Origin of the sequence: Bacillus sp. SN1, assembly GCF_002796895.1 — a bacterium.
In the GTDB taxonomy this organism is placed as follows: Bacteria; Bacillota; Bacilli; order Bacillales; family Bacillaceae; genus Bacillus; species Bacillus inaquosorum.
Genome location: NZ_PHIE01000003.1, coordinates 1 through 56,096 on the forward strand (window position 1 = coordinate 1; position 56,096 = coordinate 56,096).

The following is a 56,096-nucleotide window of genomic DNA, read 5'->3' on the forward strand; positions in this document are numbered from 1 at the left end:
AGATGATCAGGTTGATAGGTCTGAGGTGGAAGTGTGGCGACACATGGAGCTGACAGATACTAATCGATCGAGGACTTAACCAAATTTCTAATCATGATGTCACACCTGTTATCTAGTTTTGAGAGAACACTCTCAATTTGTTTGGTGGCGATAGCGAAGAGGTCACACCCGTTCCCATACCGAACACGGAAGTTAAGCTCTTCAGCGCCGATGGTAGTCGGGGGGTTCCCCCTGTGAGAGTAGGACGCCGCCAAGCAATTGCACGCTAGTGCAATTATGGAGGATTAGCTCAGCTGGGAGAGCATCTGCCTTACAAGCAGAGGGTCGGCGGTTCGAGCCCGTCATCCTCCACCATTTTAATTATACATACTCGGTTTTACATATATGCCGGTGTAGCTCAATTGGTAGAGCAACTGACTTGTAATCAGTAGGTTGGGGGTTCAAGTCCTCTTGCCGGCACCACTTTTATATGATATAATATTCAAGTCTCTTGTAAGAAGAGCCATTAGCTCAGTTGGTAGAGCATCTGACTTTTAATCAGAGGGTCGAAGGTTCGAGTCCTTCATGGCTCACCATTTACATGTTGCGGATGTGGCGGAATTGGCAGACGCGCTAGAATCAGGCTCTAGTGTCTTTACAGACGTGGGGGTTCAAGTCCCTTCATCCGCACCATTTCTGCGGAAGTAGTTCAGTGGTAGAACACCACCTTGCCAAGGTGGGGGTCGCGGGTTCGAATCCCGTCTTCCGCTCCAACTATACCATCCACGCCGGGGTGGTGGAATTGGCAGACACACAGGACTTAAAATCCTGCGGTAGGTGACTACCGTGCCGGTTCAAGTCCGGCCCTCGGCATTAAGTTTTGCGCCCGTAGCTCAATTGGATAGAGCGTTTGACTACGGATCAAAAGGTTAGGGGTTCGACTCCTCTCGGGCGCGCCATGATCTACATGAAATCGGGAAGTAGCTCAGCTTGGTAGAGCACATGGTTTGGGACCATGGGGTCGCAGGTTCGAATCCTGTCTTCCCGACCATTCTTGGGGCCTTAGCTCAGCTGGGAGAGCGCCTGCTTTGCACGCAGGAGGTCAGCGGTTCGATCCCGCTAGGCTCCACTTGATTTCAATAAATATTTGGCGGTGTAGCTCAGCTGGCTAGAGCGTACGGTTCATACCCGTGAGGTCGGGGGTTCGATCCCCTCCGCCGCTACCAATGGACCTTTAGCTCAGTTGGTTAGAGCAGACGGCTCATAACCGTCCGGTCGTAGGTTCGAGTCCTACAAGGTCCACCATTATACGGAGGAATACCCAAGTCTGGCTGAAGGGATCGGTCTTGAAAACCGACAGGGGTGTCAAAGCCCGCGGGGGTTCGAATCCCTCTTCCTCCGCCATATATATTCTTAATCATCGCGGGGTGGAGCAGTTCGGTAGCTCGTCGGGCTCATAACCCGAAGGTCGCAGGTTCAAATCCTGCCCCCGCAACCAAAATACACGAATGAAATAAGAAGTGCCCAAAGGGTCAACCAAGAAAATTCACGTGTAAATTTTAAAATGGTCCGGTAGTTCAGTTGGTTAGAATGCCTGCCTGTCACGCAGGAGGTCGCGGGTTCGAGTCCCGTCCGGACCGCCATTTAAATACTTAGGCTCGGTAGCTCAGTTGGTAGAGCAACGGACTGAAAATCCGTGTGTCGGCGGTTCGATTCCGTCCCGAGCCACCATATATCAATATATATATTTTGGCGGTTGTGGCGAAGTGGTTAACGCACCAGATTGTGGCTCTGGCATTCGTGGGTTCGATTCCCATCAATCGCCCCAAATAAAAATTGCGGGTGTAGTTTAGTGGTAAAACCTCAGCCTTCCAAGCTGATGTCGTGGGTTCGATTCCCATCACCCGCTCCATTTCTATATTGTCATGGGCCTGTAGCTCAGCTGGTTAGAGCGCACGCCTGATAAGCGTGAGGTCGATGGTTCGAGTCCATTCAGGCCCACCATGATTTTTATATTCCACAGTAGCTCAGTGGTAGAGCTATCGGCTGTTAACCGATCGGTCGCAGGTTCGAATCCTGCCTGTGGAGCCAAATGGAGAAGTACTCAAGTGGCTGAAGAGGCGCCCCTGCTAAGGGTGTAGGTCGTGTAAGCGGCGCGAGGGTTCAAATCCCTCCTTCTCCGCCATATGATTACAAATATAAGTTCTCAAGCAACGGCCCGTTGGTCAAGCGGTTAAGACACCGCCCTTTCACGGCGGTAACACGGGTTCGAATCCCGTACGGGTCATCCAAAAACCTTGCATATCCTGCAAGGTTTTTTTATTTTTATAAATCAAGATATGCCTTAGATTTCATACTTTATTCTACAAACAGACAACAAAAATCTCCATATATTTCGTTTTTCTTCGGAAAATGAAGTTAAATGTCAATAAGTATAAGCGCTTTCATGAAAGGGCTTTTTTTTATTTCTTCGAATAAATACTATAAGTGAAAACTATGATGTCAGAAAGGATGATTACATGGCCGCTGCCAGCCCGACAGCACATGATGTTTATCTTTTTCACGAAGGCAGTCTGTTTAAAAGCTATCAGCTGTTTGGCTCGCATTATCGCGAGCTGAATGGCCAAAGCGGATATGAATTTTGTGTGTGGGCGCCTCATGCGTCAGAAGTACGAGTGGCAGGGGATTTTAACAGCTGGTCAGGAGAGCAGCATGTGATGCACAGAGTGAACGATAACGGCATTTGGACGTTATTTATTCCAGGTTTGGGAGAAAAGGAACGATATAAGTATGAAATTGTGACTCATAGCGGTGAGATCAGGCTGAAGGCAGATCCATATGCTATTTATTCAGAAGTCAGGCCACATACAGCGTCACTTACTTACGATTTAGGTGAGTACAGCTGGAAAGATCAATTATGGCAAAAGAAACAAAAGGCTAAGAGGGTGTATGAGAAACCTGTTTTTATTTATGAGCTTCATCTCGGTTCGTGGAAGAAACATTCTGATGGCAGGCATTATTCCTACAAAGAATTATGTCAGTCGCTTATTCCTTATATCAAAGAACATGGATTTACCCATATCGAACTGCTTCCGGTATATGAGCATCCTTATGACCGTTCCTGGGGGTACCAAGGAACGGGTTATTACAGCCCGACAAGCAGGTTTGGCACACCCCATGATTTGATGAAGTTTGTGGATGAATGCCATCAAGAAAATATCGGAGTCATACTGGATTGGGTGCCCGGACATTTTTGTAAAGATGCACATGGCCTTTATATGTTTGATGGAGAGCCTCTTTATGAATTTCAAGAAGAACATGATCGGGAGAACTGGCTATGGGGCACGGCAAACTTTGACCTAGGAAAACCGGAAGTTCATAGTTTTTTAATTTCTAATGCGTTGTACTGGGCAGAATTCTATCATATAGATGGATTTAGGGTTGATGCAGTGGCTAACATCCTGTATTGGCCAAATCAGGATGAACGCCATACGAATCCATATGCTGTTGAATTTTTAAAAAAACTCAATCAAACCATGAGAGAGGCATATCCGCATGTCATGATGATTGCGGAAGATTCTACGGAATGGCCTCAAGTGACAGGTGCCGTTGAGGAAGGGGGGCTCGGTTTTCATTTTAAATGGAATATGGGCTGGATGAATGACGTACTGACATACATGGAGACGCCGCCAGAAGAAAGGCGGAATTGTCATCAGCTTATCTCTTTTTCATTACTGTATGCGTTTAGTGAACATTTTGTATTGCCGTTTTCTCATGATGAAGTCGTATACGGAAAAAAATCACTTCTTAATAAAATGCCTGGCGACTATTGGCAGAAATTTGCCCAGTATCGGCTTTTGCTCGGATATATGACGGCTCATCCCGGAAAAAAATTGATCTTTATGGGTTCAGAATTTGCCCAATTTGATGAATGGAAAGACACAGAGCAGCTAGATTGGTTTTTGGACTCCTTCCCCATGCATCAGAAAGCCAGCGTTTTTACGCAAGATCTTCTCCGCTTTTATCAAAAAAGCAAAATCCTTTATGAAAATGACCATCGTGCCCAGTCGTTTGAATGGATTGATGTCCATAATAACGAACAATCAATCTTTTCTTTTATTCGTTATGGGAAAAGGCACGGTGAGGCGCTTGTCATCATTTGTAATTTTACACCCGCGGTCTATCATCAATATGATGTTGGTGTTCCTTTTCTAACCCAATACATCGAAGTGCTGAACAGCGACAGTGAAACATATGGAGGCTCAGGACAAATCAACAAAAAGCCGTTAGCCGCCAAAAAGGGAGCTCTTCATCATAAACCGTGTTATATCACGATGACCATCCCCCCTTACGGCATTTCAATTTTACGGGCGGTTAAAAAAAGAGGAGAGATAAAAAGATGAAAAAACAATGTGTAGCCATGCTCCTTGCCGGCGGGAAGGGCAGCCGTCTTAGCGGATTAACAAAACATATGGCAAAACCGGCTGTATCTTTCGGGGGAAAATACAGGATTATAGATTTTACGCTCAGCAACTGTTCCAATTCAGGCATAGACACGGTCGGGATTTTAACACAATATCAGCCGCTTGAGCTGAATTCCTATATTGGAATCGGCAGTGCATGGGATCTTGACAGATATAATGGCGGCGTGACGGTTTTACCCCCTTATGCCGAGTCATCAGAAGTCAAATGGTATAAAGGGACGGCAAGTGCCATTTATGAAAATCTCAATTATTTGAATCAGTATGATCCTGAGTATGTGCTGATTTTATCGGGAGATCACATCTACAAAATGGACTACGGCAAAATGCTCGATTTTCACATTGAAAAGAAAGCAGATGTCACCATCTCTGTCATCGAAGTGGGCTGGGAGGAAGCAAGCCGCTTTGGCATCATGAAGACCAATGCAGATGGGATGATCACACATTTTGATGAAAAGCCCAAATTTCCTAAGAGCAATCTTGCCTCAATGGGAATTTATATATTCAATTGGCCGCTTTTGAAACAGTACCTTGAGATGGACGACCGGAACCCTTATTCAAGCCACGACTTCGGCAAAGACATTATTCCTCTGCTTTTAGAGGAAAAAAAGAAGCTTTCCGCATATCCGTTTAAAGGATATTGGAAGGATGTCGGAACAGTGCAGAGCTTGTGGGAAGCCAATATGGATTTATTAAAAGAGGACTCGGAGCTAAAACTGTTTGAACGCAAGTGGAAAATTTACTCCGTCAATCCCAATCAGCCTCCGCAATTTATTTCATCTGACGCACAGGTTCATGATTCGCTTGTGAACGAAGGGTGTGTCGTGTATGGAAATGTGTCTCATTCCGTTCTTTTTCAAGGTGTTACTGTCGGCAAGCATTCGACTGTTAAATCGTCGGTCATTATGCCGGATGTGACGATTGGCGAGCATGTAGTGATTGAAAATGCCATCGTGCCTAAGGGTCTGGCGCTTCCGGATGGCGCAGTGATTCGATCCGAAAAAGACATTCAGGAGGTGCTGCTCGTTTCAGAGGAATTTGTAGAAAAAGAATTGATCTAATACTGAAGAGGGGGCAAAGCCAGTGTTCAATAATCAAATGTTAGGTGTTATAGATGAAACCACATATAAGCATTCTCTTCAGGATTTAACGGCACAGCGGTCGCTTGGGGCGATCCCTTTTGCCGGCAGGTACCGTCTGATCGATTTTATGCTTTCCAACATGGTGAATGCGGATATTAGGAGCGTCGCGATTTTTCCGAAGTATCGCTATCGTTCGCTTATGGATCATCTTGGAGCGGGTAAGGAATGGGATTTGCATCGAAAAAAGGATGGCCTCTTTTTTTTCCCGTCTCCCCATCTTCACCAAGAATACGATGAATTCGGTTCCTTTCGCCAGTTTTCCGACCATCTTGATTACTTCCACAGAAGCACACAGCAATATGCCGTGATCTCCAACAGCCATACCGTATGCAACATTCAATTTCAATATGTGCTGAAACGCCATCAGGAGGTTGGCTGCGATGTCACCGAGGTATTTCAGGACGGCCAGTCGCTGCAAATCTATATCATGTCTACAGCGCTCTTAAAGGATCTGATCTACGGACATAGTGAAAAAGGCTATAAAACCATTCAGGAGGCTGTTGAAAAAGAATCTTCCTCCTTGACCATTTGCCCTTATGAATATTCAGGTTATGCCGCTGTCATTGATTCGGTGGAAAAGTATTATACCCACAGTATGGAGCTCATTCAGCCTCGTTTTTGGCAGCAGGTGTTTTTGCCCCAGCAGCCGATCTATACAAAAGTGAAGGATGAGCCGCCGACGAAATACGGAAAACACAGCACTGTCAAAAATTCCTTGGTGGCAAACGGCTGTGTGCTTGAAGGAGAGGTTGAAAACTGCATTTTGTTCAGGGCGGTTCATGTCGGAAAGGGAACGAAGCTGAAAAACTGCATTGTTATGCAAAAAACGCAGATTGGCGAGGATTGCCTGCTTGAGCAGGTCATTTCTGATAAGGACGTTAAAATCGGCAATGCGACTGAGGCTGCGGGAACAGCTGAGCAGCCGCTTGTATTAAGAAAAGGTTTGGTGCAAGGAGAGCTGATGAATTCTTGAAGGTATTATTTGCTGTATCAGAATGTACCCCGTTTGTTAAATCAGGAGGTCTTGCCGATGTAGCCGGCGCTCTGCCAAAGGCACTTGCGCGATTAGGCAATGAAGTAGCTGTGATGCTGCCGAAGTACAGCCAAATACCTGATCGTTGGAAAAAGCGCATGAGAAAAATGGCTGAGTGTACGGTAGCAGTTGGCTGGCGTCAGCAATATTGCGGAATTGAACATATGGCCGAAGATGATGTGAATTATTACTTCATCGACAATGAATATTATTTTAACAGGGGTTCGTTGTACGGGCATTATGATGACGGTGAACGATTTGCCTTTTTTTCAAGAGCTGTACTGGAGGCCGCCAAAGCTGTGAATGTTCAAGCGGATATTGTTCATACTCACGACTGGCATACAGCGATGGTCAATTATTTGCTGAAAGAGGAATACAAAAAACATCCTTTTTATGAGCAGATGAAAAGTGTACTCACAATCCACAACCTGCAGTTTCAAGGCATATTTCCGCCTGATGTCACACATGACTTGCTGGGGCTTGAGATGGATCATTTTCATTATGAAAGGTTAGAATGCAACGGATTTGTTAATTTTATGAAGGCGGGCATCATTGCGGCTGATCATGTGACAACTGTAAGCCCTACTTACAGAAATGAAATATTGACGCCTTATTACGGTGAACAGCTGGAACAGGTTTTGCGATATAGGGAAAATGATGTAACCGGCATTTTAAATGGCATTGATGATTCCTTCTACCAGCCAAAAAGCGATCCTTATATAGAGGCGCATTACGATTCGGAGCATCTTGCAAACAAGGAAGAAAATAAAAAGAAACTTCAGCGGCGGATGGGGCTTCCGGAACGACACGATATTCCGCTGATCAGTATGGTGACAAGGCTGACTAAACAAAAGGGACTTGATCTTGTCCGCAGGATTATGCATGAACTTCTTGAGGAGCAGGACATACAGCTGATTGTGCTGGGTACAGGGGAACGCGAATTTGAAGATTATTTCCGGTATGCAGAATTTGCTTTTCATGAGAGGTGCCGAGCGTATATTGGGTTTGACGAGCCGCTTGCCCATCAAATTTATGCGGGCTCTGATTTGTTTTTGATGCCGTCGAAATTTGAGCCGTGCGGCTTGGGGCAGCTGATTGCTCTCCAATATGGCGCCATTCCGATTGTCAGAGAGACGGGCGGGCTTTATGACACAGTCCGTTCCTATCAGGAGGAAGAGGGAACGGGCAATGGCTTTACGTTCTCTGCCTTCAATGCGCATGATCTGAAATTTACGATTGAGAGGGCGCTGTCGTTTTATCGTCAAAAGGACGTATGGAAGAGCATCATGAAGACCGCAATGAATGCAGATTACAGCTGGGAGCAGTCAGCCAAAGAGTATCAGCGCATTTTCGAGCATGTGACAAGGAGTGGACGGGATGTTCTCGAGTAAAGAACGCTTTGCAGCCTTATTTTTAAAGCGTCTGGAAATGACGTGCGGAAAAAGCTTTAAAGACTCTGCCAAGCTGGATCAATATAAAACATTGGGCAATATGGTCAGAGAGTATATCAGCGCTGATTGGATCCAGACGAATGAAAAGAGCCGGTCCAATTCCGGGAAGCAGACATATTATTTGTCAATCGAATTTCTTCTCGGTCAGCTCCTTGAACAAAATTTAATGAATCTTGGCGTTCGTGATGTTGTAGAAGCAGGCTTGAAGGATATCGGCATCAATTTAGAGGAGATCGTTCAGATGGAGAGCGATGCAGGTCTCGGCAATGGCGGGCTTGGGCGCTTGGCCGCTTGCTTTTTAGATTCTCTGGCTTCGTTGAACTTGCCGGGGCACGGGATGGGCATTCGTTATAAACATGGCTTGTTTGAACAAAAAATTGTAGACGGGCATCAAGTGGAGCTGCCTGAGCAATGGCTGAAAAACGGGAATGTATGGGAAGTAAGAAATGCGGATCAGGCAGTTGATGTGCCATTTTGGGGCGAGGTGCATATGACAGAAAAAAACGGGCGTCTGCATTTTCGCCACGAACAAGCTACAATTGTTTCCGCTGTTCCTTATGATATCCCGATCATCGGTTATGAAACGGGCACCGTTAATACGTTACGGCTTTGGAACGCCGAGCCTTCTGCGCATTATCATGGCGGCAATATTTTGTCTTATAAGCGGGAAACAGAAGCTGTTTCTGAATTTTTATATCCTGATGACACCCATGACGAGGGGAAAATTTTGCGGCTGAAGCAGCAGTATTTTTTAGTATGCGCAAGCTTAAAAAGCATTGTGAACAATTACCGAAAAACAAATAAATCTTTATCCGGCCTGCATAAAAAAGTAAGCATCCATATTAATGACACCCATCCTGCGCTTGCGGTGCCTGAGCTGATGCGGATTTTACTCGATGAAGAGAACATGAGCTGGGAAGAGGCCTGGCATATTACCGTACATACGATTTCTTATACAAATCATACGACATTGTCAGAAGCGCTTGAGAAATGGCCGATTCATTTGTTTAAGCCGCTGCTCCCGCGAATGTATATGATTATTGAAGAGATCAATGAAAGGTTTTGCCGAGCGGTTTGGGAAAAGTATCCCGGAGACTGGAAAAGAATAGAGGCCATGGCGATTACGGCGCATGGTGTTGTCAAAATGGCTCATCTGGCTATAGTGGGCAGCTACAGTGTAAACGGCGTTGCCAAAATTCATTCCGATATTTTAAAGGAAAGGGAGATGCGCGATTTTCATTTGCTGTTCCCGAGTCGTTTTAACAATAAGACGAATGGAATTGCCCACAGGCGCTGGCTGCTAAAAGCGAATCCCGGCTTGTCTGCCATCATTACAGAGGCGATCGGCAATGAATGGGTGAAACAGCCGGAATCCCTTATCGGATTAGAATCGTACGCCTCTGATCCCGCTTTTATCGAGCAGTTTCAAAACAACAAAAGCAGGAAAAAACAAGAGCTTGCCGATTTGATTTTTTGCACGGCCGGGGTGGTTGTGAATCCTGACAGCATATTCGACGTACAGGTAAAACGGCTTCATGCATACAAACGGCAGCTGCTGAATGTTCTTCATATTATGTATTTGTATAACCGGCTTAAGGAGGACTCGGGATTTTCAATCTATCCGCAAACCTTTATTTTCGGTGCAAAGGCTTCACCATGCTATCATTATGCAAAGAAAATCATTAAGCTGATCCATTCTGTCTCAGAAAAGGTCAACTATGATCCGGCAGTCAAGCAGCTGATTAAGATTGTTTTTTTGGAAAATTACAGAGTTTCTATGGCTGAGCGTATTTTTCCGGCTTCAGATGTGAGTGAACAAATTTCAACTGCAAGCAAAGAAGCGTCCGGTACAGGAAATATGAAGTTTATGATGAACGGCGCTTTGACGATCGGCACGCATGACGGCGCAAATATTGAGATTCTTGAGCGGGTGGGGCCTGATTGCATTTATACATTCGGTTTAAAGGCGGATGACGTTCTATCGTATCAGGAAAACGGCGGCTATAGATCGAGGGAATATTATCAGCATGACCGCAGAATCAGACAGGTGGTCGATCAGCTGATCAACGGTTTTTTTGAAGGGGAAGCAGATGAATTTGAATCGATCTATGACTCGCTGCTTCCGCATAATGATGAGTATTTTGTGCTGAAGGATTTCAGCTCATATGCAGATGCGCAGGAGCGTATTCAAGCTGATTATCGCGATCGGCGGAAATGGTCTGAGCGTTCGGTTTTAAACATTGCCCATTCTGGTTATTTCTCCAGCGACCGCACGATCCGGGAATATGCGAAAGACATTTGGGGCATCCGGCCGATGATGTGAAAAAGCCGCTGTTTAAGCGGCTTTTTTTGTTCACAGATTCATTGAATAGATTGTAAAGGATAAGAATGTCGCGAATGCACTCCATAAAAAATAAGGTAAAAGAAGATAGCTTGCGGCTCTGCTGTATTTTTTCGCTGCGATCATTAATATGAGTGTTGTGATCGCGACAAGCAGGCAGTCAATTGATGCAGCCAGCAAATTCTTTTGCGTAAATTGAAAATAGCTGAATGCCTGATTAAGCACATAATTAAGCAAAAGCATAAGCCAAAAGCTTTTCGCATCTTTAAATGAAAACGCGGCATACACAATGGCAGCTGAAAGGGAGATCAGGGCAAACAGGATGGCCCAAATGATGCCGATCGCAAATCCGGGTGGCGTCCAGTCCGGTTTTTTCAGTGAATTGTACCATTCTTGGTCAATTGGAAACAGGTAGTCTGCGGCTGAAAACAGCGCATATGTAATCACAAAAACCGCTATGGCGCCGACAATCTTCTTCATGTTTGTAACCTCCGTATGTATTTATTTTACATTTGCACTTACCCTTTATCTTATAAAGATCAAACCCTGATATGCAGAAAACGTAAAAGAACCCCCAATAATCGGGGGTTCAATCAGCGTGGAGATCGCCGAATGTTGTCATGATTCCCTCTTCATCGAGTTCTTCCTCATAACGCTCATGGGCTCTGCTTTGATAAACTGTAATTTCTTTTCCTGTGATATCAGTAGCGATGAAATTTTCATATGACTCCGTATTGCCGATATTTTCTTCGGCATTCATCGTCATATCATCATAGCTGAGCGGCGGGTTTTCCATATCCTGCGGTGTTGATGAGTTTCCGTATTTTTCAACGTCCTGGTAGGAATCTTCACTGTCATAAGGCGCTCTGATTTCTTCATCATCGTCAAATTCAAATTGCCCGAAAGGTGTTTCTTCTTCGATCGGACGGTCTTTGGAAACGACATCCTGTGACGAATACTCTGCGAGCGTCGTGGCCGTCGGAAGCGCTTCAAGACGTTCGTAAGGGATTTCCTTTCCGCTGACTTCACAAATACCGTACGTACCATTTTCTATCGCCTTCAATGAATGCTCAATGTCCCGGAGATGCTCTCGCTCATGCAAGTCGAGAGCGATGTCTTTTTCACGCTCGTAAAGCTCTGTCGCCTGATCGCCGGGATGGTTGTCGTAAGCGGAAAGCTCACCCCACGAATCATAAGGAAAGGCTGAGTTAAGCTGAAAATGGTCATTGTCTTTGAAACGGTTTAAGATATCTTTTTTCGTTTGTTCCAGTTCATTTTTTAAATACTGCAGCTGGTCTTTTGTAAGCAATGTGATCGCCTCGTTTCTCTGTGATGCATACCCTTAGTATGAACAGATCGCCTGAGAACTTTCATAAATGGCGCGTGGAGGAATATAGGAGATTTTCCTTATATGGTAAGCGGATACAACCTTTGCTATCAGTGGAGAAAGAAAATTAAGGTTTGTTTCTTTTTCATTTCTGAAATTAGGTTTATAATAGGTAAGGCAGGCCATTTGGACTGCATGATCTGTGTGTTTGACACAAAGGAGACACAGGTGTATGGTATTAAAAGCATTTTAAGGATTATGGAGGAATGTCTCATGGTGACAACGGTGCAGCGTACGTTCCGAAAGGAAGTTCTACATGCATTACATAAAGCCAAAGAAGTCAACCATGCTGTCTTAATAAGCTATTCGAGACAAATCGAGTCTCTTGACCCTCTATCATTTTTCAATTACGGAGCAAAAAAATATACAGGCAATCGATTTTTTTGGTCAGATCCTGAAAGTGAATTGACAATAGTCGGTCTTGGCAAAGAAGCGGTTTTCCAGACAAATCAAAAAAACAGCGAGCGGTACCGCGAGGTTTTTGAACAATGGGAGCGCTTTAAAAAGACGGCTTTTCATATTTATGAAGAAGAAAAGCTGCAGCGTTCTGCAGTGGGACCTGTGTTATTCGGAGGATTTTCTTTTGACCCTTGCGAAGAAAGAGGTACACAATGGGACCATTTCTCGGAAGGAGATTTCTTTGTGCCTGCGCTTATGCTGACGATGACTGCTGAAGGCCCGTTCTTAACAGTCAACAGATGGGTAAGCGGAGAAGAAGATGCAGAAGCTGTTTTGGAAGGCTTAAAAGCTTTTGCAGCGGAATTAACTGTTCCTGATTTAGATCAAGGAAGTCAGGCTGTGATTGCAGCATCTCAAGAGCTGCATAAGGATGATTGGCTGAAAGCAATCGAAACGGCAACAAGCCAAATTAAAGAGAAACAATATGATAAAGTGGTTCTTGCCCGAGAGCTGCTGCTCACGTTTGACGGCCCGGTCCAAATTGAACCGGTGCTTAAAACGCTTCTGAACGATCAGCAGACAAGCTATGTTTTTGCAATCGAACAGGAAGGCCAAACCTTTGTCGGCGCGTCTCCAGAACGACTGATCAAAAGAGACGGCAGCACTGTTATGTCTTCTTGTCTGGCAGGCTCCATTAAACGCGGCGCGGATGAAGAAGAAGACCGCCGGATAGGCCTTGAATTATTAAACGATGAGAAAAATCTGCTGGAGCATGATATTGTTGTAGGCATGATCCATAACGCTTTCATATCAAGCTGTTCGGAGGTTGAAAAGCCTGACGGACCTGCATTGTACAAAACGAAAAGCGTCCAGCACTTATTTACGCCGATTGTCGGACAGCTTCGTGAGTCTGCTTCGCTTTTTGACTTAATTGAGAAACTGCATCCCACACCTGCGCTTGGGGGGGCACCTCAGAAAAAAGCTGTAGAAGTGATCAGAGAGATCGAACCGATGTCCCGCGGCTGGTATGCGGCTCCTATCGGCTGGATTGACAGTCAGGATAACGGGGAATTCGCGGTGGCCATCCGTTCAGGGCTGATCGAGGGCAGCACAGCAAGGCTGTTTGCCGGATGCGGCATTGTGGAAGACTCAGACCCGCAATCGGAATATGAGGAAACGCAGATTAAATTGAAGCCGATGATCTCTGCATTAGGAGGTGAGAGGCGTTGAAAGCTAACCCGATTACACATTACATCGGAAGTTTTATGGATGAATTCGCCCTTTCCGGAATTACGGACGCCGTCGTTTGTCCGGGCTCAAGATCCACACCGCTGGCTATTCTTGCAGCCGCGCATCCTGATATCAGCGTCCATGTTCAAATTGATGAAAGATCTGCCGGGTTTTTTGCTTTAGGGCTGGCAAAAGCGAAGCAGCGTCCCGTGCTTTTGATCTGCACATCAGGAACAGCCGCGGCCAACTTTTATCCGGCTGTGATTGAAGCACATTATTCAAGAGTGCCAATTATTGTGTTAACTGCTGATCGGCCTCACGAGCTGCGCGAAGTAGGCGCACCGCAGGCTATTAATCAGCACTTCTTATTCGGTAACTTTGTTAAGTTTTTCACAGACTCTGCTCTTCCTGAAGAGTCTCCGCATATGCTGAGATATATTCGAACGCTGGCCAGCCGCGCCGCTGGCGAAGCACAAAAACGCCCTATGGGACCTGTGCATGTGAACGTGCCGCTGCGCGAACCGCTGATGCCGGATCTTTCAGCTGAGCCGTTTGGAAGAATGAGAACAGGACGTCACGTGTCTGTGAAAACGGGTACGCAGTCTGTTGACCGGGAATCCCTGGCTGATGTGGCTGTGTTGTTGACAGAGGCTGAAAAAGGAATGATCGTCTGCGGTGAGCTCCATAGTGATACGGATAAGGAGAACATTATTGCACTGTCAAAGGCGCTTCAATATCCGATTTTAGCGGACCCGCTGTCTAATCTGCGGAACGGCGTCCATGATAAAAGCACTGTCATTGATGCGTACGATTCATTTTTAAAAGATGATGAGCTGAAGGTGAAACTGCGTCCTGATGTTGTCATCCGCTTTGGTCCGATGCCTGTTTCAAAACCGGTTTTCTTATGGCTCAAGGATGATCCGGCGATTCAGCAGATTGTGATCGACGAGGATGGAGGGTGGAGAGACCCGACACAGGCAAGCGCGCATATGATTCACAGCAACGCGTCTGCTTTTGCTGAAGCGATCATGGCTGACCTTGCTGACATCACCAGGTCATCAGAATGGCTGGAAAAGTGGCAGTTTGTCAATGGGCGCTTCCGCGAGCATCTGCAAACAATCAGCAGTGAAGAGGTTTCGTTTGAAGGCAATCTCTATCGGATCCTTCAGCATCTTGTGCCTGAAAACAGCTCGCTGTTTGTCGGCAACAGCATGCCGATCAGGGATGTTGATACGTTTTTTGAAAAGCAGGAACGCGATTTCCGAATTTATTCAAACCGGGGCGCAAACGGGATAGACGGTGTCGTCTCCTCTGCCATGGGGGTATGTGAAGGAACAAAAGCGCCTGTTACCCTCGTGATTGGAGATTTATCTTTTTATCACGATTTAAACGGACTGCTGGCTGCTAAAAAGCTGGGCATTCCTCTTACTGTGATTCTCGTGAATAATGACGGCGGAGGGATTTTCTCATTTTTGCCGCAGGCATCTGAGAAGGCACACTTTGAAGATTTGTTCGGCACGCCGACAGGGCTCGATTTCAAGCATGCGGCTGCACTATACGGCGGTACGTATTCATGCCCGGCTTCATGGGATGAATTCAAAGCAGCTTACGCGCCGCAGGCAGACAAGCCCGGACTCCATTTAATAGAAATCAAAACGGATCGACAATCAAGAGTCCAGCTTCATCGCGATATGCTGAATGAGGCTGTGCGGGAAGTGAAAAAACAATGGGAACTGTAAATTTAACGGTTTCAGACGGTGTCCGATATGCTGTGACAGACGAGCGGCCGAATGCTTCCGAAGCCATCGTCTGTCTGCACGGGTTTACCGGCAGCAAACAATCATGGAATTTTCTTGATCGGCTGCTGCCTGATTCCCGTTTGATCAAAATTGATTGTTTAGGGCATGGTGAAACCGATGCCCCTCTGAATGGGAAAAGATACAGCACAAGCCGGCAAGTTTCTGACCTTGCCGAGATTTTTGATCAATTAAAACTTCACAAAGTGAAATTGATTGGGTATTCTATGGGAGGAAGGCTTGTTTATTCTTTTGCGATGACATATCCCGAACGGGTATCGGCACTTGTGCTTGAAAGCACAACGCCGGGGCTCAAAACGCTTGGGGAACGGCGGGAACGAATCATGCGGGACCGAAAGCTTGCAGATTTTATTTTGCATGACGGTATCAAAGCTTTTGTGCAGTATTGGGAGAGCATCCCTTTGTTTTCATCCCAGCAGCGGCTGGCTGAAGATATTCGGCACAGGATACGGTCGGGCCGTCTGCGAAACAATAAGATTGGGCTTGCGAACAGTTTAACCGGTATTGGCACCGGCTCACAGCCTTCATGGTGGAGCCGTGTAGACGAAATTGCGGTGCCTGTGCTTCTGATCTGTGGGGAGTGGGACGAAAAGTTTTGTGCCATCAATCAAGAGGTGCATAAGAAGCTTCCATCTAGTAGAATAGAGATTGTTCCAAACGCTGGCCATACGGTCCATGTGGAACAACCGCGATTTTTTGGTAAAATAGTGAGTGAGTTTTTAACAAGCATCTGATTCACTCACATAGAGAATAAAAGGAGGTCATCATATGGCTGCAGAATGGAAAACAAAACGGACATACGATGAAATATTGTATGAAACGTATAATGGTATTGCAAAAATAACAATCAATCGCCCTGAGGTACATAACGCGTTTACCCCTAAAACGGTTGCTGAAATGATTGATGCGTTTGCTGACGCGAGAGACGATCAAAACGTCGGGGTTATCGTGCTTGCAGGTGCCGGAGACAAAGCATTTTGTTCTGGCGGAGACCAAAAAGTGCGTGGCCACGGCGGATATGTAGGAGACGACCAGATTCCGCGTCTAAACGTACTGGATCTTCAGCGTTTAATCCGCGTCATTCCGAAACCGGTTGTTGCGATGGTTTCCGGATATGCGATCGGCGGAGGCCACGTGCTTCACATCGTATGTGACTTGACAATCGCTGCCGACAACGCGATTTTCGGACAAACAGGCCCTAAAGTGGGAAGCTTTGACGCTGGTTACGGTTCTGGCTACCTGGCTCGAATCGTTGGACACAAAAAAGCTCGTGAAATCTGGTACCTGTGCCGTCAGTACAACGCGCAGGAAGCACTGGACATGGGTCTTGTCAACACAGTCGTTCCTTTGGAACAACTTGAAGAAGAAACGATTAAATGGTGTGAAGAAATGCTTGAAAAAAGCCCGACCGCACTTCGTTTTCTTAAAGCTGCGTTTAACGCGGATACGGACGGACTTGCTGGAATTCAGCAGTTTGCAGGGGATGCTACCCTTCTTTACTACACAACAGATGAAGCAAAAGAAGGCCGTGATTCCTTTAAGGAAAAACGCAAACCTGATTTCGGACAGTTCCCTCGTTTCCCGTGATCAGCAATACTTAGTAAACAAACAGCTTGAGACTTTGCGGTCCAAGCTGTTTTCTTTTCAATACAGACATTTTACCTCGGAGATGATGACATGCTGACTGAACAGCCCAACTGGCTCATGCAACGGGCACAGCTGACACCTAAGAGAATCGCTCTCATCTATGGAGACCAAACCGTGACATTTGCAGACTTGTTTGCTGCGTCTAAGCAAATGGCGGCGCAGCTTGCTGCTCATTCGGTTCGGAAAGGGGACACTGCGGCTATTTTGCTCCAAAACCGTACAGAAATGGTTTACGCCGTTCACGCTTGTTTTTTGCTCGGTGTTAAGGCAGTGCTTCTGAATACGAAGCTGTCAACACATGAAAGGCTGTTTCAGCTGGAGGATTCCGGCGCCCGCTTTTTACTGACAGATTCAAGCTTTGATAAGCAAGATTATGAGCACACCCTTCAAACTATTGATGTGGACGAACTTGCCCAAGTAAACGCAAAGGAAATTACGATCGAGAATTATATGCAATTGGATAAAACGGCAACGCTGATGTATACGTCGGGTACGACAGGCAAGCCTAAGGGAGTTCAGCAAACGTTCGGAAACCATTATTTCAGTGCGGTGTCATCCGCGCTTAATTTGGGTATAACAGAACAAGACCGCTGGCTTATCGCATTGCCGCTCTTCCACATCAGCGGATTGTCCGCGTTATTTAAATCTGTGATCTACGGAATGACTGTCGTGCTTCACCAGCGCTTTTCCGTAAGCGATGTGCTGGATTCTATCGCCAGGCATCAAGTGACAATGATATCTGCGGTGCAGACAATGCTGTCCAGTCTTTTGGAAGAAACAAGCCGCTGCCCTGAAACCATCAGATGCATCCTGCTCGGCGGAGGCCCTGCACCGCTGCCGTTGCTTGAGGAATGCCGTGAGAAAGGATTCCCTGTCTTTCAGTCCTATGGAATGACAGAGACATGCTCACAAATCGTCACCCTGTCGCCGGAATTCAGTATGGAAAAGCTCGGATCTGCGGGGAAACCGCTGTTTTCATGCGAAATTAAAATAGAGCGGGACGGACAGGCATGTGAACCGTTTGAACACGGTGAAATCATGGTCAAAGGCCCGAATGTCATGAAAAGCTATTTTAACCGGGAGAGCGCAAACGAAGCTTCCTTTCAAAATGGCTGGCTGAAAACAGGTGATCTTGGGTATTTGGACAGCGACGGCTTTTTATATGTATTAGACAGACGTTCAGATCTGATCATATCAGGCGGAGAAAACATTTATCCGGCTGAAGTGGAGTCAGTGCTGCTTTCACACCCCGCTGTGGCCGAAGCCGGTGTTTCAGGTGCTGAGGACAAAAAATGGGGGAAGGTGCCCCACGCCTATCTTGTCCTTCACAAGCCTGTAAGCGCAGAAGAATTGACCGCCTACTGCAAAGAACGCTTGGCGAAATATAAAATTCCGGCGAAATTCTTTATACTGGACAGCCTGCCGCGCAATGCGTCTAATAAGCTCTTGCGAAATCAGCTGAAGGATGCGCGTAAAGGAGAACTGCTATGATCGAAATAGAGAAAATTACGCTTTACCATTTGAGCATGAATTTAAAGAAACCGTTCAAAAACAGTATTGAAACGCTTCAAGAGCGTAAATTTCTGATCGTGGAAGCCATTGATACATCCGGTGTCACAGGCTGGGGAGAAGTATCTGCGTTCTCTTCGCCTTGGTACACCGAAGAAACCATTGGCACATGTTTGCACATGCTAAAGGATTTTTTTATTCCCAATGTTGTCGGACGTGAATTCAAGCACCCTTCCGAAGTTCCGGACAGCCTGGCGCGATATAAAGGAAACCGAATGGCAAAAGCGGGACTTGAATCGGCTGTCTGGGATATCTATGCGAAAAAGAAGGGCATTTCCCTTGCCGAGGCATTGGGCGGGACAAGAGATAAAGTTCCTGCCGGGGTAGTTGTCGGCCTGGCACCTCTTGACGATATGCTGAAGGAAATCGAGAGCTATCAAAAAGAAGGATATCAAAGAATAAAAATTAAAATTCAGCCTGGGCAGGATGTGGAATTAGTCAAGGCCATCCGCAGCCGGTTCCCAAACATCCCGCTTATGGCCGATGCCAATTCCTCATACGAGCTGAAGGATATCAGCCGTTTAAAGGAGCTTGATGAGTACCATTTAATGATGATTGAGCAGCCTCTTCAAGCTGATGACATCGTTGATCACCGCCACTTGCAGAAACATTTGAAAACGGCCATTTGCCTTGATGAAAGCATTTGTTCGGCTGATGATGCGAGACGGGCGATTGAGCTCGGAAGCTGCAAAATCATTAATATTAAGCCTTCCCGTGTCGGCGGCTTAACAGAAGCCTTAAAAATTCATGATTTATGCAGAGAGCATCATATGCAGGTTTGGTGCGGCGGAATGCTGGAAACTGGCATTTCCAGAGCCCAGAACGTGGCGCTAGCTTCACTGCCGCAATTCACAATACCTGGTGATATTTCTTCATCCTCACGTTATTGGGATGAGGATATTGTGACCCCTGATATCCGTATTGATAATGGATTTATTTCTGTTTCAAAACAGCCTGGTTTAGGGGTTGAGGTGAACCAGGACATTATGCGAAAATATGTGACCAAAATGGATGTTTTCACGCAACATGGATAAGTAAAAAGCATTTTGCCATTTTGAAAGAATGTCAGTGTGCTGTTATAGTAAAATCGTTCGTTGAATACATCCCTTCTCGTTTGGACCGGCTGCTAACCCAGCCGGTTTTTTTGTGAAAATTGTCCTTGACAAAAGTGGGCAAACGCGATAATTTTGCACTAAGGAAACTTTTTGTCCTAACTAAATAAAATATGCTTTTGGCTAATTTAATGTCACATGTCTAAGAAATGAAAACATAAGATAATATAAGCGAACATTGATGGCAAAGAGGAGGGTAAAAATGAAACAGGGACTGATGGCAGTAGTGCTTTTGACCTGCTTTGCTCTAACGGGATGCGGTACGGATTCAGCCGGAAAAAGCGCTGATCAACAGTTACAGGTAACGGCAACAACATCCCAAATTGCCGATGCAGCCGAAAACATTGGAGGAAAGCATGTAAAAGTCACCTCTTTAATGGGGCCGGGAGTCGATCCGCATCTTTACAAAGCTTCACAGGGTGACACGAAAAAACTAATGTCAGCCGATGTTGTTCTGTACAGCGGATTGCATTTGGAGGGAAAAATGGAGGACGTTCTCCAAAAAATCGGCGAACAAAAACAAGCAGCGGCAGTCGCTGAGGCTATACCGAAAAACAAGCTCATTTCTGCAGAAGAAGGCAAGACGTTTGATCCGCACGTTTGGTTCAGCATTCCGTTATGGATCTATGCAGTGGATGAAATCGAAGCGCAATTCAGCAAAGCGATGCCTGAGCACGCGGATGATTTTAAGAAAAATGCCAAAGAGTACAAAGAAGATTTGCAATATTTAGATAAGTGGTCGCGCCAGGAGATCGAGAATATTCCGGAGAAAAGCCGTGTGCTTGTCACTGCTCACGATGCCTTTGCCTACTTTGGGAAAGAGTATGGATTTCAGGTGAAAGGCCTGCAGGGGCTCAGCACAGATTCGGATTACGGATTAAAGGATGTTCAGGAACTGGTCGATCTTTTGACAGAAAAACAAATAAAAGCTGTTTTTGTAGAAAGCAGCGTATCTGAAAAATCAATCAATGCAGTGGCAGAAGGGGCTAAAGAAAAAGGCCATACAGTCACAATCGGCGGTCAGCTTTATTCGGATGCCATGGGTGAAAAGGGCACAAAAGAAGGCACTTACGAAGGAATGTTCCGCCACAATATCAACACGATTACCAAAGCGCTTAAATAAAGAAAAGAGGTGATGGATATGTTCCCTGTTGAGCTCGACAATGTAACGGTCGCTTATCATAAAAAGCCTGTTCTGCAGGAAATTTCACTGCAGGTGCCGGAAGGAAAACTGATTGGCATTATCGGTCCAAACGGCGCGGGAAAATCAACCTTGATCAAAACCATTCTCGGTCTTGTGCCCCGCGCTTCAGGAGACATTTCTATTTACGGCAAAGACTATAAGGATCAGCGGACAAGAATCGGATACGTTCCGCAGCGCGGCTCGGTTGACTGGGATTTTCCCACAAGCGCGCTCGATGTTGTGCTGATGGGGAGATACGGCCGCATCGGCTTATTAAAAAGGCCAAAAAAAACTGATGTGGAGATGGCGAAAGCCGCTTTAGAAAAAGTCGGGATGCTTGATTATGCGAAAAGGCAGATCAGCCAGCTGTCTGGCGGCCAGCAGCAGCGTGTGTTTCTTGCCCGGGCGCTCTGCCAGGACGCCGACATTTATTTTATGGATGAACCGTTTGCCGGCGTTGATGCAGCGACGGAGCGGGCGATTATGACGCTTTTGGCAGAACTCAAACAAAAAGGAAAAACAGTGCTTGTCGTCCACCATGACCTGCAGACCGCCGAGGATTATTTCGATTGGATCCTACTGCTTCATCTAAGAAAAATCGCTTTCGGACCGGCGGAAAACGTTTTTACGATCGAAAACCTGCAAAAAACATATGGAGGAAAGCTGACGTTTCTAAAAGATAAAGTGCTGGCAGAAGGACAGAAGGGGTGAGCGCATTGTTTGAAAGTTTGTGGCTGCAGCTCCAGCATCCAAATACACAGTGGGTGCTTGCGGGCACGCTTTTGCTCGGGGCGGCAAGCGGTGTTTTGGGCAGCTTTGTGCTGCTGAGAAAGCAAAGTTTAATCGGTGATGCGATGGCTCATTCAGCTCTGCCGGGCGTGTGTCTCGCTTTTCTGTTCACCGGGCAAAAATCACTGCCTTTCTTTTTGCTGGGGGCAGCACTTGCAGGTTTGCTTGGAACGTGGTGTATTCAGCTGATTCCGCGGCTTTCAAAAACAAAAGAGGACTCGGCGATTGGGATTGTTCTCTCTGTGTTTTTTGGCGTCGGAATCATACTGCTGACATATATTCAGCAGCAGGGGGCGGGAAGCCAAAGCGGGCTTGATTCTTTTTTATTCGGCCAGGCCGCTTCATTGATCAGAGAGGATATCATTCTGATTGCAGGAATATCCGCTGTTTTATTGCTTCTTTGTATTGTTTTCTATAAGGAGTTTACATTGATTACTTTCGATCTCGCGTTTGCAAAGGGGTTGGGAATGCCGGTTCGTTTTTTAAACGGGCTTTTGGCTTGCCTTATCGTCTGTGCTGTCGTCATCGGGCTTCAGACAGTTGGTGTGATATTAATGGCGGCTATGCTGATTACGCCTGCCATAGCTGCAAGGTATTGGACCGAGCGGTTAACCGGAATGATGGTCATTGCCGGGATCATAGGCGGTGTAAGCGGCGTGGCTGGAACCTTGCTGAGCACGACGATGAAGGGCATGGCGACAGGGCCGTTAATGATCTTATCAGCAACAATGATCTTTCTATTTTCAATGATTTGCGCGCCTAAGCGTGGATTGGCAGCAAAAGCAATAAGGCTGATAAGGCTGCGGCGGAAAACAAGCCGAGAGCAGGTGCTGCTGACGATTTATGAGCAGTATGAAAAGAAGGATCTTTATGTAACGGCTGAAGGTGTAAGAAAGAAAAGGCGGATATCCCCTGCATTATGTCTTAAGGTATTGAATGACTTGGAAAAAGAGAGGTGCATCGTGCGTATCGAAAACAGGGTTTGGCAAATGACACGCACTGGGATAGAAAAAGGCTATCACATCGCTTTGAAGCAACGGATGTATGAAGTGTACCTCATGCATGAAATGGAGCTTGCGAATATAGAATTCGATCAGGATCATTTTGTCCCGGATCGTTTGCCTGAGGAAACGAGAGAGCGGATTTTTTCACTCTTAAAGCTGTATGGACGGATGCCTGAGCTTCGAAAGGCGCCCCCTGATGCCGAGAAGGGACAGATCGCAAATGAGTTTTGAAGCATGGATTATAGCTACTGGTGTACTAGTCGGTGTGAGCTGTGGGCTGATCGGCACATTCTTGGTGTTGAGAAGAATGGCAATGCTGGCCGACGCGATCAGCCATACTGTGTTGCTTGGCATCGTCGGTGCTTTTCTTGTGACAGGAAGTCTTGACGGGATTCCTATGTTTATCGGGGCGGCAGTATCTGGACTGTTAACGGCATTTTTGGTTCAGCTTCTCCACAGCAAGGGGGTTCAATCAGATGCCGCCATAGGCGTTGTTTTTACATCCTTATTTGCAGTCGGCGTCATTTTGCTTTCTGTGTATGGAGCGAATGTCCATCTTGATATTGAGCACTCGTTAATGGGAGAAATCGCTTTTGTGCCGTGGAATACGATTACAGTATTCGGAGTTGACATCGGGCCGAAAGCGTTTTGGATGCTGGCAACTGTTCTGGTTTTAAATGTATTGTTGATCAGTATGTGCTATAAGGAGTTCAAAATCGCTTCGTTTGATCCGCAAATGGCTTTAGCTCTGGGAATACCGGTTTTGCTGATTCATTATGTGCAAATGGGCATGCTGTCGCTGACGACCGTTGCTTCCTTTGATTCGGTGGGTGCTGTATTGGTTGTGGCCATGCTGATTGTCCCGCCTGCTGCAGCTCATTTGCTGACTGACCGGCTGCTTTATATGTTGATCCTCAGCGCGGTGATTGGAGGGCTTTCAGCGGTCATGGGCTATTTCTTCGCAACGTGGCTTAATGTTTCGATTTCCGGAGCGATGGCGGCCATGACAGGTGTATGTTATACAGGTGCCTTTTTGTTTTCACCTGCAAACGGGGTCATGACAAAAAAACTGAGAACATTAAACATGCGAAAAGAAAGAGCTGGCTGAGGCAGCTCTTTCTTTTGATTACAAATCATGCGGCTTAAACGTTTTGCAGTCCGTTTCCCGGCTGTTTTCAGCCGTTTCACCAGTATGACTGACAACATAAATGGCATCAGCGGTGCATTTGTTCCCTTTGTCCCAATAAGAACAGTTGTTGACTTCGCATAGAATTTTCTGCTCCATGCCATCCCCTCCTTATCAAGGTTCTGCCTTAGTATAGCCGGCGGGTTTGTCCTCTATTCCTCCTGACGGATATACCGCTTATCTCGCATAAACATTTTCCAGAAGAAAAAGAAGCCCGGAAAGAGGATGATAAATGCAACAATATACGTCGCAAACAGCGCTCTGAACGTTGCTGGTTCTGTGAAGCCCGACATAACTGTCACATCAGGATAAATCATATAAGGGAGATGCGCCCGCCCGTACGCGTAGCTTGCCAGAAAATACTGTATCGCAATCGCGACAAGTGCAAGCCGCGGCTTTCCGATGTTTTGGCCAAAGCTCTTGTTAGGCAGAAAAAGAGCAATTCCAGCAATGACAAATGTAATGAACGATGCAATAATCCAGGAGAAATCATTCATCATGCCGCTATACAGCCAGTTTGCCTCATTCCGCATTGTCAGCATAATGCATACAGCAAACAGGAGTGAAATAGGGCCGGTAATCATGGCGCTTTTTCTGTAAGCGCGGTAGGCATCCTGTTCCTCCGCCACATTTGAAAAATCAGCAAGCAGCAGTGAGGATAAAAATAAAGTGCTTAAAATCGCAAACCCGATAAATGAATAGGCGTTCGGGCTTGAAAAGATTTTAGACATATTTAAGTTATAGATTCCGTCCGTTTTTTCTATAAACCCTCCGTGCGTCACAGGAAGCACCAAAATTAAAATAGCAGGGATGATAAAGCCGGAGATGCCGGAAATATATCTTAGCAATTTTCGTTCTTTCGCTGTGTTTGAAAAAACGAGAAACCCGCTTCGGATCGCTAAAAGCAGTAAAATCATGCTTCCAGGAATTAATAAAACGGTTCCGAGCACAAATGTCGCGCCCGGAAAAAAGCTGAAAAGCGCCACAACGATGGCCACGATGAAGACATTTGTTACCTCCCAAGTCGGGGACAGAAAGCGGTTCGCGATGTCGGTGGCCTTCATGTGCTCCTTGTTTAAATAGATCATAGACCAAAATCCCGCTCCAAAATCCATTGTCGCCATGACGGCGTAGATAAACACAAAACCCCAAATAATTGAGATGGCGATCAGAGCGTCAGTTGAAATGTCCATTTATCGATCTTCCTTCCATTTGGTTTCCTGTTTGCGGAGCCGTTACGACTCCGCTGTATTTAAATCTTCGTCAACCGGGTGTTTGCGGAAATAGTACAGCAGCACGTAGACGACAGCTGCGCCCAACACGGCGTAAACGAATGTGAAAAATAAGAAGAGCACCCCGATCGAGCCAGTCGTCGTCACAACATCCGACGTTTTCAGGAGATGATAGATGACCCAAGGCTGCCTCCCCGTACAGGCGAAAATCCAGCCAAATTCAATGCCGATGATGCTAAAAGGGCCTGCCGTCATAAAAATGACCAAAAGCCACGTTGGGAAACGGTCTTTCTTTAGCACCTTTCTCCAGACCACACCGATAATGGAATAAAGGATGAGCAGCATTCCTACTCCGACCATCGCATTAAAAAGCGTGTGAATAAACAGCGGCGGCCATTCGTCTCTCGGAAATGCATTTAATCCTTTTACAACTGTGTCAAAGCGGTTCGCTGCTAAAAAGCTTAACGCCCATGGAATCTCAATTGCCCATTTTACTTTTTCTTCATTTGGGTCGGTAAAACCGCCGATAGCAAGAGGGGCGTGAGACCTTGTTTCAAACAAGCCTTCGGCACCGGCTAATTTTTCGGGCTGATATTCATAAAGCATCTGTGCAGATTCGTGTCCATTCAAAGCGGTCAGCAATGAAAAAATACCGCCGATCGTCAGTGCGAGCAAAAGGGCTTTCCGGTGAAAGCGATAGACCTTTTCCTTTTTTCTCGTCCGGATCATTTTATATGCAGCCACAGAAGCCACGATAAAAGCTCCCGTCATAAACGCGGATAAAACGACATGGCCGGCAGTGATAAAAAAGCTTGGGTTAAAGAACGCAGCCCACGGATCAACATCTGTAATTTTTCCGTTTGAAATTTTAAAACCGGCCGGCGTTCCTTCAAAGGCGTGAACATTCGTAATCAGAACAGCTGACGCTGCGGCGCCGACTAATACAAAGAAAACAGCAACAATCCTCATAGCCGGTGACAAACGGTCTGCGGCATATACATAAATCGACATGAAAAGGGCTTCAACAAAAAAAGCATAGATCTCAATTTGAAATGGCAGAGACATGACCCGGCCGATGACTTCCATAAATCCCGGCCATAAAAGCGCGAGCTGAGTGCCCGCAATCGTCCCGGTCGGTATGGCGACCCCCAGCAAAACGGCTTGCGCTTTCGTCCATCTTTTCGCCATGATCGCATAATGGTCATCTTTCGTTTTTTGATAGATCAATTCCGCCACTAAAATCATCAGCGGCAGACCGACTCCAAGCGTTGCAAAAATGATATGAAAGCCCATTGTCGTGCCAAAAAGGCTTCTAGCCAAAACTAAATCATCCACAAACGTAAACCACCTTTCTAAAAAGACGTTCTGTATGTATTTTGGGTTTATTATTTGCTTCCTCGGTTAGATTATTCTTCCTATTCTTAAATGCCGTGAGGTTTACGATGCGAAAACCTAGGGAAGGATGTAAGGAGATTGACAAAACGTTTGTGAGGATATAAAATAAAACGTAATTATTACGATTTGTAGAAAGGGGATAGACATGAAAGAAGGAATTCATCCAAAGAACCACAAAGTCATATTTCAGGATGTCAACAGCGGCTACCGTTTTCTCAGCACCTCTACTAAAACATCTAATGAAACAGCAGAGTGGGAAGACGGCAACACATATCCGGTCATTAAAGTAGAGGTCAGTTCTGCCACGCATCCGTTTTATACAGGCCGCCAGAAATTCAATGAAAAAGGCGGACGAGTGGAGCAGTTCAAAAAACGCTATAATATGGGGAAATGAGGCAGACCTGAGGGTTTGTCTTTTTTTCTTGCTCAGTTTGATTTTTGATAAGATGACGAAAAGACAAATGCTGTGATATATTGAAGAGTAAAAAGACCAGAAAGGAATACAGCTAGCTTATGAGCCTACTAAATGATATTCTTGAATTTAACAAGACATTTACTGAACAAAAGGAGTACGAAAAGTTTCAAACATCAAAATTCCCAGATAAAAAAATGGCAATTCTTTCTTGCATGGACACTCGTTTGGTTGAATTGCTGCCGCATGCAATGAATATGCGAAACGGTGATGTGAAAATCATTAAAAGTGCTGGTGCGCTTGTGACACACCCATTCGGAAGCATCATGAGAAGTTTGCTCGTCGCAGTGTATGAGCTGAACGCAGATGAGGTATGTGTGATCGGGCATCACGATTGCGGCATGAGCAAAATCAGCAGCGAAAGCATGCTTGATAGAATGAAAGAAAGAGGAATTCCTGAAGAACGCATCGAAACATTAAAGTACTCCGGTGTTGACTTCGATCAGTGGTTTAAAAGCTTTGATTCAGTGGAAGCTAGTGTAAAAGACAGCGTAGACGTTATAAAACATCATCCGCTGTTCCCGGAAAATGTTCCTGTCCATGGGTTAGTTATTGATCCTAAAACCGGAAAGCTGGATCTTGTCGTAAACGGCTATAACGCTTAATGTTTTCGTTTCTTTTCAGGAACGGGATCGACTCCTCCCGGATGTAACGGGTGGCATTTCAAAATCCGTTTGATGGTCAGCCACCCACCTTTTAGAGCGCCATGCGTTTTAATCGCTTCGATTCCGTATTGGGAACAAGTCGGATAAAAGCGGCATGTTGGCGGTGTCAGCGGCGAGATGAATTTTTGATATCCTCTGATCAGAGCGATAAATAGGGTTTTCATATTTCTTCAGCAACCTTTCTGATGCAAGTATAAGAAAAAAAACGCAGATTGAAAAGTTATTCGATAATTCTTATCGGAAAGGTATGTTATAATGAATGTACATTTTTAAAAAAGGGAGAGTGCCATTATGCCTTCAGTAGAAAGTTTTGAGCTAGATCATAATGCTGTTGTTGCTCCATACGTAAGACATTGCGGCGTGCATAAAGTAGGAACAGACGGCGTTGTTAATAAATTTGATATTCGTTTTTGCCAGCCGAATAAACAGGCGATGAAGCCTGACACCATTCACACACTTGAGCATTTGCTCGCGTTTACGATTCGTTCTCACGCTGAGAAATACGATCATTTTGATATCATCGATATTTCTCCAATGGGCTGCCAAACAGGCTATTATCTTGTTGTGAGCGGAGAGCCGACACCAGCGGAAATCGTTGCTCTTCTTGAAGATACAATGAACGAAGCAGTAGAAATTACCGAAATTCCGGCCGCAAATGAAAAGCAGTGCGGCCAGGCGAAGCTTCATGATCTGGAAGGCGCTAAACGTTTAATGCGTTTCTGGCTGTCACAGGATAAAGAAGAATTGCTAAAAGTATTTGGCTAAACAGAAAGGGACCTTTTTGCACTTAAGCAAAAAGGTCTTTTTTGTGACGTCTTCTTTTTTATATACCATTTGCTGTAAGCGTTTGCTACTATTTAGGTAAACGATGAAAGGGTGATGGCATGAAAAAAATGTTGGTTGTTCTGCTTTTTTCTGCTTTTTTGCTTAATGGATGCGGATCTGGCGAAAACAAAGCAAATACAGCTGAGACGCCCGAGGTATTGGATGTCAAGCTGACCGGACCTGAAAAAGTAAATCCCGGAGAAAGTGCCGCTTATGAAGCAGCGGTATCATATGGTGACGAAGCTGTGACGGATGCTGATGAAGTGGAGTTTGAAGTGTGGAAAGAAGGAGAAAAAGACGCCAGCCAAATGTATAAAGCGAAACAGGAAAAAGGCGTATATCGATTGGAAACAACGTTTAAGGAAGATGGTATATACACTGTCCAATCCCATGTCACAGCAAAAAAACAGCATAGCATGCCGACCTTAAAAGTCCAAGTCGGAGACGCCGATGCTGCCAGCAATCAGACTGAAGACGAGCATTCACACAATCATTGACGTTTTGAATCAGAGCGAGTTTCTTGCGGGGGATCGATGGTGTGCTTTACATTATAGGCTTTCACAGTCGTCCAAATGGTGACAAGCAAAACAGCCAGCACAATCAAAATACTTACCGTAATGAGAAGCGTCATGACATTCCACCTCCCGTTTTTTAACAATTGTAGCATAGCAGAAGAAATTGTGACAGATAAGGGTAAAAAAGAGGTTTTAACGTACGATATAAAGGGTATACATAGTCATATAACAAGGAGGAAGATAATCATGTCAGAACAATTGATTCAAGCAGTGAACAAACAAGTAGCCAACTGGACAGTCATGTATGTGAAACTACATAATTATCATTGGTATGTGAAAGGGAAAGATTTCTTCACTCTTCATGAAAAGTTTGAAGAGCTGTATAACGAAACGGCAACTTATATTGATGACTTAGCAGAACGTCTTTTGGCACTGAACGGAAAACCAATTGCGACAATGAAGGAATCCTTGGAAACAGCTTCTGTAAAAGAAGCGGAAGGAAATGAAACGGCTGAACAAATGGTTCAGAGCGTATATGATGATTTCACAGTCATCGCGGAAGAGCTGAAAAACGGCATGGATTTAGCTGATGAAGTCGGTGATGAAACAACAGGGGACATGCTTCTTGCGATCCATCAAAATATTGAAAAACACAACTGGATGCTGAAAGCTTACCTGGGATAAACCCAAAAAAGAAAGGCCGGATGTCTTATAAAAGACGTCCGGCTTTAATTTTGTATCCAAATTAAAATAGGCGACAACCAGTCCATTTTTCTGAAAAATCCAATCCGTTCGGCTTGTTTTCCATAGAATATCGTAAGGCCGTTTCTGTGAAAGGATGTTGGTATAAATGGATAGAGACTTTGGCATCTTTTCGTTTTTAGCAGTCAGCGTTTCAGCAGCGGGGTTTTTCTTCGGAGGTTTTCAATATTCATTCCTGATTTTGCTCTCTCTTATGGCCATTGAATTTATCAGTACGACCTTGAAGGAAACGATTATTCACAAGCTGGCGTTTAAAAAAGTATTTACCCGGCTTGTCAAAAAATTAGTCACGCTGGCTCTGATCTCTGTATGCCACTTTTTTGATCAGCTGCTGAATACACAGGGGTCAATACGTGACTTGGCTATTATGTTTTATATTCTTTATGAGTCTGTGCAAATTGTAGTGACAGCCAGCTCTCTCGGCATACCGGTTCCTCAGATGCTCGTCGATCTTTTAGAAACGTTAAAAAATAAATTCAAACGCAAACCGTAACTTTTAGCTGTTCACGGGTCATAATAAAGCCCAGAGCGCCAGTCGCACATTCTGGCAAAAGGCACGGCAAAAAACTGTACGAGCTGGTCTGCATGTTTTAGACCCTGATGGCGTGCTGGGTTTCCCTAATTTTTTGATAAAAGGCTTCCGAAGAAACATAACTGTGGTATGATGTATGGAAGATAGCTAGGAACGGATTTGAGGGATAAACATGTACGAGTTTAAAGATTATTATCAGAATACTGTTCAGCTTTCCTTTGACAATCAGCCTTTCTCGGACAGCCCAAAGCATGTCTGGGTGATTTGCCGTTTTGGCGGCAAATGGCTTTTAACAGAACATGAGGACAGAGGCTATGAGTTTCCAGGCGGGAAAGTAGAGCCGATGGAGTGCGCAGAAGAGGCGGCGCTCCGGGAAGTAAAGGAAGAGACGGGTGCGAGAGTGAAAAGCCTCAAGTACCTCGGACAGTATAAAGTTCTCGGTAAAGAAAAAGTGATTGTGAAAAATATATATTTTGCAGATATAGAAAAGCTTGAAAAGCAAGCTGATTACTTTGAAACGAAAGGCCCGGTTCTGTTTCATGAGCTTCCGGAAAACCTTTCCCGCAATAAAAAATTCAGCTTTATTATGAAGGATTCCGTTCTTCCGATCAGTTTGAAAAAACTGAAAGAAGCTGGATGGATCGAATGAAAACCCGGCACATGTGCCGGGTTTTTTATGTCCTGCCCTTCGTCCATTTCTTTTCCAGAAGCTCTACGCCCTGATACATCAGAGTGGCAAATATGGCGATGATCAGCAGGCTTAAGAAGACGAGCGTGAAATTGAAGACTTGGAAACCGTAAATAATCATATATCCCAACCCGACCTTAGAGACAAGGAATTCCCCTACAATGACGCCAACCCATGATAACCCGACGTTTACTTTCAGTGTTGAAATAATAGCGGGGGAGGATGCGGGCAGAATCACTTCTTTAAAAATGACCCATTTTTTTGCACCGAATGTTTTCATGACTTTTATATAGTTTTCGTCAACCTCTTGAAAGGCGGTGTACACGACGATGGTGGTGATAATGACGCTGATGATGGCCCCCATCGCAATAATGCTGATAAAACTGGGACCGAGCGCAACAATCAGGATCGGGCCCAGCGCCACTTTCGGCATTGCATTCAAAATAACGAGATACGGATCTAAAATTCTGGCAAGCCGGTTGGACCACCATAACAAAGCAGCGAGGCACGTGCCCATCAACGTCCCAAGCAAAAAGCCAAGCACCGTTTCAAATAAAGTGACGCCGATATGTGACAGTAAAGACCCGTCACCCAGTTTCTCCAGCAATAAACGCCATACAGCTGACGGAGAGCTGAAGATCAGCGGATCAATCCAGCCGAGCCTGCTGGAGATTTCCCAACCCGAGAAAAAGAGAATAAATATGGCAAGCTGAAAGGAATGTACATTCCATTTTTCCTTTTTCTGTTTTAATTGATATTGCTCGTGAAGCAAATCAATGGTTTCTTTGCTGCTTCTCAAGAGAATTCAGCTCCTTCCATATCGTTTGAAAAAGCGTCTGGAAGGATGGCGCCTGGCGGGCGTCAAAAGGCATCATCGCGGCCAATTCCTTAGGAATGGTAAAAATCTGATGGATGGTGCCTGGCTGGTTTGAAAATAAATAGATCGTATCGCTCATCGCTATCGCTTCCCCAATATCATGAGTGACAAGCACTGCTGTTTTTTGATACTCCTTTAATGTACGGAATACCAGGTTTTCCAATGACAGCTTTGTCTGAAAATCAAGCGCGGAAAATGGCTCATCCAGCAAAAGCAGACTTGGATCTGGCGCAAGAGTTCTTGCAAGTGCGGCCCGCTGGCGCATTCCGCCCGACAGCTCTTTCGGATATTTCTTCTCCACATCTATGAGGCCGAACTCCGGCAATAGACCGAGTGCAGCGGCCTTGCTTTCTTCCGTCAACGTGTCGGCGATTTTTAGACCGAGAAGCACATTTTCCTCGATAGATTTCCAGGGAAATAAGTAATCCTGCTGAAGCATGTAGCCAATGTTATGTTCTTTTTGATTTGGCTCACGTCCTTCAATCAGAACTCTGCCTTCCGATGGCTCAATCAGGCCGGCAATAATGGAAAGCAGTGTTGTTTTTCCGCAGCCGCTTGGGCCGAGAAATGAGATGAAATCACCTTTTTCAGCATTGAAATGAATATCCCGCACGGCCGTTGTTTTTTCTTTAACAGAAAAATAAGTATGGGTTACATGGTCGACATGTAAGAAAGACATAAATGGCGCCTCCTATTTTTCCGAGGTGACTTTTTCGGCAATTTGTTTATTTACTAGCTGATTGTATGGAATGTGCTTCGGCAGTTCTCCCGATTGATCCATAATGGTTTGGAGCAGCTCCCATTCTTTTTCGTTGAGCAGAGGGTCTGGCGAATACGAATGCTGCTTTTTATAGCGTTCAATGGATGTTTCGATGACTTCTGGATCGGTATCATCAAATTCATCTTTAATGGCGTCTGTGATGTCCTTCGCCGAGTGGTTTTCCACCCACTGCTGCGCCTTATAAATGGCTTTTGTAAACTTGACGGCTGTGTCTTCATGTTTCTTCAGATAGCTTTGTTTCGCCATAAAAGTCGTATAAGGAACCTGGCCTGATTCTTCTCCGAAAGAAGCTACGATATGGCCGATGCCTTTTTTCTCAAAGAGAGAAGCTTGCGGTTCAAAGAGCTGTACATATTCGCCGGTTCCAGAAGCAAATGCATTGGCGATATTGGCGAAGTCTATGTTCTGGATAAGGTCAATATCCTTATGCGGGTCAATTTTATGTTTGTTCAGCACATACTCGCCGACCATTTGCGGCATGCCTCCTTTTCTCTGGCCGAGAAACGTTTTTCCTTCCAGCTGATCCCAGTCAAAGTGTGCAACATCTTCTCTCGCGACAAGGAACGTTCCGTCTGTCTGGGTCAGCTGGGCGAAATTAATGACAGGGTCTTTAGCCCCTTGCGCTTCGACATAAATAGATGTTTCTGACCCGACAAGTGCGATGTCTGAGCCGTTTGAAAGAAGCGATGTCATCGTTTTGTCGCCGCCCCATGTCGTGTTTACATCAACATCAAGCCCTTCTTCCTTGAAAAATCCTTTAGACTCAGCAACATATAAAGGCGCGTAAAAAATCGAATGGGTCACTTCAGCTACTTTGACTTTGGTGAGCGTTTCTTCCTGCTTGCAAGCCGCCAGGGCGATCATCAGAAATATACTGCCAACACAGGCGCAGCCCAGCCTTAACCATTTGTTCACATAGACAACCTCCTATTTAGCATCAAGTTAATATCCTTTTTTGCTTTACATATCGTATGATGGGTATAAAAATGTGTGAATGCCTAATCAGGTTCTCCGGATGTAATTTTGGAGGAAGGAAAGCATATAGAAAAAAGGAGGCGGGTGCTTTGATTGTTGAGAAAAGAAGATTTCCGTCGCCAAGTCAGCATGTACGTTTGTATACGATCTGCTATCTTTCAAATGGCTTACGGGTAAAGGGGCTTCTGGCTGAGCCGGCGGCACCGGGACAATATGACGGATTTTTATATTTGCGCGGCGGGATTAAAAGCGTGGGCATGGTTCGGCCGGGCCGGATTATCCAGTTTGCATCCCAAGGGTTTGTTGTGTTTGCTCCTTTTTACAGAGGAAATCAAGGAGGAGAGGGCAATGAGGATTTTGCCGGAAAAGACAGGGAGGATGCCTTTTCTGCATTTCAACTCCTTCAGCAGCATCCAAATGTCAAGAAGGACAGAATCCATATCTTCGGCTTTTCCCGCGGCGGAATTATGGGAATGCTCACTGCGATTGAAATGGGCCGGCAAGCGGCTTCATTTGTTTCCTGGGGAGGCGTCAGTGATATGATCCTTACATATGAGGAGCGGCATGATTTGCGGCGAATGATGAAAAGAGTCATCGGCGGAACACCGAAAAAGGTGCCTGAGGAATACAAATGGAGAACACCATTTGACCAAGTAGATAAAATTCAGGCCCCCGTGCTATTAATCCATGGAGAAAAAGACCAAAACGTTTCGATTCAGCATTCCTATCTATTTGAAGAGAAGCTAAAACAGCTGTATAAGCCGGTGGAGACGTGGTATTACAGTAAATTCACACATTATTTTCCGCCAAAAGAAAATCGGCGTATCGTACGGCAGCTCACACAATGGATGAAAAACCGCTGACGGTGAAATATGGTATGATAAAGAAAAAAGAGAACGAAAGGGGATTTCACTTTGGGAATGCCTGTTGAATTTAATACACTGATTGTGACAAAAGGAAAAGAAGTTCGCATAGATGAAAATATATTCACGTTAGAGAAAGAGGGATACCGTGTGTATCCGATGGAGATTCCGATGGATGTACGCAAAACAAAGTTTGGCGAAAAATCGGGCACAGCTGAAGTGCAGAAGCTTCAATGGGAAGACGGCCGGACCATCATTACGTACAAGCTGACTTCACTGCATTCTGTCAATTAAAACAAGCCAAGAGCATAATTGCTCTTGGCTTTTGCTTTCTAAACGAGAGGGCCGCCAGCCTGTGCAATGGCATCTGTATGTGTGAACTTTTTAAAATTCTCTTTGAATTCATTTGCGAGGTAGATAGCCTTTTCTCTGTATTCTTCCTTGTTGTTCCACGTGTTTTCCGGCTGAAGGATATGATCGGGAACGCCAGGAACGTGAAGTGGAATGTGCAGGCCGAAAATATCGTCAGTCATCATTTCTGCATCCTCTAATTGGCCTTCAATCGCTGCTTTGACCATCGCTCTTGTGTAAGAAAGCTTCATGCGTTCGCCTGTGCCGTAGCCGCCGCCAGTCCAGCCGGTATTGACCAAGTAAACGTCTGCGCCGTGTTCATCGATCTTTTTGCCGAGCATTTCAGCATAGACGTGAGCAGGAAGCGGCAGGAACGGTGAGCCGAAGCATGTGGAGAATGTCGTCTCAGGAGACGTCACACCGCGTTCGGTTCCGGCAAGTTTACTCGTATAACCGCTTAAGAAATGGTACATCGCCTGCTCCTTCGTCAGTTTGCTGATCGGCGGCAGGACCCCGAATGCATCAGCCGTTAAAAATACAATTGCTGACGGGTGGCCTGCCATGCTTGGGGTCACGATGTTGTCAATCATATGAATCGGGTAAGCAGCCCGCGTATTTTCGGTATAGAAGGAATCATCATAATTGGCTTCCCGTGTATCTTCATCAACAACAACATTTTCGAGAACAGACCCGAAGCGAATCGCATTAAAGATCTGAGGCTCCTTTTCTTCGCTTAAATGAATGCACTTGGCGTAGCATCCGCCTTCAATATTAAAGACGCCTGTGTCAGACCAGCCGTGTTCATCGTCGCCGATCAGCTTGCGGTCAGCATCGGCTGACAGTGTGGTCTTGCCTGTTCCAGATAGTCCGAAGAAAAGGGCGACATCGCCTTTTTCACCGACATTGGCGGAGCAGTGCATAGATAAAATATCTCTTTCAGGGAGCAGGAAATTCATAATGGAGAAAATGGATTTCTTCATTTCGCCGGCATACTCTGTTCCGCCGATTAAAATCGTCCGCTTTTCGAAAGAGACAATAATAAAGGTTTCGGAATGTGTGCCGTCTGTTTTTGGATCCGCTTTAAAATGCGGAGCAGAAAGAATGGTAAACGGCTGTTCAACTGTTTTCTTATCATTGCCTTCCGGACGGATAAACAGCTGTCTGGCGAATAAATTGTGCCATGCGAACTCATTTACGACGGTGATCGGCAGCCTGTATTTTTCATCTGCTCCGGCAAATCCTTCGAAAACAAACAGCTCATCTCGCTGTTTCAGATAGCTGACAACCTTCGTGTACAGCCGGTCAAATGCTTCTTCTGAAATCGGCTGATTCACCGTGCCCCAATCGATCTTATTTTTCGTGCTTTCTTCCTCCACGATAAATTTGTCTTTAGGTGAACGTCCTGTGTAAGCGCCTGTTGTCGCCCGAACAGCACCCGTGGATGTTAAAATGCCTTCGTTCCGGGAGAGTACTTTTTCTGTAAGCTGTGCTGCTGATAAATTATGACGCACATTTGGACTTGTTAATAAGGCTTGTAAATCAGCGGTCAAATCAACTGAGTTCATATGAAACCTTCCTTTATCGTTTTTTGTGTTTTGCTAATTGTGAATTAGTATAACATATATTTTCAAATAGTCTATACTATTTATCATTTTTTTTGTGTGTGTTTTCCAATGTTTTCCCTCGATATAGGTGCCTATTTCTTCTGAATCATATTGACATTGCAAACCCTTTTACGATAAGATATTTCATTGAGCGGATACTCTTATCCCGAGCTGGCGGAGGGACAGGCCCTATGAAGCCCAGCAACCGGTTTCTCTGTTATTTATTATGTTCAACTGTGTGAGACAACCAAGGTGCTAACCTGTTGCAAGGTTGTATGATTCCTTGAGCGATAAGAGTGAAAGGCACAAAGTCCAAACCCTTTCCTCGATGGAAAAGGTTTTTTTATTTCATAAATATGCCAATTAACATTCTCTAATATAACGTTACATTGTATAAAAGAGGGAGCGAGTTCCGTATCATATATACAAGGTCTTTCGGGAGGCCTTGTGCAGGAGGAAGCAAATCATGAGTAAAAATCGTCGTTTATTTACATCAGAATCTGTTACGGAGGGGCATCCGGATAAAATCTGTGACCAGATTTCTGACAGCATTTTAGATGAAATTTTAAAGAAAGACCCTAACGCGCGTGTTGCTTGTGAAACGTCTGTGACAACTGGTTTGGTTCTTGTCAGCGGAGAGATCACAACATCTACGTATGTTGACATTCCGAAAACAGTTCGCCAAACCATTAAAGAAATCGGATACACACGTGCGAAATACGGATTTGATGCGGAAACTTGTGCGGTTTTAACATCAATTGACGAGCAGTCTGCTGATATCGCGATGGGTGTAGACCAAGCGCTTGAAGCCCGTGAAGGCACAATGAGTGACGAAGAAATTGAAGCGATCGGTGCGGGTGACCAAGGTTTAATGTTCGGTTATGCGTGCAACGAAACGAAAGAGCTTATGCCTCTTCCAATTTCACTTGCTCATAAATTGGCCCGCCGCCTGAGTGAAGTGCGTAAAGAAGATATTCTTCCGTACCTTCGCCCTGACGGCAAAACACAGGTAACGGTTGAGTATGATGAAAATAACAAACCTGTCCGCATTGACGCGATTGTTATTTCAACTCAGCACCACCCTGAAATTACGCTTGAGCAAATCCAGCGCAACATTAAAGAACATGTTATCAATCCGGTTGTTCCTGAAGAGCTAATTGATGAAGAAACAAAATATTTCATCAATCCTACAGGACGTTTCGTTATCGGAGGCCCTCAAGGGGATGCGGGACTTACAGGACGCAAAATCATTGTTGATACGTACGGCGGCTATGCACGCCACGGCGGAGGCGCATTCTCAGGTAAGGATGCGACGAAGGTAGACCGTTCTGCGGCATATGCAGCAAGATATGTTGCGAAAAACATCGTAGCGGCTGAGCTTGCAGATTCTTGCGAAGTACAGCTTGCTTACGCGATTGGTGTTGCGCAGCCTGTGTCAATCTCAATCAACACATTCGGTTCCGGAAAAGCTTCTGAGGAAAAACTGATTGAAGTTGTTCGCAATAACTTTGATTTACGACCTGCCGGCATTATCAAAATGCTTGATTTACGCCGTCCGATCTACAAACAAACTGCTGCGTACGGCCACTTTGGACGCCACGATGTTGATCTTCCGTGGGAACGTACAGACAAAGCGGAGCAGCTGCGTAAAGAAGCGTTAGGAGAATAATTTTATAGCCGCTTACTGGTTAAGCGGCTTTCCCTTTTTTACGTTGTATTCATGTTTATTTTTTTACATAACCGTGAAACCAAATACTATTCACAGCGTCTATAAATAGGGGTTCAATGATGACAATTTTAATTATGGAGGCAATACTATGTGTGGATTTGTCGGGGTTTTTAACAAGCATCCGTTAGCTCAAACCGCTGATCAAGAAGAACTAATCAAACAAATGAACCAAATGATCGTTCACCGCGGTCCTGACAGTGATGGATATTTCCATGATGAGCACGTTGGATTCGGATTCAGACGGCTCAGCATTATTGATGTAGAAAATGGCGGACAGCCTTTATCATATGAAGATGAAACATATTGGATTATCTTTAACGGAGAAATCTATAACTATATTGAACTGAGAGAAGAACTTGAAGCAAAGGGGTACACATTCAACACGGATTCGGACACAGAGGTTCTTCTTGCGACTTACCGTCACTATAAAGAAGAAGCGGCGTCCAAACTGCGCGGTATGTTTGCCTTTCTGATTTGGAATAAAAACGATCATGTGCTTTATGGAGCAAGAGATCCATTTGGCATTAAACCGTTGTACTACACAACGATCAATGATCAGGTTTATTTTGCCTCAGAGAGAAAAAGTTTAATGGTTGCTCAGAATGATATTGAAATAGATAAAGAGGCATTGCAACAGTACATGTCTTTCCAATTCGTTCCTGAACCAAGCACGCTTGATGCCAATGTGAAAAAAGTAGAGCCGGGTTCACAGTTTACAATCCGCCCGGACGGCGATATCACATTCAAAACGTATTTCAAAGCGAACTTCAAGCCAGTTCAGACCGAAGAAGATAAGCTTGTGAAAGAAGTCAGAGACGCGATCTATGACTCTGTAAACGTTCATATGAGAAGTGACGTTCCTGTCGGTTCATTCCTGTCTGGCGGAATCGATTCTTCCTTTATTGTATCCGTTGCGAAAGAATTTCATCCAAGCTTAAAAACTTTCTCTGTCGGATTCGAACAGCAGGGCTTCAGTGAAGTCGATGTAGCGAAAGAAACTGCTGCGGCACTTGGCATTGAAAATATCAGCAAAGTCATTTCCCCTGAGGAATACATGAACGAGCTTCCGAAGATCGTATGGCATTTTGATGATCCGCTTGCTGATCCGGCGGCGATTCCATTGTACTTTGTTGCAAAAGAAGCGAAAAAACATGTAACGGTTGCCTTATCAGGTGAAGGTGCAGACGAGCTCTTCGGCGGATATAACATTTACCGTGAACCGCTTTCGCTTAAACCGTTTGAGCGCATTCCGTCCGGCCTGAAAAAGATGCTTCTGCACGTTGCGGCCGTTATGCCTGAAGGAATGAGAGGAAAGAGCCTGCTTGAGCGCGGCTGCACTCCGCTTCAGGATCGTTACATCGGTAACGCGAAGATCTTTGAAGAGTCTGTCAAAAAACAGCTGTTGAAACATTATAATCCGAACCTTTCATATCGCGATGTGACCAAGACTTACTTTACAGAAAGCAGCTCATACAGCGATATCAACAAAATGCAATATGTTGATATCCACACTTGGATGCGCGGTGACATTCTGTTAAAAGCAGATAAAATGACGATGGCGAATTCTTTGGAACTGCGTGTGCCATTCCTGGATAAAGTCGTATTTGACGTCGCTTCAAAAATTCCTGACGAACTGAAAACGAAGAACGGCACGACGAAATATCTTCTTCGCAAAGCAGCTGAAGGAATTGTGCCTGAGCACGTTTTAAACCGCAAAAAGCTTGGTTTCCCTGTACCGATCCGTCATTGGCTGAAAAACGAAATGAACGAATGGGTGCGGAACATTATTCAGGAAAGCCAAACGGATGCTTACATCCACAAGGATTATGTCCTTCAGCTTCTTGAAGACCACTGTGCGGATAAGGCTGATAACAGCCGTAAAATCTGGACTGTATTAATCTTTATGATCTGGCACAGCATCAATATCGAAAAACGGTATATGCCTGAAGAGCTGAGCCATCAGCCTAAAGAAGTCATCTTTGTGTAACAGACAAGGCTTTCGATTCGTCGAAAGCCTTGTATACTTTTATTTCTCCATGATCATTGATTACCTAATCCACACGAAAAATTCAGAAAAATGTTTTATTGATATTTTTTTCTAGGGGAGAAGAGCATGCAAAAACAAAAACAAGAGCTGCACCGCGGACTCGAGCAGAGGCATATTTCTCTAATGTCTTTAGGAGCTGCCATTGGAGTGGGGTTGTTTCTCGGCTCCGCATCAGCTATCAAATTAGCAGGGCCTGGTATTTTGGCAGCGTATGCCGTAAGCGGCCTGATCATGTTTTTTATTATGAGGGCGCTTGGAGAAATGGCCATTCAAAAACCGGTCGCCGGCTCCTTCAGCAGGTATGCGCGTGATTATTTGGGACCGCTTGCAGGCTATTTAACCGGATGGAACTACTGGTTTTTATGGGTTGTCACCTGTATGGCTGAAATCACTGCTGTCGGTATTTATATGGGATACTGGTTTCCGGACGTGCCAAACTGGATATGGGCATTATCGGCGCTGATCATTATGACGGGTGTTAACTTCTTGGCTGTTAAAGCTTACGGAGAGCTGGAATTTTGGTTCGCTTTGATTAAAATTGTCGCGATTTTATCTATGATTGCTGTCGGGTTATTGATGATCATCGCAGGGGTCGGCAATGGAGGCATTGCCACGGGAATCAGCAATTTGTGGAACAACGGAGGATTTTTTCCATATGGCATAAAAGGGGTTTTATTGTCACTCCAAATGGTGATGTTCGCCTATTTAGGGATTGAAATGATCGGGGTGACGGCTGGTGAAGTAAAGAACCCGCAAAAATCGTTAGCCAAAGCAATAGATACGGTATTTTGGCGTATTTTGATTTTTTATGTAGGTGCTTTATTTGTCATTATGTCTATTTATCCATGGCAGGAAATTGGCTCACAAGGAAGTCCGTTTGTCCTCACATTTGAAAAAGTGGGCATTCCATCTGCGGCAGGCATCATTAACTTTGTCGTCTTGACGGCCGCGCTGTCTTCCTGCAACAGCGGCATTTTCAGCACGGGTCGGATGCTGTTTAACTTAGCGGATCAGGGGGAGGCGCCAAAAGCCTATGGCCAGCTGACAAAAGGCGGCATCCCGGGTAAAGCTGTTCTGGCTTCAGCGGGCGCTTTATTGGTCGGCGTGCTGTTAAACTACGTTGTACCTGCGAAAGTGTTTACTTGGGTTACAAGCATTGCGACGTTCGGAGCGATTTGGACGTGGGCGATCATTTTGCTTTCTCAAATTAGATACCGGAAAAGCTTGCAGCCAGAAGAAAAGAAACACTTAAAATACAAAATGCCTTTCTTTCCGTTTACATCTTATGTGTCATTGGCATTTTTAGCATTTGTCGTTATTCTTATGGCTTACAGTCCCGATACAAGAGTAGCCGTGATTATCGGGCCGATATGGTTTCTTATCTTACTTGCTGTGTATTATGGAAAAGGTTTTCATAAGAAAAATGCGGCTGCTGCCAGCGAACGCAATATCAGCTGACAAAAAGAGCTCCCAGCGGGCTCTTTTTGTATGTACTCATAGAAAATAGAGAACAGGAAAGAATAGGAATGTGATTTTTGCAGAGCCAGATTACAGTTGCAGATTATGTTTTATGATAAGATAAAAGTCATACGTTTAATGCTACATGTGAACGTTTTATGGAAAAATCAAAACCCGAACTGTCATTACGTCCGGGTAAACGATGGTTATTGCTTTCAAACATAATTTGAAAAATGGTAAAGTAAGACGAAGCAGGTCTTATGTTTGCTGAAGTGATTTATAATATTGGCCCTTTGCTACATATTCCGACCGTATTCTTTGCATATCTTGTCGGTCTTCTTCCGTCAAAGGGCGGATGACTTTTGCAGGTCGGCCAAAGGCGAGGTGGCCAGGCGGGATGGTTTTTCCCGGAGGGACAAGACTGCCGGCACCAATAAAGGCCCCTTCGCCAATTTCGGCTCCGTCTAAGATGATTGAGCCCATGCCAATTAAGGCATTTTTTCGGATAACAGCGCTATGAAGTGTAACCTGATGCCCTATCGTGGCGTCATCTTCAATGAGAAGCGTCCGGTTCGGACTTTGATGGAGGCAGCTTAAATCTTGGATATTGACTCTGCTTCCGATTCTGGTCGGCGCGACATCTCCCCTTATGACAACAGAAAACCAAATGCTGGACTGTTCTCCGATAACGACGTCACCGGTAATTGTGGCATTATCAGCTACAAAGGCTGTTGGGTGAATATCTGGCTTGTGTTCCTTATAAGGGTAGATCATAACATTCATCCTTCTTTCTCTATTTAAATTTCGTATGAGGTGAACAGCATGTGGACCTGGAAAGCAGACAGACCTGTTGCAGTGATTGTGATGATCCACGGGGCAAGTGAATATCACGGACGATATAAATGGCTGGTTGAAATGTGGAGATCTTCGGGTTATCACGTTGTCATGGGCGATTTGCCGGGTCAGGGGACAACCACAAGGGCAAGAGGTCATATTCGCTCATTTCAAGAATACATTGATGAAGTAGATACTTGGATAGATAAAGCGCGAACCTTTGAGCTGCCTGTTTTTCTACTTGGTCACAGCATGGGCGGCCTGGTCGCGATTGAATGGTTTAAACAGCAAAGAAATCCCCGCATTACGGGAATTATTTTATCATCACCGTGTCTCGGACTGCAAATTAAAGTCAATAAAGCGCTTGACATTGCATCAAGAGGCCTGAATGTCATCGCTCCGTCACTTAAGGTTGATTCGGGATTATCAATTGATATGGCGACGCGCAATGAGGACGTCATCGAGGCAGACCAAAATGATTCGTTATACGTCAGGAAAGTATCTGTCAGATGGTACAGAGAACTGTTAAAAACAATTGAGTCAGCGATGGTGCCGACAGATGCGTTTTTGAGAGTGCCGCTCCTTGTTATGCAGGCAGGTGACGACAAGCTTGTCGACAAAACGATGGTCATCAAGTGGTTTTCAGGTGTTGCTTCCCACAATAAAGCGTACAAAGAGTGGGAAGGGCTTTATCATGAAATATTTAATGAACCCGAAAGAGAAGATGTCTTTAAAGCAGCAAGAGCGTTTACTGATCAATATATTTGAACTAGTTGGGGGTGCATGTGTTGACAGTACCGGAACATCCTTTTGGACTGATGGCAAAAGTATATCGAGATATTTTTCCGCTCGTTCATCGAGAACTGGACATATGGAAGCAAAAATCAGAATCAATTCATAACAGTGAATTAAAAGCACAGGCAACCGCAAGTATTCGAGATAAAACGTTCCACTGTGAAGGCGGCGGCATACTGGCCTTGTTGTCAGGCAATCAAAAGCAGAAATGCGTCGAGTTTATCATCGCGTATCAAACGATCAGTGATTATCTGGACAATCTGTGCGACCGCAGCACCTCACTTGACCCGCAGGATTTTCGGATGCTCCACACCTCAATGCAGGACGCACTGACAGTGGGAGCGGAACCGCAAAATTATTATCAATTCCGTGAAGAACAGGATGACAGTGGATATTTGCATGAGTTGGTCAAAACGTGCCAGCGTGTACTTAGTTCAATTGAGCACTACGACATGATTAAACCGTATCTGCTTGAACTGTGCGGCTATTATTGCGATTTGCAGGTGCATAAGCACGTTATTGAGCATGAGCGTGTTCCGCGGCTTGAGAAGTGGTTTACTCAATATGAATCAGAGCTGCCTGAGATGGAATGGTATGAGTTTTCAGCTTGTGCAGGCTCTACGCTAGGCATTTTCTGTCTTGTTGCGTATTCGTTCCAGCCTGATTTCACAGAAAACACCGCTAAAAAAATCCGCAACAGTTATTTTCCTTACATACAAGGTCTTCACATTCTGCTGGATTATTTGATCGATCAAGAGGAGGACTTGCTGGAAGGGGACTTAAATTTCTGCTCGTATTATCAGTCGCATGAAGAAATGATGAAGCGGCTTGAACACTTTATCCATAAAGCCGACGAACATTTGCAAGGTATTCCGCATGAAAACTTCCATCGTTTAATCAATCGGGGCTTGTTGGGCGTTTATTTGTCAGATGATAAAGTGGCGGGGCAAAAGGAAATGGGCCGGCTCGCGAAGAAGCTGATCAAAGCAAGCGGAAAAACCTCCTTTTTCTTTTATATCAACGGCAGAGCCTACCGGAAATTTCAAAAAATGGCCTGGATGAAAAACTCAAAGAAAAAAGCTCAAATCATTTGCTGATTTGAGCTTTTTTTTCGATGGCGACAATAAATGGTGGGTCATTTTGCTGATTGATAAATCCATATGTTAACACACGGGCTGTTTGCTGATCCAAGTCCCGGCAAAAGTCGAGTACGTCGTTTTTTTCAGCTTTGCCTTCCGGGTGACCATGATAGACGACCAGAACAATCAGGCCCTCATCTTTCATGATGCTGAGAAGCTGTTCAATCGCTTTGATCGTTGAACTGCCGTTCGTCGTAATCGATTTGTCCCCGCCCGGCAGATAGCCGAGGTTAAACACAGCGGCTGCCACTTTGCCATGTGCTTCCGGCGGTAGGGATTCAGCGATTTTGTCATGGCTTTTGTGAAATAACGTTGTTCGCGCTTGAAATGTCTTGCCGAGCCGTTCCTTCGTATTGGCCACGGCTGATTCTTGGATGTCAAATGCGTACACATGGCCGTTTTCACCGACAAGCTCCGCTAAAAACTGCGTATCGTGTCCGTTGCCCATCGTTGCATCTACGACGATATCTCCTTCTCCCGCGGCCATTTTCAGCAGCTCTTTGCTGTAAGGAAGAATTTTTTTCAAAATCATAGCGCTGATTCCTCCTCAAGCCGCTGAAAGAACTTTCCTTGATAGCTGCCGCGATTTTCAAGTTCTTTATTAATGGCGCCAAGCACTTCCCATTTGTTGACGCTCCACATCGGCCCGATCATCAATTCTATCGGTCCGTCACCTGTAATGCGGTGGACGATCATTTCCGGCGGAATGATTTCAAGCTGATCGCAGACGAGCTGCACATATTCATCTTGAGAAAGGAATTCCAGCTTTCCCTTTTCATATTGCTTGACCATCGGTGTGCCTTTCAATAGGTGCAGCAGATGGATTTTAATGCCCTGTACGTCCAAATCTGCGACGGCCTTTGCGGTTTCCATCATCATGTCCCGGTCTTCCAAAGGCAGTCCGTTGATAATATGTGAGCAGACCCGTATGCCGTGTTTTCTTAATTTATTGACGCCTTCCACATAGCAGTTAAAATCATGTGCGCGGTTGATCAGAAGAGCGGTTCGTTCATGAACCGTTTGAAGCCCAAGCTCCACCCATAGATATGTTCGTTCATTCAGCTCGGCCAAATAGTCAACAACATCATCAGGCAGACAGTCCGGGCGTGTGGCGATCGAAATGCCGACTACATCATCAAGGGCAAGGACGGATTCAAATTTCTCACGAAGCACCTCAACCGGCGCGTGCGTATTGGTGAAAGCCTGAAAATAGGCGATGTATTTGCCGTCCTTCCATTTTTCGTGCATGCGGTTTTTGATGTCATGGAATTGCGTAATTAAATCATCGGCCCGGTTTCCGGCAAAATCGCCGGAGCCTGCTGCGCTGCAAAATGTACAGCCGCCGTGGGCAACGGTGCCGTCCCGGTTCGGACAGTCAAAGCCGCCGTCCAGCGCCACTTTAAACACCTTATGGCCAAAATGATCTCTGAGATGATAATTCAATGTATGATAGCGTTTTTCCGTATTTGAATAAGGAAAAGGATTGTTCTGCATCACAATTCATGTGCCTCCTTGCGTACGATTGCATCCTAAAATTGTAGCACGCATTTCACAAGAGAACAAATGAATATCGACCATAAATTACTTTATTGAACGAAGTCAGATGGGGCTACAATATGAATGATGGATTGTTTCCATTACCAAGAGGAGGGGTTACTGTGGCAACAAGACAATCAGTAGATGAACATCTCCAGCAATGTATGCAGGCGTATGATTATGCTGAAGAACAGCTGAAAATCGCTTCTAAACAAGAGCATTATAACGATCAAGAATACAGTGATGCACAAATGCAGCTTGAAAACGCGGTAAATGCCTTGAATAAGCTGTGGCTGTCGTCAAATGATCAGCAGAGAGAACAGCTGTACAGAATGAGACTTCAGCTGCAAGCTTTGCAAAATAATATGATCCTGCAGCACCCTCTTGATGTATAAGAAACGGACCCTTTTGATAAGGGTCCGTTTTTTTGTAAAAAAAGGATTGACTTTGTACGTCAAAGTATTTATTGTATTAAGTGTACTAATTGAAGTAATACACTATAGACACTGATGGAAAGTCATTTATATATTGAAATTAAGGGAGGCAGTTATGAAACATAAAAAACGAAACAAACGTAACGTGCCAATGCTAATCACGGCATCTGTGATCGCTTGTTCTTTTTTTCTAGTTCTTGTGATGATCGGTTTTGAATGTCAAAAAAGTATAATTGATCAGTTTTATCTATAAAGGTTCAGATCGTATAGAAAGTAGGGAAGTAAATGATTCAAATCGATCCAAGAAGCTCAACACCCATTTACGAACAAATTATTCAGCAAATGAAAGAGCTTTGTTTGAAAGGGATCATGCAGCCTGGTGATAAGCTTCCTTCTGTCAGAGAATTGGCGACGATCATTATTGCGAATCCGAACACTGTCAGCAAAGCGTACAAAGAGCTTGAGCGAGAGGGGATTATTGAAACGCTTCGGGGCAGAGGGACCTATATATCGGAGAATGCAAAAACGACACTGGTTGAAGGGAAGATGACGATGATTAAAGAGCAACTTAAACAGCTCATCATCGATGCACACTATGCAGGGGTTGAGCTGGAGAAACTGCAAGAATGGATAAAGGAAATCAGCGCTGATGTGAAAGGAGGCACAAAAAATGATTGAACTACGGCAGCTGTCAAAAATGATAGACGGCAATCAAGTATTAAAAGATGTTTCATTAACAGTTGAAAAAGGAGAAATCTTCGGGCTGCTCGGCCGCAATGGATCAGGCAAAACGACGATGCTCCGCTTAATCCAACAAATCATTTTCGCAGACAGCGGAACGATTTTATTTGACGGCGTAGAAATCAAAAAGCATCCGAAGGTGAAACAGAATATCATCTACATGCCTGTTCAAAATCCTTTTTACGACAAGTATACATACAAGCAGCTAGTCGATATCCTGAGAAGAATGTATCCGAAATTTGATGTCACGTATGCGAATGAGCTGATGAACAGATATGAAATTCCGGAAACGAAAAAATACCGCGAGCTGTCGACAGGTTTGAAAAAACAACTTTCGCTCGTTCTGTCGTTTGCGGCGAGACCGGCGCTGATTCTCCTTGATGAGCCGACGGATGGAATAGACGCGGTGACAAGGCATGATGTGCTGCAGCTGATGGTCGATGAAGTGGCTGAGCGTGATACGAGCATTCTGATCACCTCCCACCGGCTTGAGGACATAGAGCGGATGTGCAACCGAATTGGTTTTCTTGAAGATAACAGACTGACGAATGTGATGGATCTTGATGAATTAAAAGAAGAATACATTAAAATTCAAATGGCGTTTGATACAGATGTCAATTTGGCCATCAGAGAGCAAAACATTCCGATGCTCGATCAGGCCGGCGTGTTCTATACGGTGCTGATTCCGAAAAGCGACGAAGAGAACAAGAGCTTTTTAAGAGAGCTGAAGCCAAAAGTGTGGAATGAGCTTCCTGTCAACTTGGAAGAAGTGTTCATTGCGAAGTTTGGAGGGAAGCGGAGATGGTAGACCGAGGTCTCCTCTATCGAGAGTGGAAGCAGAATCAAGTGGTGCTTTTGTTAAGTATTGTGTTTTTAGTGCTGGCAAATCCGCTTTCTATCGTTAATACGTATTTGTCTTATCAAGGGTGTCTGGCTCATCAAGACCCGCAATATTGTGATTTTATTGTCAATTATAGAGTAAGCAATCTGATAGATATCAACTGGGTGCCAGGTGTCATTTTAGCGGTCTGCTTCCTGGGAATGGAGCGTTCGAAAGGCACGATGGATTTTATATTAAGCCTCCCATATAACAGAAGCCAAATTTTTCAGACGAAATTTTGGTTAGGCGGTATTGTAATTGTGCTATCGCAATTGATTGGATTTTTACTTGCATGGCTGCTGATTCTTATCTATAACCCTGAACACGTCTACTTTTTTGAGCACAGCAGCGTTGGAGTTATCGTAATTAGTTTTATGGCTTACTGTTTGTTGATGGCCGCTGGGGCATTAACGGGGAATGTTTTTGCCCAGTTATTAACGGCATTTGCTGCTGCGGTATTGCCGTATTTAATTGTTGCTTTGCCGGTAGGAAACTTTGAAGTTGTTTTTGGCGTGAGTATATGGGAACTATTCCCTTCCCCTGAGGCTTATTTTTCTCTAACGAGCAATTTATCATATCTAGTGCCTATTGGTTACGTTGCAAATGGATGGCTGTCTGACAGTAAATATATTTTATTCATTCCAGCCGTAATGAGCATGCTGTTTTACTTGATTGGCTATATAAGCTTCAAAAAGCATCCAAGTGAACGTAACGGATACTTTTTCCTGTGGAACAGATTAGACCGTCCTGTACAAATGCTGATTATCGTTTTTGGTATTCTTGGATTTGGTTTATTTGGACATTCTGCCGGACAGTCCATCATTGGTTACATTTTTGGAATGATCATTGGAGCCGTAGTTGGATTCTTTGTGAGCTACTTCTCTATTTATAAGAAAACGAAACATTAAGAAATACTTTCGGTTTGGAGGGAAGTGATGTGCCGGATTCCGGGCTGTTTTATAAAGAGTGGAAGCAAAATAAAGCTCTGCTAATCATGATTTTTTTGGTATTTATGCTTAGCAATCCTTTTACTATTTTAAATACGTACATCTCATACCAAGGCTGCGTGGCTCATCAGAACGAGTGGGTCGGAACCTGCGTATTTACGATTAACTATTTAAACGGCACATTTATCTCACTGTTTTGGATTTGGGGTGTTGTTTTGGCGGTCAGCCAGCTTGGGATTGAACGAAGCAAGGGCTTGTTTGATTTTACATTGAGCCTTCCTTATACACGAGGGCAGATATTTAATGCGAAGTTCCTTACCGGCGGAATGGTGATTGTGATACCGCAACTCATAGGTTATGTTTTATCTGTTTTGCTGATAATGCTTTTGAAGCCTGATCAGGTCGTTCATTTTCATAACTACAGCCTTGGAATGATCATCATCAGCATGCTGGCTTATTCTTTGGTTATGGCTGGCGGAGCTTTGACAGGCAATATTTTTGCACAGCTGCTGGTCTCATTTACCGTTACCATCTTGCCTTTTTTAGTCATTACTCTGCCTGCGATTAACATAGATATCCTTTTTGGCGGAGCGGCATTTTTAGATTACCCTATACCTGAATGGATGCAGTATATATTTCCGATCACATATGTTGTTCCAAACTGGGTTGAGGATTCACCGTATTATTTAGTGATTCCGGCTGTGATGAGTATCATGTTCTACATTATCGGCTACATCAGTTTCGTCAAACTGTCTAATGAACGAAACGGGTATTTCTTTTTGTGGAAATCACTTGACCGTCCGGTTCAAGTAATCGTCATTATCATTGGAATCATGGGCTTCGGATATTTTGGATTTTCCGCAACGGAGAGCTTTGCCGGATATCTTATTGGCATGGCTGCAGGAGCTGTGATCGGTTTCTTCATCAGTTATTTTGCGATTTATAAAAAAACGAAACTTTTATAAGGGAGAGAGAACTTATGATAGATGTTCAGCATATTGACCATTCTTTCACGATCGGGAAAAAGGGCCGTGAGAATGAAGTTCCAGTTTTGAAGGATGTTTCATTAAGCGTGGCGAAAGGGGAAATCGCCTGTATCGTCGGACGAAGCGGCTCAGGAAAATCAACGCTTTTGAATTTAATATCCGGCTACATATCGCCGACAAAAGGGCGGATTGTCATTAACGGCACTGATGTCACCGGCTTTAATGAAAAGGAATGGGCGCAGTTTCGTCTTGACCATTTCGGATTTATTTTTCAAAGCTTTCAGCTTATCCCGGGGTTAACGACGTATGAGAATGTTGAAATGCCGCTGGCGTTAAAAGGGATCAAACCGTCCGAGCGCAAGCAAAAGGTGCAGGACATGCTGAAACGCGTCGGTCTGGAAAATCACGCTGCTCATTATCCGAATGAACTGTCAGGCGGCCAGCAGCAGCGTGTCAGTATTGCGCGAGCATTGATTTTAAACCCATCGATTATTTTAGCGGATGAGCCGACGGGAAGCCTTGATTCAGAAACGGAACAGGAAGTGCTTGAGTTGATTCAGCAGCTGAATCGAGAGCGTGGCATTACATTTGTGATCATTACTCACGATGATGAAGTCGCATCTATCGGACATTCAAAATTTCAGCTTCATGACGGTGTGTTAAAAGGGGGAATTACCGTTGAGGTTTAAGGATCAGGTTCATTTTATCAGAAGAAATATGAAGAAAAACAGACTCCGCGTCTTTATGACAATTCTTGCGACAACAATGGCGTGTGCATTTTTGGTTGTGCTGTCGTCGGTTGGATTCGGGATTCAAAAGACAATCACAGATATGACGATGAGCCAGCAGGTTGTAACGAAAGTCAGTGTAATGGGCAAGGAAGGGGATAAGCCTATTAAAAAAGCTGATTTAGAGAAGTATGATCATGTAAGGTCAGTTGTAGAAAGAACGCAAGTGTATGAACCAAACAAAGCAACTTTAGGCAATCGTACAAATGAAAGCTCTAATCTCATCTTTACTAATATGAGTGATGAATTAAAGGCCAATATGGAATTGGAAAAGGGAAGAGTCGCAAAGTCGGAAAATGAAATCGTAGTAGGATACGACTTTGCAAAGAGATTATTGACGAAAAAGGAATCAGAAGAATATAACAAAAAAATTGAGGAAGCAAAAGGAAATCCAGAAGATATAAAAGAACCAAAAGGCTATACGAAAGACATTCTGAACAAAACAATTGAATTAAGTGTATCAAAAACAGATCCCAAAACAGGGGATGTTAAAAAAACAAAAACATATGACTTTAAAATTGTTGGTATTACCAAAAAACCATCTCAAGATTGGATGGAGGACTCAAACATCTTCATCAGTGATCAATTCAAAAAAGATTTTTCCGAATTTTTGGATTTTAAAGGCGGAAATGTTGAGACTAACATCGGCGTTTTTGCTGATAAATTTGAGAATGTGGAACAGCTGACAAATGATCTAACAGAAGACGGGTACTATGTAACTTCAGTGACTACCGAGCTTGAGGGAGCCAACACCTTCTTCATGGTCTTCAAAATCGGCTTGATCTTTGTCGGATGTATCGCTGTTATTATCTCTGCAATCGGCATTTTTAACACGATGACGATGGCGGTTACAGAAAGAACGCAGGAGATCGGCATTATGAAAGCGATTGGAGCGAGTCCGTCTATTATTCGCCGAATGTTCTTGATGGAAAGCGCGTATATCGGGATTTTAGGCTGTGTGATTGGGATTATCATTTCTTATGGCGTGAGCTACCTTGTCAACTTGGCCGTTCCAATGATTCTCGCGGCGACAAGCGGGGGCGATGCGGGCGATTTGAATTATACATTCTCCTACATCCCGGTCAGCCTTGTCATTATTGCCGTTGTGATTTGCGGAGGGGTTGCGGTGATTTCCGGAATGAACCCGGCACGAAAAGCAACCAAAACCAACGTACTGACAGCGTTGAGAAGAGAATTATAATGCGTACGAGCCGGCTGAGACAGCCGGCTTTCTCTATAGCGCATGATGGCGTTTTACTATACACTTGATAAAAAAGGAAAAAGTGCGGTGAGTCGATTGTTTAAACTTTTGCTGATTGAAGATGATGAATCGCTGTTTCATGAAATTAAGGATCGTTTAACGGGATGGTCCTATGATGTATACGGCATTCAGGATTTCAGTCAAGTGCTGCAGGAATTTGCGGCGGTTCAGCCTGATTGTGTCATTATTGATGTCCAGCTTCCTAAATTTGACGGATTTCATTGGTGCCGGCTGATCCGCTCCCGGTCAAATGTACCGATTCTCTTTTTATCCTCCCGAGATCATCCTGCTGATATGGTGATGTCCATGCAGCTCGGGGCAGATGACTTTATTCAAAAGCCGTTTCATTTTGATGTGCTGATTGCGAAAATCCAAGCGATTTTCCGGCGTGTGTATCATTATAATACGGAGGCGAGCGCGCTCAAAACGTGGTGCGGGGCTGCCATAGACGCAGAGCAGAACCTCGTCAGTAATGACAAAGGCTCTGTTGAACTGACTAAAAATGAAATGTTTATTTTAAAACAATTAATAGAACAAAAAAACAAGATAGTCAGCCGGGAAGAGCTGATCAGAAGCTTGTGGAACGATGAGCGTTTTGTGAGTGATAATACGCTGACCGTCAATGTCAATCGGCTGCGAAAAAAACTGGACGCCCTGCAGCTTGGCACATATATCGAGACGAAGGTCGGCCAAGGCTACCTGGCGAAGGAAGAGGATCATTTCTATGATTAAAGCATTCCTCACTGAAAGGCGAAGCTGGATTGCCGCGTTTTTGTTTCAGCAGATTTTGATTTTGCTCATTGCTTTTGTTGATCCCTCCATTTCATTTGAAAATGTTCTTTATATGGTGTATTTGTGTGTCTTGTTTTTTATGATATTCCTTTGGGTCCGCTATCGGAAAGAAACGGCGTTTTATAAAAGCCTGAAAACATGGGAGAACAATCTTGATGTGGCAGCGATAAGTGAACCGGAAACGCCGTTTGAATCGATGATTGAAAGAAGCATTACCGGGCAAACGGAACACTTGAAGCAAACCGCAGTCCGGCATCGCTTGGCATTAGAAAATGAAAAAGATGAGCTGATGGCATGGATTCATGAGGTTAAAACCCCATTAACAGCAATGCATTTAATCATTGATAGAATGGAAGACCCAGCTTTGAAATCTCAGCTGTCATATGAATGGCTGCGTATTCACCTGCTTCTTGATCAGCAGCTTCATCAAAAACGCATGTCATTTATTGAAAATGATCTGTCTGTAGAATCCATTCAGCTTCAGCCTTTGATCTTCAAGGAAATCAAAGATTTACAATCGTGGTGTATCCAAAAAGGGATTGGCTTTGATATTCAGCTGGAGGCTGAGGAAGTGCTGAGCGATGCAAAATGGCTGGCATTTATTATCAGGCAGCTGCTGACAAACGCAGTGAAATACAGCGAAGCCTCTGAAATTGAGATCAAAAGCTTTCAAAAAGGGGAGCGGACGCACCTCAAAGTGAAAGACTTTGGCAGAGGCATTGATCAAAAAGATGTGCCGCGTATTTTTGATAAAGGTTTTACATCCACAACGGACCACCATGATCAAGCGTCCACTGGCATGGGGCTGTACTTGGCGAAAAAAGCCGCGGCGCCGTTATTGATCCATATTGATGTGCATTCGGAGTTCGGAGCAGGGACAGTTTTTACATTAACCTTTCCAAAACGGAATCAATTTGAACGTGTCATAAGTGTGTGACGAAAATGTCACATGCTTTTCTTTTTTGTTCGCCTAATCGAAGGAAAAGCCCGGCAATCCTTTTTATAATAACATTATCCAATATAAAGGAGACTACGGATATGATGATTTTAGAAGCGAATAAAATTCGAAAAAGCTATGGTAACAAGCTGAATAAACAGGAAGTGCTGAAGGGCATCGATATTCACATTGAAAAGGGTGAATTCGTCAGTATTATGGGTGCTTCCGGATCGGGCAAAACCACTTTGCTCAACGTACTGTCTTCGATTGATCAGGTCAGTCACGGAACGATCAACATTAACGGAAACGAAATGACTACTATGAAGGAAAAGCAGCTGGCTGAATTTAGAAAACAGCATTTAGGCTTTATCTTTCAAGATTACAATTTGTTAGACACACTGACAGTGAAAGAGAATATTCTTCTGCCATTATCGATCACGAAAATATCAAAAAAGGAAGCCAATCGCAAGTTTGAGGAAGTTGCAAAGGAATTGGGAATTTATGAATTGCGGGATAAGTACCCGAATGAAATTTCCGGCGGCCAGAAGCAGAGAACATCGGCCGGTAGAGCGTTTATTCATGACCCGAGCATTATTTTCGCTGATGAACCGACCGGCGCGCTCGATTCGAAATCAGCCTCCGATCTATTAAACAAGCTGAGCCAGCTCAATCAAAAACGCAACGCCACGATTATTATGGTCACCCATGATCCTGTTGCGGCCAGCTACTGCGGCAGAGTCATTTTTATTAAGGATGGGCTTATGTATACGCAGCTTAATAAAGGAGGCCAAGACAGGCAGACGTTTTTCCAGGATATCATGAAAACGCAAGGCGTGTTAGGCGGGGTGCAGCATGAACATTAATCAGCTCATCCTGCGAAATCTGAAAAAGAATCTTCGGAATTACTATCTGTATGTGTTTGCGCTAATCTTTAGCGTGGCGCTTTATTTTGCCTTTGTCACACTGCAATATGACCCTGCGATTAACGAAGTGAAGGCTTCAATCAAGGGAGCCGCGGCTATTAAAACCGCTTCGATTTTGCTTGTGGCTGTAGTGGCGATCTTCATTTTATATGCCAATACGATTTTTATTAAGAGACGGAGTAAAGAAATCGGACTGTTTCAATTAATCGGAATGACGAAGCATAAAATCTTTCGCATCTTAAGTGCAGAAAATATCATGCTGTATTTCGGCTCTTTAGCTATCGGGGTATTTGCCGGGTTTTCAATATCAAAGCTTGTGCTCATGATCTTGTTCAAAATTGTCGATGTCGAAGCTGATGCGAAACTGCATTTTTCCGGGCAAGCCTTGATCCAAACGATCATTGTGTTCTGCGGCATTTACCTTTTGATTATGATCATGAATTATACGTTTATCAAAAACCAGAGTATTTTATCTTTGTTTAAAGTGACGTCCTCCACTGAAGATAAAGTGAAGAGAATATCATTTTTCCAGATGCTGATCGGCGCTTTAGGCATCGTGCTGATTTTGACAGGATACTATGTGTCCTCTGAGCTGTTCGGCGGAAAATTTAAGACCATTAATGAACTGTTTGCTGCGATGAGTTTTATCCTGGGGACCGTCATTATCGGGACGTTTCTCTTCTATAAAGGATCGGTTACGTTTATCTCGAACATCATCCGAAAAAGCAAGGGCGGATACTTAAATATTTCCGAGGTCCTGTCACTGTCATCGATCATGTTCAGAATGAAATCAAATGCGTTGCTGCTGACGATTATTACAACCGTTTCAGCGCTCGCCATTGGGCTGTTATCGCTCGCTTATATTTCGTATTACTCGGCAGAAAAGTCTGCTGAACAAAATGTAGCGGCTGATTTTTCATTCATGAATGAGAAAGATGCCAAACAATTTGCAAACAGTTTGAGTGAAAGCAACATTTCGTATGTAAAAAAAGAAACTCCTGTTCTGCAAGCAACTTTTGATGTCACACGTATCATGGATGGAAACCCGAAAGAAATGCAGGGCGATCCTAGCAAATTACAGCTTGCTGTTGTTAGCGACAAGAATGTAAAAGGAGTCGATGTGGCGGCTGGAGAGGCGGTTTTCTCAGGATACACCGACTTGCTGCAAAAAATAATGATTTTAAAAGACTCCGGCAGCATTAAAGTAAACAGCAAGCATGAAACGCAACCACTAAACTATAAAGGATTAAGAGATGAGTTTCTTGTATCCTACACGTTCACAAGCGGGGGAATGCCCACAGTTATAGTGGATGACAGCTTGTATAAACGGCTGAACAAAGATAAAGACCCCCGCATTCAGCTCGCGCAATCTGAATTTATCGGCATCAATGTGAAACAAGAAGACCAGCTGGAAAAAGCAAATGAGCTTTTTCAAAAGGTGAACAAGAAAGATCAGCATTTATCAAGACTGGATACAAGCATTGTGCAAAAATCACTGTTTGGTCTCGTTATGTTCATCGTCGGCTTCTTAGGATTAACGTTCCTGATTACATCGGGATGTATCCTTTATTTTAAACAAATG

At 44.6% G+C, this 56,096-nt stretch carries 55 protein-coding genes, 21 tRNA genes, 2 rRNA genes and 1 riboswitch (1 of these 79 running past the window's edge); of the genes, 64 read left to right on the forward strand and 14 right to left on the reverse strand.

Annotated elements, in window-relative coordinates; all coding sequences use genetic code 11:
* From CVV77_RS11560 to glgP, 28 genes are all read left to right on the forward strand, one after another.
* Positions 1-83: ribosomal RNA gene (locus CVV77_RS11560) — 23S ribosomal RNA — on the forward strand; the annotation flags it as partial.
* A gap of 57 nt (positions 84-140) precedes the next feature.
* Positions 141-256 (forward strand): 5S ribosomal RNA (gene rrf, locus CVV77_RS11565).
* A 22-nt stretch (positions 257-278) separates the two neighbouring features.
* Positions 279-354: transfer RNA gene (locus tag CVV77_RS11570), tRNA-Val, on the forward strand.
* Positions 355-386: 32 nt separating this feature from the next.
* Positions 387-462, forward strand: a tRNA-Thr gene (locus tag CVV77_RS11575).
* 37 nt (positions 463-499) lie between these two features.
* Positions 500-575, forward strand: a tRNA-Lys gene (locus CVV77_RS11580).
* 10 nt (positions 576-585) lie between these two features.
* Positions 586-672: transfer RNA gene (locus tag CVV77_RS11585), tRNA-Leu, on the forward strand.
* Between the two features lie 5 nt (positions 673-677).
* Positions 678-752: transfer RNA gene (locus tag CVV77_RS11590), tRNA-Gly, on the forward strand.
* A gap of 14 nt (positions 753-766) precedes the next feature.
* Positions 767-852: transfer RNA gene (locus CVV77_RS11595), tRNA-Leu, on the forward strand.
* A 9-nt stretch (positions 853-861) separates the two neighbouring features.
* Positions 862-938, forward strand: a tRNA-Arg gene (locus CVV77_RS11600).
* Between the two features lie 15 nt (positions 939-953).
* Positions 954-1,030 (forward strand) — tRNA-Pro (locus tag CVV77_RS11605).
* A 5-nt stretch (positions 1,031-1,035) separates the two neighbouring features.
* Positions 1,036-1,108, forward strand: a tRNA-Ala gene (locus CVV77_RS11610).
* A gap of 20 nt (positions 1,109-1,128) precedes the next feature.
* A tRNA-Met gene (locus tag CVV77_RS11615) sits at positions 1,129-1,205 on the forward strand.
* Positions 1,206-1,207: 2 nt separating this feature from the next.
* Positions 1,208-1,284 (forward strand) — tRNA-Ile (locus CVV77_RS11620).
* A 6-nt stretch (positions 1,285-1,290) separates the two neighbouring features.
* Positions 1,291-1,383 (forward strand) — tRNA-Ser (locus CVV77_RS11625).
* 17 nt (positions 1,384-1,400) lie between these two features.
* Positions 1,401-1,477 (forward strand) — tRNA-Met (locus tag CVV77_RS11630).
* Between the two features lie 68 nt (positions 1,478-1,545).
* Positions 1,546-1,622, forward strand: a tRNA-Asp gene (locus CVV77_RS11635).
* 12 nt (positions 1,623-1,634) lie between these two features.
* Positions 1,635-1,710: transfer RNA gene (locus CVV77_RS11640), tRNA-Phe, on the forward strand.
* A gap of 21 nt (positions 1,711-1,731) precedes the next feature.
* Positions 1,732-1,807 (forward strand) — tRNA-His (locus CVV77_RS11645).
* Positions 1,808-1,817: 10 nt separating this feature from the next.
* Positions 1,818-1,891, forward strand: a tRNA-Gly gene (locus tag CVV77_RS11650).
* Between the two features lie 15 nt (positions 1,892-1,906).
* Positions 1,907-1,983 (forward strand) — tRNA-Ile (locus CVV77_RS11655).
* A gap of 12 nt (positions 1,984-1,995) precedes the next feature.
* Positions 1,996-2,070: transfer RNA gene (locus CVV77_RS11660), tRNA-Asn, on the forward strand.
* 3 nt (positions 2,071-2,073) lie between these two features.
* Positions 2,074-2,164: transfer RNA gene (locus CVV77_RS11665), tRNA-Ser, on the forward strand.
* A gap of 30 nt (positions 2,165-2,194) precedes the next feature.
* A tRNA-Glu gene (locus CVV77_RS11670) sits at positions 2,195-2,266 on the forward strand.
* 232 nt (positions 2,267-2,498) lie between these two features.
* Entirely contained in the window at positions 2,499-4,382 is a 1,884-nt protein-coding gene (gene glgB / locus CVV77_RS11675; protein WP_100275463.1) for a 1,4-alpha-glucan branching enzyme, read from the forward strand.
* Entirely contained in the window at positions 4,379-5,521 is a 1,143-nt protein-coding gene (locus CVV77_RS11680; protein ID WP_100275464.1) for a glucose-1-phosphate adenylyltransferase, read from the forward strand. The genes glgB and CVV77_RS11680 overlap by 4 nt, the downstream gene beginning before the upstream one ends.
* A gap of 22 nt (positions 5,522-5,543) precedes the next feature.
* The gene (glgD, locus tag CVV77_RS11685) at positions 5,544-6,575 is read left to right on the forward strand and encodes a glucose-1-phosphate adenylyltransferase subunit GlgD (RefSeq protein WP_019259281.1); all 1,032 of its coding nucleotides are present in this window, start codon (positions 5,544-5,546) and stop codon (positions 6,573-6,575) included.
* Positions 6,572-8,026: a glycogen synthase GlgA gene (glgA, locus tag CVV77_RS11690; protein WP_100275465.1), complete on the forward strand. Its 1,455-nt coding sequence runs from the start codon at positions 6,572-6,574 to the stop codon at positions 8,024-8,026. The genes glgD and glgA overlap by 4 nt, the downstream gene beginning before the upstream one ends.
* Positions 8,013-10,409, forward strand: a complete 2,397-nt coding sequence (gene glgP, locus CVV77_RS11695; RefSeq protein WP_100275466.1) for a glycogen phosphorylase GlgP — start codon at positions 8,013-8,015, stop codon at positions 10,407-10,409. Before glgA ends, glgP begins: the two co-directional genes overlap by 14 nt.
* 30 nt (positions 10,410-10,439) lie before the next feature.
* On the opposite strand, the gene CVV77_RS11700 is transcribed toward glgP, so the two are convergent.
* Together CVV77_RS11700 and CVV77_RS11705 are read right to left on the reverse strand one after the other, a co-directional pair.
* A complete protein-coding gene (locus tag CVV77_RS11700; RefSeq protein WP_100275467.1) occupies positions 10,440-10,907 on the reverse strand; it encodes a TspO/MBR family protein in 468 nt (155 codons plus the stop codon).
* Positions 10,908-11,016: 109 nt separating this feature from the next.
* On the reverse strand, positions 11,017-11,736 hold the full coding sequence (locus CVV77_RS11705; RefSeq protein ID WP_100275468.1) for a yteA family sporulation protein: 720 nt from the start codon (positions 11,734-11,736) through the stop codon (positions 11,017-11,019).
* A 291-nt stretch (positions 11,737-12,027) separates the two neighbouring features.
* On the opposite strand from CVV77_RS11705, the gene CVV77_RS11710 reads away from it, so the two are divergent.
* The 10 genes from CVV77_RS11710 to mntD all read left to right on the forward strand — a co-directional run bounded on the left by CVV77_RS11710 (position 12,028) and on the right by mntD (position 23,672).
* Positions 12,028-13,443: an isochorismate synthase gene (locus CVV77_RS11710; protein WP_100275469.1), complete on the forward strand. Its 1,416-nt coding sequence runs from the start codon at positions 12,028-12,030 to the stop codon at positions 13,441-13,443.
* Entirely contained in the window at positions 13,440-15,182 is a 1,743-nt protein-coding gene (gene menD / locus CVV77_RS11715) for a 2-succinyl-5-enolpyruvyl-6-hydroxy-3-cyclohexene-1-carboxylic-acid synthase (protein WP_100275470.1), read from the forward strand. The genes CVV77_RS11710 and menD overlap by 4 nt, the downstream gene beginning before the upstream one ends.
* Complete coding sequence (gene menH / locus CVV77_RS11720; protein WP_100275471.1) at positions 15,170-15,994, forward strand: 2-succinyl-6-hydroxy-2,4-cyclohexadiene-1-carboxylate synthase; 825 nt, start codon at positions 15,170-15,172, stop codon at positions 15,992-15,994. Before menD ends, menH begins: the two co-directional genes overlap by 13 nt.
* Before the next feature lie 34 nt (positions 15,995-16,028).
* Positions 16,029-16,847 (forward strand): 1,4-dihydroxy-2-naphthoyl-CoA synthase, encoded by an 819-nt coding sequence (gene menB, locus CVV77_RS11725; protein WP_003219322.1) that lies wholly within the window; start codon positions 16,029-16,031, stop codon positions 16,845-16,847.
* Positions 16,848-16,937: 90 nt separating this feature from the next.
* The gene (locus CVV77_RS11730) at positions 16,938-18,398 is read left to right on the forward strand and encodes an o-succinylbenzoate--CoA ligase (RefSeq protein ID WP_100275472.1); all 1,461 of its coding nucleotides are present in this window, start codon (positions 16,938-16,940) and stop codon (positions 18,396-18,398) included.
* Positions 18,395-19,510, forward strand: coding sequence for an o-succinylbenzoate synthase (menC, locus tag CVV77_RS11735; RefSeq protein ID WP_100275473.1), 1,116 nt, complete (start codon positions 18,395-18,397; stop codon positions 19,508-19,510). Before CVV77_RS11730 ends, menC begins: the two co-directional genes overlap by 4 nt.
* Positions 19,511-19,790: 280 nt before the next feature.
* Positions 19,791-20,711, forward strand: a complete 921-nt coding sequence (mntA, locus tag CVV77_RS11740; RefSeq protein ID WP_100275474.1) for a manganese ABC transporter substrate-binding protein/adhesin MntA — start codon at positions 19,791-19,793, stop codon at positions 20,709-20,711.
* 18 nt (positions 20,712-20,729) lie between these two features.
* On the forward strand, positions 20,730-21,482 hold the full coding sequence (mntB, locus tag CVV77_RS11745) for a manganese ABC transporter ATP-binding protein MntB (protein ID WP_100275475.1): 753 nt from the start codon (positions 20,730-20,732) through the stop codon (positions 21,480-21,482).
* A gap of 5 nt (positions 21,483-21,487) precedes the next feature.
* Positions 21,488-22,795 carry a metal ABC transporter permease gene (locus CVV77_RS11750; protein ID WP_100275689.1) on the forward strand — a complete coding sequence of 436 codons (1,308 nt, stop codon included), beginning with the start codon at positions 21,488-21,490 and terminating at the stop codon, positions 22,793-22,795.
* Positions 22,785-23,672 (forward strand): manganese ABC transporter permease MntD, encoded by an 888-nt coding sequence (gene mntD, locus CVV77_RS11755; protein WP_100275476.1) that lies wholly within the window; start codon positions 22,785-22,787, stop codon positions 23,670-23,672. Before CVV77_RS11750 ends, mntD begins: the two co-directional genes overlap by 11 nt.
* Before the next feature lie 18 nt (positions 23,673-23,690).
* Here mntD and CVV77_RS11760 read toward each other — a convergent pair whose 3' ends face one another.
* Genes CVV77_RS11760 through CVV77_RS11770 form a run of 3 tightly spaced genes read right to left on the reverse strand, consistent with a single transcriptional unit; the run spans position 23,691 to position 26,317 of the window.
* Positions 23,691-23,849, reverse strand: coding sequence for a DUF1540 domain-containing protein (locus CVV77_RS11760; RefSeq protein WP_003238057.1), 159 nt, complete (start codon positions 23,847-23,849; stop codon positions 23,691-23,693).
* 53 nt (positions 23,850-23,902) lie between these two features.
* Complete coding sequence (locus tag CVV77_RS11765; RefSeq protein ID WP_100275477.1) at positions 23,903-24,943, reverse strand: cytochrome d ubiquinol oxidase subunit II; 1,041 nt, start codon at positions 24,941-24,943, stop codon at positions 23,903-23,905.
* Positions 24,944-24,985: 42 nt separating this feature from the next.
* Positions 24,986-26,317, reverse strand: a complete 1,332-nt coding sequence (locus CVV77_RS11770) for a cytochrome ubiquinol oxidase subunit I (protein WP_003238054.1) — start codon at positions 26,315-26,317, stop codon at positions 24,986-24,988.
* 205 nt (positions 26,318-26,522) lie between these two features.
* On the opposite strand from CVV77_RS11770, the gene CVV77_RS11775 reads away from it, so the two are divergent.
* Entirely contained in the window at positions 26,523-26,771 is a 249-nt protein-coding gene (locus tag CVV77_RS11775; protein WP_100275478.1) for a type B 50S ribosomal protein L31, read from the forward strand.
* Between the two features lie 119 nt (positions 26,772-26,890).
* A complete protein-coding gene (locus tag CVV77_RS11780; protein ID WP_003238052.1) occupies positions 26,891-27,454 on the forward strand; it encodes a beta-class carbonic anhydrase in 564 nt (187 codons plus the stop codon).
* On the opposite strand, the gene yidD is transcribed toward CVV77_RS11780, so the two are convergent.
* Complete coding sequence (gene yidD, locus CVV77_RS11785) at positions 27,451-27,678, reverse strand: membrane protein insertion efficiency factor YidD (RefSeq protein WP_003238050.1); 228 nt, start codon at positions 27,676-27,678, stop codon at positions 27,451-27,453. The two genes, CVV77_RS11780 and yidD, sit on opposite strands and share 4 nt — an antisense overlap.
* Before the next feature lie 127 nt (positions 27,679-27,805).
* On the opposite strand from yidD, the gene CVV77_RS11790 reads away from it, so the two are divergent.
* A complete protein-coding gene (locus tag CVV77_RS11790; protein ID WP_100275479.1) occupies positions 27,806-28,279 on the forward strand; it encodes an S-ribosylhomocysteine lyase in 474 nt (157 codons plus the stop codon).
* Positions 28,280-28,398: 119 nt separating this feature from the next.
* Positions 28,399-28,836 carry a FixH family protein gene (locus CVV77_RS11795; RefSeq protein WP_019259266.1) on the forward strand — a complete coding sequence of 146 codons (438 nt, stop codon included), beginning with the start codon at positions 28,399-28,401 and terminating at the stop codon, positions 28,834-28,836.
* On the opposite strand, the gene ytzI is transcribed toward CVV77_RS11795, so the two are convergent.
* A complete protein-coding gene (gene ytzI / locus CVV77_RS11800; RefSeq protein WP_003238044.1) occupies positions 28,830-28,970 on the reverse strand; it encodes a YtzI protein in 141 nt (46 codons plus the stop codon). The two genes, CVV77_RS11795 and ytzI, sit on opposite strands and share 7 nt — an antisense overlap.
* Positions 28,971-29,100: 130 nt before the next feature.
* On the opposite strand from ytzI, the gene CVV77_RS11805 reads away from it, so the two are divergent.
* From CVV77_RS11805 to ytkD, 3 genes are all read left to right on the forward strand, one after another.
* On the forward strand, positions 29,101-29,538 hold the full coding sequence (locus tag CVV77_RS11805) for a Dps family protein (protein WP_003238042.1): 438 nt from the start codon (positions 29,101-29,103) through the stop codon (positions 29,536-29,538).
* Between the two features lie 166 nt (positions 29,539-29,704).
* Complete coding sequence (locus tag CVV77_RS11815; protein ID WP_100275480.1) at positions 29,705-30,109, forward strand: phage holin family protein; 405 nt, start codon at positions 29,705-29,707, stop codon at positions 30,107-30,109.
* A gap of 211 nt (positions 30,110-30,320) precedes the next feature.
* Positions 30,321-30,797: an RNA deprotection pyrophosphohydrolase gene (ytkD, locus tag CVV77_RS11820; RefSeq protein WP_019259264.1), complete on the forward strand. Its 477-nt coding sequence runs from the start codon at positions 30,321-30,323 to the stop codon at positions 30,795-30,797.
* Positions 30,798-30,822: 25 nt separating this feature from the next.
* On the opposite strand, the gene CVV77_RS11825 is transcribed toward ytkD, so the two are convergent.
* The 3 genes from CVV77_RS11825 to CVV77_RS11835 are packed head-to-tail and all read right to left on the reverse strand — an operon-like array spanning position 30,823 to position 33,409.
* Positions 30,823-31,635, reverse strand: coding sequence for an ABC transporter permease (locus CVV77_RS11825; protein WP_019259263.1), 813 nt, complete (start codon positions 31,633-31,635; stop codon positions 30,823-30,825).
* Positions 31,610-32,392 (reverse strand): ABC transporter ATP-binding protein, encoded by a 783-nt coding sequence (locus tag CVV77_RS11830; RefSeq protein ID WP_003238035.1) that lies wholly within the window; start codon positions 32,390-32,392, stop codon positions 31,610-31,612. Before CVV77_RS11830 ends, CVV77_RS11825 begins: the two co-directional genes overlap by 26 nt.
* A gap of 12 nt (positions 32,393-32,404) precedes the next feature.
* Positions 32,405-33,409 carry an ABC transporter substrate-binding protein gene (locus tag CVV77_RS11835; RefSeq protein WP_100275481.1) on the reverse strand — a complete coding sequence of 335 codons (1,005 nt, stop codon included), beginning with the start codon at positions 33,407-33,409 and terminating at the stop codon, positions 32,405-32,407.
* Positions 33,410-33,558: 149 nt separating this feature from the next.
* Here CVV77_RS11835 and CVV77_RS11840 point away from each other — a divergent pair, with 149 nt between their 5' ends.
* Both CVV77_RS11840 and CVV77_RS11845 read left to right on the forward strand, forming a co-directional pair.
* Entirely contained in the window at positions 33,559-34,332 is a 774-nt protein-coding gene (locus CVV77_RS11840) for an alpha/beta hydrolase family protein (protein ID WP_100275482.1), read from the forward strand.
* A 51-nt stretch (positions 34,333-34,383) separates the two neighbouring features.
* Entirely contained in the window at positions 34,384-34,626 is a 243-nt protein-coding gene (locus CVV77_RS11845; protein ID WP_003238029.1) for a DUF2584 domain-containing protein, read from the forward strand.
* A gap of 38 nt (positions 34,627-34,664) precedes the next feature.
* On the opposite strand, the gene pckA is transcribed toward CVV77_RS11845, so the two are convergent.
* The gene (pckA, locus tag CVV77_RS11850) at positions 34,665-36,248 is read right to left on the reverse strand and encodes a phosphoenolpyruvate carboxykinase (ATP) (protein ID WP_100275483.1); all 1,584 of its coding nucleotides are present in this window, start codon (positions 36,246-36,248) and stop codon (positions 34,665-34,667) included.
* Positions 36,249-36,445: 197 nt separating this feature from the next.
* Positions 36,446-36,584, forward strand: a riboswitch (SAM riboswitch).
* 169 nt (positions 36,585-36,753) lie between these two features.
* Between pckA and metK the strand changes: the two genes are divergently transcribed.
* The 3 genes from metK to alaP all read left to right on the forward strand — a co-directional run bounded on the left by metK (position 36,754) and on the right by alaP (position 41,521).
* A complete protein-coding gene (gene metK / locus CVV77_RS11855) occupies positions 36,754-37,956 on the forward strand; it encodes a methionine adenosyltransferase (protein ID WP_003229102.1) in 1,203 nt (400 codons plus the stop codon).
* Between the two features lie 148 nt (positions 37,957-38,104).
* Complete coding sequence (gene asnB / locus CVV77_RS11860) at positions 38,105-40,003, forward strand: asparagine synthase (glutamine-hydrolyzing) (RefSeq protein ID WP_003238025.1); 1,899 nt, start codon at positions 38,105-38,107, stop codon at positions 40,001-40,003.
* 126 nt (positions 40,004-40,129) lie between these two features.
* Positions 40,130-41,521 (forward strand): alanine permease AlaP, encoded by a 1,392-nt coding sequence (gene alaP, locus CVV77_RS11865; protein ID WP_003238023.1) that lies wholly within the window; start codon positions 40,130-40,132, stop codon positions 41,519-41,521.
* Positions 41,522-41,779: 258 nt separating this feature from the next.
* Here the strand turns inward: alaP and CVV77_RS11870 are convergent, their stop codons facing one another.
* Positions 41,780-42,295: a gamma carbonic anhydrase gene (locus tag CVV77_RS11870; protein ID WP_019259258.1), complete on the reverse strand. Its 516-nt coding sequence runs from the start codon at positions 42,293-42,295 to the stop codon at positions 41,780-41,782.
* Between the two features lie 48 nt (positions 42,296-42,343).
* Between CVV77_RS11870 and ytpA the strand changes: the two genes are divergently transcribed.
* Together ytpA and tbcS are read left to right on the forward strand one after the other, a co-directional pair.
* Positions 42,344-43,123: a phospholipase YtpA gene (ytpA, locus tag CVV77_RS11875; RefSeq protein ID WP_003238021.1), complete on the forward strand. Its 780-nt coding sequence runs from the start codon at positions 42,344-42,346 to the stop codon at positions 43,121-43,123.
* 20 nt (positions 43,124-43,143) lie between these two features.
* On the forward strand, positions 43,144-44,247 hold the full coding sequence (gene tbcS / locus CVV77_RS11880; RefSeq protein WP_100275484.1) for a tetraprenyl-beta-curcumene synthase: 1,104 nt from the start codon (positions 43,144-43,146) through the stop codon (positions 44,245-44,247).
* On the opposite strand, the gene mnmM is transcribed toward tbcS, so the two are convergent.
* The gene (gene mnmM / locus CVV77_RS11885) at positions 44,237-44,821 is read right to left on the reverse strand and encodes a tRNA 5-(aminomethyl)-2-thiouridylate-methyltransferase MnmM (RefSeq protein WP_100275485.1); all 585 of its coding nucleotides are present in this window, start codon (positions 44,819-44,821) and stop codon (positions 44,237-44,239) included. The genes tbcS and mnmM overlap by 11 nt on opposite strands.
* On the reverse strand, positions 44,818-45,786 hold the full coding sequence (gene mnmL / locus CVV77_RS11890; RefSeq protein ID WP_003238018.1) for a tRNA modification radical SAM protein MnmL/YtqA: 969 nt from the start codon (positions 45,784-45,786) through the stop codon (positions 44,818-44,820). Before mnmL ends, mnmM begins: the two co-directional genes overlap by 4 nt.
* A gap of 161 nt (positions 45,787-45,947) precedes the next feature.
* Between mnmL and CVV77_RS11895 the strand changes: the two genes are divergently transcribed.
* The 12 genes from CVV77_RS11895 to bceB all read left to right on the forward strand — a co-directional run.
* Positions 45,948-46,220 (forward strand): YtzC family protein, encoded by a 273-nt coding sequence (locus tag CVV77_RS11895; RefSeq protein ID WP_003238017.1) that lies wholly within the window; start codon positions 45,948-45,950, stop codon positions 46,218-46,220.
* Positions 46,221-46,374: 154 nt separating this feature from the next.
* Positions 46,375-46,512, forward strand: coding sequence for a hypothetical protein (locus CVV77_RS22030; protein ID WP_003238016.1), 138 nt, complete (start codon positions 46,375-46,377; stop codon positions 46,510-46,512).
* 32 nt (positions 46,513-46,544) lie between these two features.
* Positions 46,545-46,937, forward strand: a complete 393-nt coding sequence (gene ytrA / locus CVV77_RS11900; RefSeq protein ID WP_019259247.1) for a GntR family transcriptional regulator YtrA — start codon at positions 46,545-46,547, stop codon at positions 46,935-46,937.
* A complete protein-coding gene (gene ytrB, locus CVV77_RS11905) occupies positions 46,930-47,808 on the forward strand; it encodes an ABC transporter ATP-binding protein YtrB (RefSeq protein ID WP_100275486.1) in 879 nt (292 codons plus the stop codon). Before ytrA ends, ytrB begins: the two co-directional genes overlap by 8 nt.
* On the forward strand, positions 47,802-48,788 hold the full coding sequence (gene ytrC, locus CVV77_RS11910) for an ABC transporter permease YtrC (RefSeq protein ID WP_100275487.1): 987 nt from the start codon (positions 47,802-47,804) through the stop codon (positions 48,786-48,788). Before ytrB ends, ytrC begins: the two co-directional genes overlap by 7 nt.
* A 29-nt stretch (positions 48,789-48,817) precedes the next feature.
* Positions 48,818-49,792, forward strand: coding sequence for a cation-translocating P-type ATPase (locus CVV77_RS11915; RefSeq protein ID WP_100275488.1), 975 nt, complete (start codon positions 48,818-48,820; stop codon positions 49,790-49,792).
* 14 nt (positions 49,793-49,806) lie between these two features.
* Complete coding sequence (gene ytrE, locus CVV77_RS11920) at positions 49,807-50,502, forward strand: ABC transporter ATP-binding protein YtrE (RefSeq protein WP_003238011.1); 696 nt, start codon at positions 49,807-49,809, stop codon at positions 50,500-50,502.
* A complete protein-coding gene (gene ytrF / locus CVV77_RS11925) occupies positions 50,492-51,802 on the forward strand; it encodes an ABC transporter permease YtrF (RefSeq protein WP_084992837.1) in 1,311 nt (436 codons plus the stop codon). The genes ytrE and ytrF overlap by 11 nt, the downstream gene beginning before the upstream one ends.
* A gap of 96 nt (positions 51,803-51,898) precedes the next feature.
* The gene (bceR, locus tag CVV77_RS11930) at positions 51,899-52,594 is read left to right on the forward strand and encodes a two-component response regulator BceR (protein WP_084993044.1); all 696 of its coding nucleotides are present in this window, start codon (positions 51,899-51,901) and stop codon (positions 52,592-52,594) included.
* On the forward strand, positions 52,587-53,591 hold the full coding sequence (locus CVV77_RS11935; protein ID WP_100275489.1) for a two-component sensor histidine kinase BceS: 1,005 nt from the start codon (positions 52,587-52,589) through the stop codon (positions 53,589-53,591). The genes bceR and CVV77_RS11935 overlap by 8 nt, the downstream gene beginning before the upstream one ends.
* A gap of 101 nt (positions 53,592-53,692) precedes the next feature.
* The gene (gene bceA / locus CVV77_RS11940) at positions 53,693-54,454 is read left to right on the forward strand and encodes a bacitracin ABC transporter ATP-binding protein BceA (protein WP_003238007.1); all 762 of its coding nucleotides are present in this window, start codon (positions 53,693-53,695) and stop codon (positions 54,452-54,454) included.
* A protein-coding gene (bceB, locus tag CVV77_RS11945) for a bacitracin ABC transporter permease BceB (RefSeq protein WP_100275490.1) crosses the window boundary here: on the forward strand, positions 54,444-56,096 show its 5' portion. The gene runs 288 nt beyond the window's last position; 1,653 of the gene's 1,941 nt are visible here — the first part of the coding sequence; it begins with the start codon at positions 54,444-54,446; its stop codon lies off the right edge, out of view. The genes bceA and bceB overlap by 11 nt, the downstream gene beginning before the upstream one ends.

Excerpts from the sequence above, each read along its gene's own strand:
- ytkD (WP_019259264.1), top strand. The coding sequence starts at position 30,321 with ATGTACGAGTTTAAAGATTATTATCAGAATACTGTTCAGCTTTCCTTT.
- CVV77_RS11680 (WP_100275464.1), top strand. The coding sequence starts at position 4,379 with ATGAAAAAACAATGTGTAGCCATGCTCCTTGCCGGCGGGAAGGGCAGC.
- CVV77_RS11700 (WP_100275467.1), bottom strand. The coding sequence starts at position 10,907 with ATGAAGAAGATTGTCGGCGCCATAGCGGTTTTTGTGATTACATATGCG.
- CVV77_RS11815 (WP_100275480.1), top strand. The coding sequence starts at position 29,705 with ATGGATAGAGACTTTGGCATCTTTTCGTTTTTAGCAGTCAGCGTTTCA.
- CVV77_RS11830 (WP_003238035.1), bottom strand. The coding sequence starts at position 32,392 with ATGTCTTTCTTACATGTCGACCATGTAACCCATACTTATTTTTCTGTT.
- mntB (WP_100275475.1), top strand. The coding sequence starts at position 20,730 with ATGTTCCCTGTTGAGCTCGACAATGTAACGGTCGCTTATCATAAAAAG.
- ytzI (WP_003238044.1), bottom strand. The coding sequence starts at position 28,970 with ATGACGCTTCTCATTACGGTAAGTATTTTGATTGTGCTGGCTGTTTTG.
- glgP (WP_100275466.1), top strand. The coding sequence starts at position 8,013 with ATGTTCTCGAGTAAAGAACGCTTTGCAGCCTTATTTTTAAAGCGTCTG.
- CVV77_RS11760 (WP_003238057.1), bottom strand. The coding sequence starts at position 23,849 with ATGGAGCAGAAAATTCTATGCGAAGTCAACAACTGTTCTTATTGGGAC.
- mntA (WP_100275474.1), top strand. The coding sequence starts at position 19,791 with ATGAAACAGGGACTGATGGCAGTAGTGCTTTTGACCTGCTTTGCTCTA.
- CVV77_RS11795 (WP_019259266.1), top strand. The coding sequence starts at position 28,399 with ATGAAAAAAATGTTGGTTGTTCTGCTTTTTTCTGCTTTTTTGCTTAAT.
- CVV77_RS11790 (WP_100275479.1), top strand. The coding sequence starts at position 27,806 with ATGCCTTCAGTAGAAAGTTTTGAGCTAGATCATAATGCTGTTGTTGCT.
- ytrA (WP_019259247.1), top strand. The coding sequence starts at position 46,545 with ATGATTCAAATCGATCCAAGAAGCTCAACACCCATTTACGAACAAATT.
- pckA (WP_100275483.1), bottom strand. The coding sequence starts at position 36,248 with ATGAACTCAGTTGATTTGACCGCTGATTTACAAGCCTTATTAACAAGT.
- CVV77_RS11870 (WP_019259258.1), bottom strand. The coding sequence starts at position 42,295 with ATGATCTACCCTTATAAGGAACACAAGCCAGATATTCACCCAACAGCC.
- alaP (WP_003238023.1), top strand. The coding sequence starts at position 40,130 with ATGCAAAAACAAAAACAAGAGCTGCACCGCGGACTCGAGCAGAGGCAT.
- CVV77_RS11805 (WP_003238042.1), top strand. The coding sequence starts at position 29,101 with ATGTCAGAACAATTGATTCAAGCAGTGAACAAACAAGTAGCCAACTGG.
- asnB (WP_003238025.1), top strand. The coding sequence starts at position 38,105 with ATGTGTGGATTTGTCGGGGTTTTTAACAAGCATCCGTTAGCTCAAACC.
- ytrE (WP_003238011.1), top strand. The coding sequence starts at position 49,807 with ATGATAGATGTTCAGCATATTGACCATTCTTTCACGATCGGGAAAAAG.
- CVV77_RS22030 (WP_003238016.1), top strand. The coding sequence starts at position 46,375 with ATGAAACATAAAAAACGAAACAAACGTAACGTGCCAATGCTAATCACG.
- ytrB (WP_100275486.1), top strand. The coding sequence starts at position 46,930 with ATGATTGAACTACGGCAGCTGTCAAAAATGATAGACGGCAATCAAGTA.
- yidD (WP_003238050.1), bottom strand. The coding sequence starts at position 27,678 with ATGAAAACCCTATTTATCGCTCTGATCAGAGGATATCAAAAATTCATC.
- metK (WP_003229102.1), top strand. The coding sequence starts at position 36,754 with ATGAGTAAAAATCGTCGTTTATTTACATCAGAATCTGTTACGGAGGGG.
- CVV77_RS11935 (WP_100275489.1), top strand. The coding sequence starts at position 52,587 with ATGATTAAAGCATTCCTCACTGAAAGGCGAAGCTGGATTGCCGCGTTT.
- menC (WP_100275473.1), top strand. The coding sequence starts at position 18,395 with ATGATCGAAATAGAGAAAATTACGCTTTACCATTTGAGCATGAATTTA.
- mntD (WP_100275476.1), top strand. The coding sequence starts at position 22,785 with ATGAGTTTTGAAGCATGGATTATAGCTACTGGTGTACTAGTCGGTGTG.
- menH (WP_100275471.1), top strand. The coding sequence starts at position 15,170 with ATGGGAACTGTAAATTTAACGGTTTCAGACGGTGTCCGATATGCTGTG.
- glgB (WP_100275463.1), top strand. The coding sequence starts at position 2,499 with ATGGCCGCTGCCAGCCCGACAGCACATGATGTTTATCTTTTTCACGAA.
- CVV77_RS11730 (WP_100275472.1), top strand. The coding sequence starts at position 16,938 with ATGCTGACTGAACAGCCCAACTGGCTCATGCAACGGGCACAGCTGACA.
- bceA (WP_003238007.1), top strand. The coding sequence starts at position 53,693 with ATGATGATTTTAGAAGCGAATAAAATTCGAAAAAGCTATGGTAACAAG.
- CVV77_RS11775 (WP_100275478.1), top strand. The coding sequence starts at position 26,523 with ATGAAAGAAGGAATTCATCCAAAGAACCACAAAGTCATATTTCAGGAT.
- CVV77_RS11710 (WP_100275469.1), top strand. The coding sequence starts at position 12,028 with ATGGTGACAACGGTGCAGCGTACGTTCCGAAAGGAAGTTCTACATGCA.
- mnmM (WP_100275485.1), bottom strand. The coding sequence starts at position 44,821 with ATGATTTTGAAAAAAATTCTTCCTTACAGCAAAGAGCTGCTGAAAATG.
- ytrC (WP_100275487.1), top strand. The coding sequence starts at position 47,802 with ATGGTAGACCGAGGTCTCCTCTATCGAGAGTGGAAGCAGAATCAAGTG.
- menB (WP_003219322.1), top strand. The coding sequence starts at position 16,029 with ATGGCTGCAGAATGGAAAACAAAACGGACATACGATGAAATATTGTAT.
- CVV77_RS11780 (WP_003238052.1), top strand. The coding sequence starts at position 26,891 with ATGAGCCTACTAAATGATATTCTTGAATTTAACAAGACATTTACTGAA.
- CVV77_RS11765 (WP_100275477.1), bottom strand. The coding sequence starts at position 24,943 with ATGGACATTTCAACTGACGCTCTGATCGCCATCTCAATTATTTGGGGT.
- ytpA (WP_003238021.1), top strand. The coding sequence starts at position 42,344 with ATGTGGACCTGGAAAGCAGACAGACCTGTTGCAGTGATTGTGATGATC.